64 protein-coding genes, 12 tRNA genes and 1 riboswitch (2 of these 77 cut by a window edge) are annotated in these 57,358 nt (G+C 36.2%); of the genes, 6 read left to right on the top strand and 70 right to left on the bottom strand.

From position 1 onward, the window contains the following. From priA to BHF68_RS02345, 9 genes are all read right to left on the bottom strand, one after another. Positions 1-1,317: the 5' portion of a primosomal protein N' gene (priA, locus tag BHF68_RS02385; protein WP_069642024.1), read on the bottom strand. It extends 1,149 nt beyond the left edge of the window; only the first 1,317 of its 2,466 coding nucleotides appear in the window; it begins with the start codon at positions 1,315-1,317; the stop codon falls past the left edge of the window. 12 nt (positions 1,318-1,329) lie between these two features. Then, positions 1,330-2,520 (bottom strand): bifunctional phosphopantothenoylcysteine decarboxylase/phosphopantothenate--cysteine ligase CoaBC, encoded by a 1,191-nt coding sequence (coaBC, locus tag BHF68_RS02380; protein ID WP_245669617.1) that lies wholly within the window; start codon positions 2,518-2,520, stop codon positions 1,330-1,332. Positions 2,521-2,663: 143 nt separating this feature from the next. Continuing rightward, complete coding sequence (gene rpoZ / locus BHF68_RS02375) at positions 2,664-2,873, bottom strand: DNA-directed RNA polymerase subunit omega (protein ID WP_069642022.1); 210 nt, start codon at positions 2,871-2,873, stop codon at positions 2,664-2,666. Positions 2,874-2,891: 18 nt separating this feature from the next. Continuing rightward, positions 2,892-3,500, bottom strand: a complete 609-nt coding sequence (gene gmk / locus BHF68_RS02370; RefSeq protein WP_069642021.1) for a guanylate kinase — start codon at positions 3,498-3,500, stop codon at positions 2,892-2,894. Positions 3,501-3,514: 14 nt separating this feature from the next. Next, on the bottom strand, positions 3,515-3,799 hold the full coding sequence (gene remA, locus BHF68_RS02365) for an extracellular matrix/biofilm regulator RemA (protein WP_069642020.1): 285 nt from the start codon (positions 3,797-3,799) through the stop codon (positions 3,515-3,517). Positions 3,800-3,855: 56 nt separating this feature from the next. Then, entirely contained in the window at positions 3,856-4,740 is an 885-nt protein-coding gene (locus BHF68_RS02360; protein ID WP_069642019.1) for a YicC/YloC family endoribonuclease, read from the bottom strand. 145 nt (positions 4,741-4,885) lie between these two features. After that, positions 4,886-5,716: a diaminopimelate epimerase gene (dapF, locus tag BHF68_RS02355; RefSeq protein ID WP_069642018.1), complete on the bottom strand. Its 831-nt coding sequence runs from the start codon at positions 5,714-5,716 to the stop codon at positions 4,886-4,888. Positions 5,717-5,795: 79 nt separating this feature from the next. Next, positions 5,796-6,146, bottom strand: coding sequence for a PilZ domain-containing protein (locus tag BHF68_RS02350; RefSeq protein WP_069642017.1), 351 nt, complete (start codon positions 6,144-6,146; stop codon positions 5,796-5,798). A gap of 37 nt (positions 6,147-6,183) precedes the next feature. Further along, on the bottom strand, positions 6,184-6,450 hold the full coding sequence (locus BHF68_RS02345) for a DUF1294 domain-containing protein (protein WP_069642016.1): 267 nt from the start codon (positions 6,448-6,450) through the stop codon (positions 6,184-6,186). A gap of 276 nt (positions 6,451-6,726) precedes the next feature. Here BHF68_RS02345 and BHF68_RS02340 point away from each other — a divergent pair, with 276 nt between their 5' ends. Then, the gene (locus tag BHF68_RS02340; protein ID WP_069642015.1) at positions 6,727-8,478 is read left to right on the top strand and encodes an Rqc2 family fibronectin-binding protein; all 1,752 of its coding nucleotides are present in this window, start codon (positions 6,727-6,729) and stop codon (positions 8,476-8,478) included. A 66-nt stretch (positions 8,479-8,544) separates the two neighbouring features. On the opposite strand, the gene BHF68_RS02335 is transcribed toward BHF68_RS02340, so the two are convergent. Further along, a complete protein-coding gene (locus tag BHF68_RS02335; protein ID WP_069642014.1) occupies positions 8,545-10,218 on the bottom strand; it encodes a glycosyl hydrolase family 18 protein in 1,674 nt (557 codons plus the stop codon). A 113-nt stretch (positions 10,219-10,331) separates the two neighbouring features. Next, positions 10,332-11,228 (bottom strand): TIGR01777 family oxidoreductase, encoded by an 897-nt coding sequence (locus BHF68_RS02330; RefSeq protein WP_069642013.1) that lies wholly within the window; start codon positions 11,226-11,228, stop codon positions 10,332-10,334. A 115-nt stretch (positions 11,229-11,343) separates the two neighbouring features. On the opposite strand from BHF68_RS02330, the gene BHF68_RS02325 reads away from it, so the two are divergent. Continuing rightward, positions 11,344-12,159: a RecX family transcriptional regulator gene (locus BHF68_RS02325; protein WP_069642012.1), complete on the top strand. Its 816-nt coding sequence runs from the start codon at positions 11,344-11,346 to the stop codon at positions 12,157-12,159. 89 nt (positions 12,160-12,248) lie between these two features. Further along, positions 12,249-12,944, top strand: coding sequence for a metallophosphoesterase (locus BHF68_RS02320; protein WP_069642011.1), 696 nt, complete (start codon positions 12,249-12,251; stop codon positions 12,942-12,944). On the opposite strand, the gene BHF68_RS02315 is transcribed toward BHF68_RS02320, so the two are convergent. The 7 genes from BHF68_RS02315 to BHF68_RS02285 form a co-directional block, all read right to left on the bottom strand. Further along, entirely contained in the window at positions 12,941-13,486 is a 546-nt protein-coding gene (locus tag BHF68_RS02315; protein WP_069642010.1) for a LysM peptidoglycan-binding domain-containing protein, read from the bottom strand. The genes BHF68_RS02320 and BHF68_RS02315 overlap by 4 nt on opposite strands. A 116-nt stretch (positions 13,487-13,602) precedes the next feature. Beyond that, positions 13,603-14,337 (bottom strand): 7-carboxy-7-deazaguanine synthase QueE, encoded by a 735-nt coding sequence (locus BHF68_RS02310; RefSeq protein ID WP_069642009.1) that lies wholly within the window; start codon positions 14,335-14,337, stop codon positions 13,603-13,605. A gap of 54 nt (positions 14,338-14,391) precedes the next feature. After that, complete coding sequence (locus BHF68_RS02305) at positions 14,392-14,961, bottom strand: DUF366 family protein (RefSeq protein WP_069642008.1); 570 nt, start codon at positions 14,959-14,961, stop codon at positions 14,392-14,394. Further along, positions 14,958-15,683 (bottom strand): 7-cyano-7-deazaguanine synthase QueC, encoded by a 726-nt coding sequence (gene queC, locus BHF68_RS02300; RefSeq protein ID WP_069642007.1) that lies wholly within the window; start codon positions 15,681-15,683, stop codon positions 14,958-14,960. The genes BHF68_RS02305 and queC overlap by 4 nt, the downstream gene beginning before the upstream one ends. A gap of 26 nt (positions 15,684-15,709) precedes the next feature. Then, complete coding sequence (queD, locus tag BHF68_RS02295) at positions 15,710-16,087, bottom strand: 6-carboxytetrahydropterin synthase QueD (RefSeq protein WP_069642006.1); 378 nt, start codon at positions 16,085-16,087, stop codon at positions 15,710-15,712. Between the two features lie 129 nt (positions 16,088-16,216). Continuing rightward, positions 16,217-17,473: a restriction endonuclease gene (locus BHF68_RS02290; RefSeq protein WP_069642005.1), complete on the bottom strand. Its 1,257-nt coding sequence runs from the start codon at positions 17,471-17,473 to the stop codon at positions 16,217-16,219. 124 nt (positions 17,474-17,597) lie between these two features. Then, entirely contained in the window at positions 17,598-18,173 is a 576-nt protein-coding gene (locus BHF68_RS02285; RefSeq protein WP_069642004.1) for an adaptor protein MecA, read from the bottom strand. Positions 18,174-18,515: 342 nt separating this feature from the next. Here BHF68_RS02285 and BHF68_RS15025 point away from each other — a divergent pair, with 342 nt between their 5' ends. Further along, on the top strand, positions 18,516-18,674 hold the full coding sequence (locus tag BHF68_RS15025) for a DUF1540 domain-containing protein (protein WP_084019142.1): 159 nt from the start codon (positions 18,516-18,518) through the stop codon (positions 18,672-18,674). A 103-nt stretch (positions 18,675-18,777) separates the two neighbouring features. Here the strand turns inward: BHF68_RS15025 and BHF68_RS02280 are convergent, their stop codons facing one another. The 16 genes from BHF68_RS02280 to BHF68_RS02205 form a co-directional block, all read right to left on the bottom strand. Beyond that, complete coding sequence (locus BHF68_RS02280) at positions 18,778-19,170, bottom strand: YtxH domain-containing protein (RefSeq protein ID WP_069642003.1); 393 nt, start codon at positions 19,168-19,170, stop codon at positions 18,778-18,780. 129 nt (positions 19,171-19,299) lie between these two features. Next, positions 19,300-19,375: transfer RNA gene (locus BHF68_RS02275), tRNA-Ala, on the bottom strand. Between the two features lie 3 nt (positions 19,376-19,378). Next, a tRNA-Leu gene (locus BHF68_RS02270) sits at positions 19,379-19,463 on the bottom strand. A 51-nt stretch (positions 19,464-19,514) separates the two neighbouring features. After that, a tRNA-Lys gene (locus tag BHF68_RS02265) sits at positions 19,515-19,590 on the bottom strand. Between the two features lie 3 nt (positions 19,591-19,593). Beyond that, positions 19,594-19,668 (bottom strand) — tRNA-Gln (locus BHF68_RS02260). Between the two features lie 40 nt (positions 19,669-19,708). Next, a tRNA-Trp gene (locus tag BHF68_RS02255) sits at positions 19,709-19,784 on the bottom strand. 11 nt (positions 19,785-19,795) lie between these two features. Beyond that, positions 19,796-19,881 (bottom strand) — tRNA-Tyr (locus BHF68_RS02250). Positions 19,882-19,884: 3 nt separating this feature from the next. Further along, positions 19,885-19,960 (bottom strand) — tRNA-Thr (locus BHF68_RS02245). A 9-nt stretch (positions 19,961-19,969) separates the two neighbouring features. Continuing rightward, positions 19,970-20,045, bottom strand: a tRNA-Val gene (locus BHF68_RS02240). A gap of 4 nt (positions 20,046-20,049) precedes the next feature. Then, a tRNA-Glu gene (locus BHF68_RS02235) sits at positions 20,050-20,124 on the bottom strand. Positions 20,125-20,129: 5 nt separating this feature from the next. After that, a tRNA-Met gene (locus tag BHF68_RS02230) sits at positions 20,130-20,206 on the bottom strand. A gap of 3 nt (positions 20,207-20,209) precedes the next feature. Next, positions 20,210-20,284, bottom strand: a tRNA-Asn gene (locus tag BHF68_RS02225). Positions 20,285-20,505: 221 nt separating this feature from the next. Further along, positions 20,506-21,699: an aminotransferase class I/II-fold pyridoxal phosphate-dependent enzyme gene (locus BHF68_RS02220; RefSeq protein WP_069642002.1), complete on the bottom strand. Its 1,194-nt coding sequence runs from the start codon at positions 21,697-21,699 to the stop codon at positions 20,506-20,508. Beyond that, the gene (locus tag BHF68_RS02215) at positions 21,696-22,187 is read right to left on the bottom strand and encodes an Lrp/AsnC family transcriptional regulator (protein WP_069642001.1); all 492 of its coding nucleotides are present in this window, start codon (positions 22,185-22,187) and stop codon (positions 21,696-21,698) included. The genes BHF68_RS02220 and BHF68_RS02215 overlap by 4 nt, the downstream gene beginning before the upstream one ends. Before the next feature lie 87 nt (positions 22,188-22,274). Continuing rightward, positions 22,275-23,357 (bottom strand): PRK06851 family protein, encoded by a 1,083-nt coding sequence (locus BHF68_RS02210; protein ID WP_069642000.1) that lies wholly within the window; start codon positions 23,355-23,357, stop codon positions 22,275-22,277. 125 nt (positions 23,358-23,482) lie between these two features. After that, positions 23,483-23,812, bottom strand: coding sequence for a hypothetical protein (locus BHF68_RS02205; protein ID WP_069641999.1), 330 nt, complete (start codon positions 23,810-23,812; stop codon positions 23,483-23,485). A 189-nt stretch (positions 23,813-24,001) separates the two neighbouring features. On the opposite strand from BHF68_RS02205, the gene BHF68_RS02200 reads away from it, so the two are divergent. Beyond that, positions 24,002-24,076: transfer RNA gene (locus BHF68_RS02200), tRNA-Gln, on the top strand. Positions 24,077-24,109: 33 nt separating this feature from the next. On the opposite strand, the gene BHF68_RS02195 is transcribed toward BHF68_RS02200, so the two are convergent. Then, the gene (locus BHF68_RS02195) at positions 24,110-25,156 is read right to left on the bottom strand and encodes a hypothetical protein (RefSeq protein ID WP_069641998.1); all 1,047 of its coding nucleotides are present in this window, start codon (positions 25,154-25,156) and stop codon (positions 24,110-24,112) included. Positions 25,157-25,427: 271 nt separating this feature from the next. Here BHF68_RS02195 and serA point away from each other — a divergent pair, with 271 nt between their 5' ends. Further along, entirely contained in the window at positions 25,428-27,017 is a 1,590-nt protein-coding gene (gene serA, locus BHF68_RS02190) for a phosphoglycerate dehydrogenase (RefSeq protein ID WP_069641997.1), read from the top strand. Between the two features lie 97 nt (positions 27,018-27,114). On the opposite strand, the gene BHF68_RS02185 is transcribed toward serA, so the two are convergent. The 35 genes from BHF68_RS02185 to BHF68_RS02015 form a co-directional block, all read right to left on the bottom strand. After that, positions 27,115-27,927, bottom strand: a complete 813-nt coding sequence (locus BHF68_RS02185) for a histidinol-phosphatase (RefSeq protein WP_069641996.1) — start codon at positions 27,925-27,927, stop codon at positions 27,115-27,117. A gap of 75 nt (positions 27,928-28,002) precedes the next feature. Continuing rightward, a complete protein-coding gene (locus tag BHF68_RS02180) occupies positions 28,003-29,766 on the bottom strand; it encodes an ATP-binding protein (RefSeq protein WP_069641995.1) in 1,764 nt (587 codons plus the stop codon). Between the two features lie 16 nt (positions 29,767-29,782). Further along, the gene (locus tag BHF68_RS02175) at positions 29,783-30,505 is read right to left on the bottom strand and encodes a response regulator transcription factor (RefSeq protein ID WP_069641994.1); all 723 of its coding nucleotides are present in this window, start codon (positions 30,503-30,505) and stop codon (positions 29,783-29,785) included. An 18-nt stretch (positions 30,506-30,523) separates the two neighbouring features. After that, entirely contained in the window at positions 30,524-31,240 is a 717-nt protein-coding gene (locus tag BHF68_RS02170; RefSeq protein WP_069642271.1) for a pseudouridine synthase, read from the bottom strand. Between the two features lie 185 nt (positions 31,241-31,425). Beyond that, positions 31,426-31,968 carry a spore maturation protein gene (locus BHF68_RS02165; RefSeq protein ID WP_069641993.1) on the bottom strand — a complete coding sequence of 181 codons (543 nt, stop codon included), beginning with the start codon at positions 31,966-31,968 and terminating at the stop codon, positions 31,426-31,428. 19 nt (positions 31,969-31,987) lie between these two features. Next, positions 31,988-32,575, bottom strand: coding sequence for a nucleoside recognition domain-containing protein (locus BHF68_RS02160; protein WP_069641992.1), 588 nt, complete (start codon positions 32,573-32,575; stop codon positions 31,988-31,990). Continuing rightward, the gene (locus BHF68_RS15305) at positions 32,572-33,708 is read right to left on the bottom strand and encodes a D-alanyl-D-alanine carboxypeptidase family protein (protein ID WP_069641991.1); all 1,137 of its coding nucleotides are present in this window, start codon (positions 33,706-33,708) and stop codon (positions 32,572-32,574) included. Before BHF68_RS15305 ends, BHF68_RS02160 begins: the two co-directional genes overlap by 4 nt. 125 nt (positions 33,709-33,833) lie before the next feature. After that, a complete protein-coding gene (gene ytfJ, locus BHF68_RS02150) occupies positions 33,834-34,238 on the bottom strand; it encodes a GerW family sporulation protein (protein WP_069641990.1) in 405 nt (134 codons plus the stop codon). Continuing rightward, positions 34,231-34,872: a DUF2953 domain-containing protein gene (locus tag BHF68_RS02145; protein ID WP_069641989.1), complete on the bottom strand. Its 642-nt coding sequence runs from the start codon at positions 34,870-34,872 to the stop codon at positions 34,231-34,233. The genes ytfJ and BHF68_RS02145 overlap by 8 nt, the downstream gene beginning before the upstream one ends. Before the next feature lie 121 nt (positions 34,873-34,993). Further along, positions 34,994-35,563: an SMC-Scp complex subunit ScpB gene (gene scpB / locus BHF68_RS02140; RefSeq protein WP_069641988.1), complete on the bottom strand. Its 570-nt coding sequence runs from the start codon at positions 35,561-35,563 to the stop codon at positions 34,994-34,996. Next, entirely contained in the window at positions 35,556-36,320 is a 765-nt protein-coding gene (locus tag BHF68_RS02135; RefSeq protein ID WP_069641987.1) for a segregation and condensation protein A, read from the bottom strand. The genes scpB and BHF68_RS02135 overlap by 8 nt, the downstream gene beginning before the upstream one ends. 2 nt (positions 36,321-36,322) lie before the next feature. Then, entirely contained in the window at positions 36,323-37,315 is a 993-nt protein-coding gene (trpS, locus tag BHF68_RS02130; RefSeq protein ID WP_069641986.1) for a tryptophan--tRNA ligase, read from the bottom strand. Positions 37,316-37,437: 122 nt separating this feature from the next. Then, positions 37,438-37,905 (bottom strand): 6,7-dimethyl-8-ribityllumazine synthase, encoded by a 468-nt coding sequence (gene ribH, locus BHF68_RS02125; protein WP_069641985.1) that lies wholly within the window; start codon positions 37,903-37,905, stop codon positions 37,438-37,440. A 70-nt stretch (positions 37,906-37,975) separates the two neighbouring features. Next, positions 37,976-39,169 carry a bifunctional 3,4-dihydroxy-2-butanone-4-phosphate synthase/GTP cyclohydrolase II gene (locus tag BHF68_RS02120; protein ID WP_069641984.1) on the bottom strand — a complete coding sequence of 398 codons (1,194 nt, stop codon included), beginning with the start codon at positions 39,167-39,169 and terminating at the stop codon, positions 37,976-37,978. A gap of 41 nt (positions 39,170-39,210) precedes the next feature. Next, the gene (ribE, locus tag BHF68_RS02115) at positions 39,211-39,879 is read right to left on the bottom strand and encodes a riboflavin synthase (protein ID WP_069641983.1); all 669 of its coding nucleotides are present in this window, start codon (positions 39,877-39,879) and stop codon (positions 39,211-39,213) included. Between the two features lie 7 nt (positions 39,880-39,886). Continuing rightward, the gene (gene ribD / locus BHF68_RS02110) at positions 39,887-40,993 is read right to left on the bottom strand and encodes a bifunctional diaminohydroxyphosphoribosylaminopyrimidine deaminase/5-amino-6-(5-phosphoribosylamino)uracil reductase RibD (RefSeq protein WP_069641982.1); all 1,107 of its coding nucleotides are present in this window, start codon (positions 40,991-40,993) and stop codon (positions 39,887-39,889) included. 161 nt (positions 40,994-41,154) lie between these two features. After that, positions 41,155-41,304: riboswitch (FMN riboswitch) on the bottom strand. 90 nt (positions 41,305-41,394) lie between these two features. Continuing rightward, positions 41,395-42,708 carry a diaminopimelate decarboxylase gene (lysA, locus tag BHF68_RS02105; protein WP_069641981.1) on the bottom strand — a complete coding sequence of 438 codons (1,314 nt, stop codon included), beginning with the start codon at positions 42,706-42,708 and terminating at the stop codon, positions 41,395-41,397. 119 nt (positions 42,709-42,827) lie between these two features. Then, positions 42,828-43,802, bottom strand: coding sequence for an acyl-CoA dehydratase activase (locus BHF68_RS02100; RefSeq protein ID WP_069641980.1), 975 nt, complete (start codon positions 43,800-43,802; stop codon positions 42,828-42,830). Continuing rightward, complete coding sequence (locus BHF68_RS02095) at positions 43,799-44,884, bottom strand: acyl-CoA dehydratase activase-related protein (protein WP_069641979.1); 1,086 nt, start codon at positions 44,882-44,884, stop codon at positions 43,799-43,801. Before BHF68_RS02095 ends, BHF68_RS02100 begins: the two co-directional genes overlap by 4 nt. Next, complete coding sequence (locus BHF68_RS02090; protein WP_084019137.1) at positions 44,826-45,902, bottom strand: acyl-CoA dehydratase activase-related protein; 1,077 nt, start codon at positions 45,900-45,902, stop codon at positions 44,826-44,828. Before BHF68_RS02090 ends, BHF68_RS02095 begins: the two co-directional genes overlap by 59 nt. 64 nt (positions 45,903-45,966) lie before the next feature. Beyond that, on the bottom strand, positions 45,967-46,320 hold the full coding sequence (gene spoVAE / locus BHF68_RS02085; RefSeq protein WP_069641978.1) for a stage V sporulation protein AE: 354 nt from the start codon (positions 46,318-46,320) through the stop codon (positions 45,967-45,969). Continuing rightward, the gene (spoVAD, locus tag BHF68_RS02080) at positions 46,320-47,336 is read right to left on the bottom strand and encodes a stage V sporulation protein AD (RefSeq protein WP_069641977.1); all 1,017 of its coding nucleotides are present in this window, start codon (positions 47,334-47,336) and stop codon (positions 46,320-46,322) included. Before spoVAD ends, spoVAE begins: the two co-directional genes overlap by 1 nt. A gap of 1 nt (position 47,337) precedes the next feature. Further along, positions 47,338-47,784: a stage V sporulation protein AC gene (spoVAC, locus tag BHF68_RS02075; RefSeq protein ID WP_176719861.1), complete on the bottom strand. Its 447-nt coding sequence runs from the start codon at positions 47,782-47,784 to the stop codon at positions 47,338-47,340. Between the two features lie 18 nt (positions 47,785-47,802). Beyond that, positions 47,803-48,222 carry a stage V sporulation protein AB gene (locus BHF68_RS02070; protein WP_069641976.1) on the bottom strand — a complete coding sequence of 140 codons (420 nt, stop codon included), beginning with the start codon at positions 48,220-48,222 and terminating at the stop codon, positions 47,803-47,805. After that, the gene (locus tag BHF68_RS02065) at positions 48,222-48,827 is read right to left on the bottom strand and encodes a stage V sporulation protein AA (protein ID WP_069641975.1); all 606 of its coding nucleotides are present in this window, start codon (positions 48,825-48,827) and stop codon (positions 48,222-48,224) included. Before BHF68_RS02065 ends, BHF68_RS02070 begins: the two co-directional genes overlap by 1 nt. Before the next feature lie 59 nt (positions 48,828-48,886). Beyond that, the gene (gene sigF / locus BHF68_RS02060; RefSeq protein ID WP_069641974.1) at positions 48,887-49,609 is read right to left on the bottom strand and encodes an RNA polymerase sporulation sigma factor SigF; all 723 of its coding nucleotides are present in this window, start codon (positions 49,607-49,609) and stop codon (positions 48,887-48,889) included. A gap of 9 nt (positions 49,610-49,618) precedes the next feature. Beyond that, positions 49,619-50,041: an anti-sigma F factor gene (gene spoIIAB, locus BHF68_RS02055; RefSeq protein ID WP_069642268.1), complete on the bottom strand. Its 423-nt coding sequence runs from the start codon at positions 50,039-50,041 to the stop codon at positions 49,619-49,621. A gap of 22 nt (positions 50,042-50,063) precedes the next feature. Beyond that, the gene (locus BHF68_RS02050; protein ID WP_069641973.1) at positions 50,064-50,414 is read right to left on the bottom strand and encodes an STAS domain-containing protein; all 351 of its coding nucleotides are present in this window, start codon (positions 50,412-50,414) and stop codon (positions 50,064-50,066) included. A gap of 162 nt (positions 50,415-50,576) precedes the next feature. Beyond that, positions 50,577-51,764, bottom strand: a complete 1,188-nt coding sequence (locus BHF68_RS02045; protein ID WP_069641972.1) for a D-alanyl-D-alanine carboxypeptidase family protein — start codon at positions 51,762-51,764, stop codon at positions 50,577-50,579. A 144-nt stretch (positions 51,765-51,908) separates the two neighbouring features. Next, positions 51,909-52,295 carry a hypothetical protein gene (locus tag BHF68_RS02040; protein WP_069641971.1) on the bottom strand — a complete coding sequence of 129 codons (387 nt, stop codon included), beginning with the start codon at positions 52,293-52,295 and terminating at the stop codon, positions 51,909-51,911. Between the two features lie 39 nt (positions 52,296-52,334). Continuing rightward, the gene (locus tag BHF68_RS02035) at positions 52,335-53,000 is read right to left on the bottom strand and encodes a response regulator (protein ID WP_069641970.1); all 666 of its coding nucleotides are present in this window, start codon (positions 52,998-53,000) and stop codon (positions 52,335-52,337) included. Beyond that, positions 52,991-54,370: a GAF domain-containing sensor histidine kinase gene (locus tag BHF68_RS02030; RefSeq protein ID WP_069641969.1), complete on the bottom strand. Its 1,380-nt coding sequence runs from the start codon at positions 54,368-54,370 to the stop codon at positions 52,991-52,993. The genes BHF68_RS02035 and BHF68_RS02030 overlap by 10 nt, the downstream gene beginning before the upstream one ends. Before the next feature lie 102 nt (positions 54,371-54,472). Further along, complete coding sequence (locus tag BHF68_RS02025) at positions 54,473-55,786, bottom strand: pyrimidine-nucleoside phosphorylase (protein WP_069641968.1); 1,314 nt, start codon at positions 55,784-55,786, stop codon at positions 54,473-54,475. A gap of 22 nt (positions 55,787-55,808) precedes the next feature. Continuing rightward, positions 55,809-56,627: a purine-nucleoside phosphorylase gene (locus BHF68_RS02020; protein WP_069641967.1), complete on the bottom strand. Its 819-nt coding sequence runs from the start codon at positions 56,625-56,627 to the stop codon at positions 55,809-55,811. A gap of 19 nt (positions 56,628-56,646) precedes the next feature. After that, positions 56,647-57,358: the 3' portion of a phosphopentomutase gene (locus BHF68_RS02015; protein ID WP_069641966.1), read on the bottom strand. It continues 461 nt past the right edge of the window; 712 of the gene's 1,173 nt are visible here — the last part of the coding sequence; the start codon falls outside the window, past its right edge — the gene reads right to left on this strand; the stop codon is at positions 56,647-56,649.

Genomic DNA, 57,358 nt, shown 5'->3' with positions numbered 1-57,358 from the left:
TCCTAAGACTATTGGACACTTGTGCCACTTTGAACGATAGAAGGCTATTTCTCGAGCATCATAGCGCGGTGTCTCCTCTTGCTTGTAGGAGCCTTCATGCTCTTCGTCAATAATTATTATACCAAGATTTGAACATGGTGCAAAAATAGCCGATCTAGCTCCGATTACAACAGAAGCATCGGCGCTTTTTATGCGCCGCCATTCGTCATAACGTTCTCCGCGACTTAAACGACTATGCATGACTGCAACCTTATTTCCAAAGAAGCCCTTAAATCTATCAACCATCTGTGGTGTTAGTGATATCTCAGGTACTAACACAATTGCTTGTAGACCCTGCTCGACTACTTGATGTATAGCTTGCATGTATACCTCAGTTTTTCCACTACCCGTTACCCCGTGTAATAGAAACACGTCAGAGGTTTGATTTGCGATACCCTTTGAGATTTCCTGCAAACAATCTTTTTGTTCTTGCGTTAAATCAGGTCTTACGGTATCACCTAAATCATCAAGCCCTCGAGCTGGAGTACGGAAGCATTCCATTTCCACGATGTCGATAATACCCTTATCTTTAAGAGACGTAATAGATTGTCTACTTGGTCCGAGCTGCTTTTCTAAGTCTATAGCTGCTATGCCTACAGCATTATTTTTATGTGCTTCGTATACCAGCTGAGCTATTTGTATTTGCTTTTTTGCATTACCTAGGCTTTGCAAAACACTTTTAATATCATTTCCACAGGACCATTTAATATATTTCAGTGTTTTAGGCTTAGCCTGTATAGCAAACGCACTTACTTCTGTGATATATTGCTTCTGTTTTAATTCTGCTATAGCAGATTCAGCAGCTGGATACTTATCTAAGATTTGTGTTAGCTTGACCTGTTTCTCAAAGGCTACGTACGTGAGTATTTCTTTTTCTATCGCAGTTAATATAAAATCATCAATTTCTTCTAAACCTATGGTGCTTTTAATTAATTTCTGTTCTGTTGTCTTTATCCCAGCTGGAAGCATAGTTTGCCAAGCATTTATTGTTCTTGTGAAATACCTTTCAGCCATCCATTTCCCCAGTTGTAAATGTTCATTGCTAAGTACAGGGTCTGGGTCAATAACTTTACTTATAGGTTTAATCGCATCAAGCTTAATATCTTCATTAATAGCATTATTTTTATCTAACACTATGCCTTCAACCTGTTTTTTGCCGAATGGAACTATCACCCTTACACCTGGTGCAATTATATTCTGAAATACTGCTGGCACAAGATAGGTGAAGCCTTTATCAGATTGTTTAATCGGTACATCGACTACTACGTTAACTAACATGTTTATCACTCTTTATGAATTAGTAATTTCTTTTAGTATTTCTACAGCTAGTTGCTTTTTATGGAGCTTAGGAAGCTCCTTGATGCTCCCATCCTTATTACAAATAATAACCTGATTATAATCAACATCAAAACCACTATTACTTTTAGAAATATCATTAGCTATAATAAAGTCTAATTTTTTTGTTTGGAGCTTCTTTTTTGCGTTTACTAGTAAATTCTCGCTTTCAGCAGCAAAGCCTACAATTATTTGCTTAGCTGATCTATGCTTGCTTACTTCTGTTAAAATATCTGTATTTTTTTGTAGCTCTATTGTCAATGAATCGTCATGTTTTTTTATTTTATGTTCAGCTACCTTCTTTGGACGGTAATCTGCAACTGCTGCAGCTTTTATCAATAGATCAGAATTGGATAACTCCTGTAAAACAGCATCTAACATCTCCTGGGCATTGGTAACCTTAATCAAGTTTACTCCCGATGGTTTATCTAAGGAGGTTGGACCACTAATTAATGTAACACTTGCTCCGTAACGTACTGCCGCTTCCGCTAGTGCGTAACCCATTTTGCCACTGGAGTGGTTAGTTAAATAGCGCACGGGATCGATTGCTTCTCTAGTAGGCCCTGCAGTAATTAAAATATTTTTCCCTGATAGATTTAAGTGATTATTAGCTTCACTATTAATCATAAATTCTACGGTAGATAGAATTGTCTCATCATTCGCTAGACGGCCTTTTCCAGTGTAGCCACAGGCTAAATACCCTTCCTCAGGCTCAATAAAATGATATCCATATTGCCTCAGTGTTGCTATGTTATTCTGTACTATTGGATTATCATACATGTTAACATTCATGGCAGGTGCAAAAACAACAGAAGCCTTTGTCGCCATAACAATAGTTGAAACAAAATCATCTGCAATACCATTACTAACTTTTCCTAGTATGTTTGCGGTAGCAGGTGCAACTAAAACAATATCAGCCCAGTCGGCCCATTCAATGTGACTAACACCAGCCTCTGGCTTCTCAAACATATCAACAATTACTGGGTGATTGGTTAGTGATTGAAATGTTAATGGTGTAATAAACTCTGTAGCTGACTTTGTCATCATAACACGAACCTCATGTCCATTCTGCCTTAGCTTGCTACAAATGTTAGCTATTTTATATGAGGCAATGCCACCAGTAATACCAATTACTATTTTGCTCATAATAATTACCTCCATAAAGTCCAACTCTAATATAAATAACTATAATTACAGTATTAATTAAACCTAATTTACAGTCTAACATAATTTTATTGTAAATTCTTATATGACGAAAAAAGACAACCTATGGTTGTCTGTATAGCTTATTAATTGTTTGCCTTTGTCTCATGGTAGCAATGTAGCTTCTTCTCGTAAATTTCTTCCAAACCAATACCAACATTTTTCTTATTTTTAGTAGATAGTAATAATGGCTCTTCACCTTCATTTAAGCGGCGCGCTCTCTTAGAAGCTGCAATTACTAATGTGTATTTGCTGTCAACCATAGTTAACAATTTATCAATTGATGGATATAACATTTATTTTCCTCCTTAGATTTAAAGCCATTGCTCATACTTGATTTTGTTGCGTTCTACTCGACATGACTCTGCAGTAATAATTGCTTCAATTTGTTGACAAGCATATAACAAATCATCATTTACTACACAGTAATCATAATGCTGTATTAATTTCATTTCCTTTTCCATTACTTTCAGGCGTTGATTCATAGATTCATCAGTTTCAGAAGCTCTTTCTAATATTCTACGCTTTAGTTCTGCTACATTTGGCGGTACTAGAAAGATAAAAACTCCGTCTTTTCCTATTCGCTCACGGACTTGCATGGCTCCTTGAACTTCTATTTCTAAGATTACGTCATGGCCTTCTTTTAACTGCTCTTGTACATAAGAGTAAGGAGTTCCATAGTAGTTCCCTACATAGTTAGCCCATTCTAGAAACTCATTATTTTGAATCATTTTTTCAAATTTATCTTTACTTTTAAAAAAATAATTCACTCCATCGGTTTCGCCAGCCCTTGGCGCTCGTGTTGTGGCCGATACTGAGTATTTTAAATTTAATAGTTGTTTACGAAGCTGTGTACATACAGTACCCTTACCAACTCCTGAGGGCCCTGACAATATGTACAATACTCCTTCTCGTTTATTCATATATATATCCTCTATTATTCTTCGCCATTTTCGTCGGCTGGAACTGCTGGAGCTGTGTCCTTCGACGTTAATCTATGGGCAACTGTTTCAGGCTGTACTGCAGATAGAATCACATGATCACTGTCAGTAACTATTACAGCCCTTGTTCTACGGCCATATGTTGCATCAATTAACATACCTCTATCGCGCGCCTCCTGAATAATTCTTTTGATTGGCGCTGATTCAGGACTTACAATAGATATAATTCTATGTGCAGAAACAATATTTCCAAAACCAATATTTATTAACTTTATGTTCATTTAGTGTTCCCCCCAACTAGTATTGACAAGCCTATTGTTAACATTATTTACATATTTTACTCAATATTTTGAACCTGTTCACGAATCTTTTCTAATTCACTTTTTATTTCAACAACGTAATTACTAATATTAGTGCTGCTAGATTTTGAACCTATAGTATTAACCTCTCTATTCATTTCTTGAACTAAAAAATCTAGCTTCCTACCAACGGTTTCGCCCTCATCTAAATACGTATTAAATTGACGAACGTGGCTTTTCAAACGGGTTAGTTCTTCATCGATATTAGATTTATCAGCATAGATAGCTACTTCTGTAGCAAGTCTGGTCTCATCAATTTGTACATTATCTTTTAAAAGCTCCTGAATTCTTTTCATCAGCTTCTGATGGTATTCATTTAATACTTCATCAGCATGGTTACTAATATTTTCACACAAGCCTTCAATCAATTCAAGTCGATTGCTACAATCCTTAGCTAGCTGTTCTCCTTCAATTCTACGAAAACGCACTAACTCCATTAAAGCTTGCTCAAGGGCTTTCTCCAATGTCGTAATAATAAGATCGATATCTATACTTTGCTTGTTAATTGAGAATACATCTGGGATTGTTAAAAGCTCTTTTACTGTAATATCGCCATTAATCTCTGGAATATCCTGCTGAATTTTCTTTATGGCATTTAAATAACCTAAAAGCGTATTTTCATTGACAGCAATCACTTCTTCTATTTGTTGATCTTTTTCCATTGTTATGTATACATCAACACGTCCGCGATTTATGTATCTATTTACAGTTTTCTTCAGCTGCTCTTCAACTGCCAGCAATTCTTTAGACATGCGAAAAGCTAGCTCTTTATAACGATGATTTACAGCTTTCATTTCCACTGTAAACGTATAGCCTTCATTACTTTGAACGGAGCGACCATATCCAGTCATACTCTTAATCATATGAAACCCCTTCTCTCAATTCCTTATTCTACTTAAAAAACATCAGCGATACAAGTGTTTTTTAGCATAATCGGCGATATTCTCGCAAAAACAAGAAAAACCAACCATTTTGGCTAGTTTTTCTTATTCTTACTCCACTAGCTTCTTATAGAAAGCTTGTACCTGTAAAAACTTCAGTAGCAGGACCTGTCATGAAAACAACGTCCTTATCTTGATCCCACTCGATTATTAAATCTCCACCCTTAAGATGTACTGTAACCTGGGAATCTGTCCTACCAGTAAGAGCAGCAGCTACCCCAGTAGCACAAGCTCCAGTCCCACATGCCAAGGTTTCACCAACCCCACGTTCCCATACATACATTTTAACTTCTTTACTATTTATAACTTCAACAAACTCGACGTTTATTTTTTTGGGGAAATAGCTATGCTTCTCTATGATTGGCCCTAGTTCTTTTACTAATGCGTCCTCAACTTTATCAACGAAGATAACAGCATGGGGATTACCCATAGATACCGCTGTAAAAGCTAGTATTTGTCCATTTACTTCAATTTCTTTTTCTTTAACAAGTGTTTCGTCAAATACCGTAGGTACTTGTAAACCATTTAATATTGGTGGCCCCATGTTAACACGTACCGCTACAGCTTTATTGTCTTCAGCTGTTATTACAACATGCTGAATTCCTGCTTTTGTTTCAATACTAATATCGGTACTTTCTTTCAACTTATAGTCATATATGTATTTAGCAACGCAACGAACAGCATTACCACATTGCTCTGCTTCAGTACCATCTGAATTGAAAATTCTCATCATAAAATCTGCTTTATTAGAAGGTAGGATATATACTAACCCGTCTGCACCGATACCAAAGTTTCGATCACAAACTTTTATTGCTAGAGTAAACACATCCTCTGGTACGCTACTTTCTTTCACGACTACAAAATCATTTCCTAAACCATGCATTTTTGAAAATTTCAAAGCTATTCCTCTCCTTTTACAAATTTGCGTATATTATCAGTTATTATATATACCCCAAATCAATTAAGTCAAACCATTGCTATTCCATTTTGAATTTCTGTCTAATGTACTCCTGTAAGGCAAGCTGTCTACTTAGTGAAGTTCCGGTCAAGATACAGCCATATTTAAATTTCTCATTTGGAACGATAATGTTTACACGGATGATTTTGCCAATCAAAGGAAGTATTCTCTTTTCCGATGGTACTGTTATCTGCACAAACATATCCTCAGCCAACGGGTAGCTAGATATAATACCTAAGCCTCCTTCAGAAATATCAGCCAAGGTTCCTTCAATTTTTTGTCCTTTGAAAGCTCCATCCCCCTCCCATTGATGAACCTCTAGCTCGACAGGGATATCCATATTATAGCGTTCGATTCTTCTTTTCTCCATACAAGCCCCTCCTACTAAAGTTAATTATTATCTTTTATTAATAAATACTATACAATGTGTAAAAAGTGATTATATTTACAAGCATACACAAAGGTATACCATAGGTGAATGAACGATGGCGTGTTTTATGTCTAAATATCCGCATCCCTAAAATAATACCTATTGAGCCACCAATCAAGGCAATTAAAAAGAAATGGTTTTCTTTGATTCTACGTTTATCTCTTATTGCTTGTCTTTTATCAATACCCATACTTGTAAAAGCGTATATATTAACCAAAAGTATGTACATTACAACAATTTCCATAATATTCTATTCCTTGTCTTTATTCTATAGCGCTATCCTTTTTTTGCAACTACTTCTAGCTAACTATGGCATTATTTATTTATATAATCTATTTTCGCAGTTAACTTATTAAAATCCTTTAATTTTTTTAGTATTTTAATAATTTTTTCACAAATATACGTTTATTGCACTCTTATTGCTATATTTAATATGATTTGTTGTCAATCATTTCGAAATATGCAGTTTTACATGCTATAATGTTAGAGCATATGAGTATTACTGAGGAAGGTGACATACATGGCCTTTGATGGCATAGTTATTAGATCTGTTGTTCACGAGTTATCAGAAAAACTAATTGGCGGACGTGTTGACAAAATATATCAGCCACTAGCAAAGGAATTAATTATACGCATTCGTACCCGTGGTGAAAATCATCAGTTGTTTTTGTCTGCTGATCCTACACATCCACGAATTCATCTTACCCAACAGAAGTTTATTAACCCTGATATACCACCAATGTTTTGCATGTTATTACGTAAGCATTTAGAGAATAGTCATATAAAAAAAATTAGCCAATGGAATCTAGAAAGAATTATTACCTTAGAATTTGAAACTACAAATGAGATTGGAGACCCTGTTACTTATTGGTTAATCATAGAAATCATGGGTCGACATAGTAATATTATATTTGTAAACCCTGAAAAGAAAACTATTATTGATTCTATTTATCATGTTAATAGGCAGGTTAATAGCTATCGAGAACTGCTTCCTGGAAAGGACTACTTTACGCCACCTTCTCAGGACAAGCTTAACATGCTAGCTACACCAGTTGAATCTATAGACCAAATACTAGATAGCTGGAAACAACAGGAATCTTTAAATAACACTGTTGAGTGGGATAAATTCTTCTTATTAAACTTCCAAGGAGTAAGTCCCTTAATTGCAAAAGAATTATGGGCTAGGACTAATAAATCACCTACTAACATCATTAGTGTTTACAAACAATTTGTTACTGAATTAAAAGAGCATAATTATAAGCCTTGTATAGTTTCTCAGGACAAAAAATTCAAGCATTTCTCAGCCTTAGATGTTAGTAACTCACAGCCTAACTCGGATATACAATTTTATAGTTCAATCAATGCTTGTATTGAAAATTTTTACACATACAGGTCACACCAGATATTTGTACAAAGAGAGGCACAGGATTTATTACAAAAGGTTGTTTCCTTAAACAAAAGAGCTACAACTAAGCTTAAAAAACTAAAAAAATCGTTACAGGAAGCTGATGAAGCAGAACATTATAAATTGCTCGGAGAGTTGCTTACTGCTAATTTATACAACACAAAAAGAGGACTTACTAATATTAAAGTTGTAAACTATTACGATCCAGAGCAAGCACTTATTGAGATTCCCTTAGATCCAGCGAAATCACCAAACGAAAACGCCCAAAGTTACTTCAAAAAATATAACAAACAAAAAAATAGTGTTCCTAAAATTAACGAGCAAATCGAATTAACAAATAAAGAAATAGCGTATTTCGAATCAATATTACAGCAGTTGGATAACGCAGAGCTTCCAGATGTAACAGAAATTCGCCAGGAGTTAATCGAAGAAGGTTATGTCATTAACAAAGAGCAAGCAGCAAAAAAGAAAAAGAAGGCTCATAAAAACACTTTAGAACCGCTAAAGTTTCGCTCTTCTACTGGGTTAGACATCTGGGTCGGCCGCAACAATAAGCAAAACGACTTATTAACTACTCATATTGCTAGCAAAAATGAAACATGGCTACACACTAAGGACATTCCAGGATCTCATGTTGTTATTCGTCACCAGGACTACGATGAGCAAACCTTGATAGAAGCAGCCTCCATCGCTGCATTCTACAGTAAAGCCCGAGGTTCAAGCCAGGTTCCTGTTGATTATACATTAGTACGAAACGTGAAGAAGCCCAGTGGTTCGAAGCCTGGATATGTTATTTACGAGCAGCAGAAAACACTATATGTAACTCCTGATGAGCAATTTATTAAGTCATTGCATACAAATGTGTAAAATAGAGTATTAGAACAAACATAACCTGCCCTTATTTATTGAAAAGGGCAGGTCAACACATGCGCTCTATTTGAATATATAATTTATAGTCTCGTCTTTAAGCATTCTATTCATAACTGAGGCAAACTCCGCTCTACTAGTATAGTGCTTTGGCCTAAAGCTTCCCTCGTGTCCTAGTAAAATGTTTCTCTGTGCTAGGATAGAAATGCTAGGATATGCCCAATGACCAGTATCTAAATCAGCAAAGATTGGACTTAACACTTCAGATAAAGCTATCGAGCTCTTATCTTCTTGTACCGCAGGTATTACTCGCGTCAATAACTCAGCTAGCTCTTCCCTAGTTATAAATGCACGTGGTGCGAATTCGCTGTCTGACCTACCCTTTACTAGCCCATGCTGGTATGCTAATTCTATCTCCTGTTCTGCCCAATAACCATCAATGTCTTTAAAATTAGATTTAGGCAACAGCAGATAATCAATACCTAAGGCTCGTACTAAAATGGTCGCTACCTGAGCACGTGTTAAATTGGCATTTGGAGAAAAGTGATTCTTAGAAGTACCAATCATCCATTGCCTATCAATCATTTCTAATATATCATCCTTAGCCCAATGATTTAAATCGACATAACCTGTCCCCTGTAACCAAGCATTATAATAATCCCAGATATGAACTGGCGCCTGATTTAAGCTCCAGCTACCTGTACCCTTTAGATTATATTTATGGACTAATTCAATCTTCTTCTCTATCGATGCTAAATTCTCAAACCAGACTACATAATTACCAGGACCTAAATCACGGAAATTAAGTCTAGTTACTGGGTCTCCTGGTCTAATAGTAAAAGTAGCATATGGAGATTGTATTTCTTTTCCATCGATTGACTCCACAAAGAAAACTTCTCCATTGTACCTCTCAACTAGAATATCTACAGTGTTAGATCCTATACCAAATCCGCCCTGCGTATGGTGTAAATCCGTGTTCCAATACCTAGCAAAAAACGGTATACCTAATACTATTTTGTCAGGTGGTACCTGCTGATTTAATAATTGTTGTATGGACCTTTCTACAAAAGAAATACTCGCTACTGGACCTGGCAAACTCCTTTGATAGCTCTCATCGTAGGTCATTACCATCAAGTAATCGCTATATTTAGCCAGTGCTCTATAATCATATGACCCATGCCAACCAGTTTGCCAATTATTAGGGTTCGCTGCTACGGCAACAGACACTTCCTTATCAGCAGGTAGGTATTGACGTAATAACCTTACAAGGTCAGTGAAATTATCTTTATCAAGATGTGTTACATTTTCAATATCAATATTAACACCGTCTAAGTTATAATCTAGTACCACCTGTGTAATCTGTTTTGCTAAATTATGACGATTTGCTAAAGCCTTTCTGCCTAACTCCCTATCCCAATGATTACTTAGAAAAGGAACAACACGCACACCCATTTTATTCATTTCTGTAACAAATGCTGGGTCTATTTTATTATGCAACGAACCATCAGGACGTAAATCAAAATAGCTGGGAGCAACTGTATTAACTGCACCATTAGTATTTTTAACTTGCTGAATATATGAAGCGGTATTTCCAAAGTATACATAGCTCATATTAAATTTCGGGTCAGTTTCTGTCGCAAAACTGCTAGCTTCATAGCCTAGTAAAGAGAATAATAATAGCGTTACTAAAATTAACTTACCTACATAAATAGCAGAGTCCCTGAATTTCCTTTTTGTCATCGATGATTATCCCCTTTTACCTTAATGTTTCCTAAGTGGCTATTTAATTTTATTTTCTTCTAAATCTAGCAACTATTCAACTATCAAATACTGGTTAAGGGGTGGACTGAATGCTATTTTAATAGATTACTAAGTGCCAAATTAATATCAGCGTACTTAAACTTATAATTATGCTTCAATGCTTTCTCTGGTATAACCCGCTGACCCTCTAGGACAAGCACACTCATCTCTCCTAATAACAGCTTTAATATAAAAGCTGGCGTAGGCAGCCAATGGGGTCTATTTAAAACTTTAGCTAAAGCACGCCCAAAGTCTTCCATCGTAACTGGTGTCGGAGCCACAGCATTTACTGGACCTCGAAGCTGATTAGTTAATATGGCAAAATAAATTAATCCTACAACATCATCAATATGAACCCAAGAATACCACTGTTCACCAGATCCTAATGGACCGCCTGCATAAAGCTTATACGGTTGAACAAGCTTAGGCAAAGCCCCTTCACCCTTACCTAAAATTAAACCAAAGCGAGTGCATACAACACGCACACCGTATGCTTCTGCCTTAAGTGCTTCCTGCTCCCAACGTGTCACTACAGATGCTAAAAAATCATCTCCTGCAGAGTCAGTTTCTTCAGTAAACGTTCTATCTGTTGACGTTCCATAATAACCAATAGCTGAAGCATTTATAAGTACCTTTGGCTTCACGGGACTGTTCTCTATTAGATTGATTACTTCCTTAGTTGCTTCTACCCTACTGCTTATAATTTTTTGCTTATAATTTTCAGTCCATCTATTGTTGATGGATGCACCTGCTAAATTAACAATCGCATCTATAACAGGTAAATCTGCATGACCAGTATCAGATAACCACTGAATGTACTCCACACGGGAATCTGATTTTTGTAGCGGTTTTTTACGTGTCAAAATAACAACTTCGTGACCATTGTTAATTAATAATTCAGTTAGCGCCGTTCCAACAAAGCCTGTACCACCTGTTATCGCTATACGCATATTTCTTACCTCCAGACTATTGTTTTCAATTTTTGTATGCTATTCTAACTATATACTATAGCAATATTAGCGTAAATTATTTTAACGCTAATTCGTGGTTTGAGGTGAGAGTATTATGGCTGTGATAGCGACAATCGAGCAGCAAAAAAAACAGCGCGAGCGCTATAACATTTATATAGAAACGAATGATGAAGTAACCTTCCTAGCAGGAGTTGACCAGGATATAATTATTGAATACTCCTTAAAAATAGGTACTGAAATCGACGAAAGTATGCTTATAGAAATCATCAAACAAGACAACATTAAAAAAGGTTTGCAAAAATGCTTGCGTTATTTAGCACATAAAATGCGAACCTGCTTTGAAATCACTAATTATTTAGAATCGAAGGAATTCGATGCTCAAGCAATAGATGCTATTATAAATAAATTACTATCCTACGGTTACATAAATGATCACGAGTATGCAATGACCTATACAAAAGAACAAGCACGCATTGGTAATAAAGGGCCTATATATATTCGAAATGAGCTAGCAGCTAAAGGTATAACAAAAGACATTATTGAACAATCCTTACTTCTATATAACTCAGATCTACAATTAGAGAATGCACTTAAATTTATAGAATCTAAAGCTAAATCACTAAAAAACAAGTCGGCGATTCAAACAAAAAATACCTTAGCACAGACTTTATTAAAAAAAGGTTTTCCCATTGAAATTATTAATGATGCAATCGAAGGCAATCTTTCTATATTAAGCAGCTCAGATAAGCAAGCAATTCAACACCAGGGAATGAAGGCCCATAGACGTTTATCTAAATATACGGGAAAAGAGTACGAATTACGTATGAAGAGACATCTCTATAATAAAGGATTTCAATTAGATGAGATTGAAGAATTTATGCGGACAATAACTTTAGATAATAATAAATGATCTCCTAATAATAAATGTTTTTCTTATAATAAATGATTTTCATTTGAATCCATTTTTTGCTATAATGCTCTAGAAACGAGGTGTAATCATTGGCTATTTACGGGATTAGTGACTTGCATTTATCATTTGGCTCTGATAAACCAATGGATATATTCGGTACACAATGGAAGGATCATCACGCTCAAATCTATACCGCCTGGCTGAGCACAATAACCGAACAAGATACAATTTTAATACCTGGAGATACATCCTGGGCAATGACAATAGAAGAGTTCATGCCAGATTTAAAATATCTGCAAGGGTTACCTGGCTATAAAATCATCCTCAAGGGTAATCATGACTATTGGTGGACTTCAATTGGAAAAGTTAGAAGTCTATTAGGAGAGCGCTTTTACGCAATTCAAAACGACAGTATTTCTTTAAATAATGGCATCACAATTGCCGGCACCCGTGGATGGGTATGTCCAAATGACCGCGATTTCAGTGAGCACGATCGTAAAATTTATATGCGTGAAGTAAATAGGTTAGAGCTTTCTTTAAAGCACGCACAGCAAGCTAGCCCCACAACAGTATGGGCCATGCTTCATTATATGCCTACCAACGACAAGCACGATCGCAATGAAATAATTGAGTTATTAGAGGCTTATAAAGTAGAACGGGTTTTATATGGTCATCTTCATAGTTATGGCCATGACATAAAAATAGAAGGAACCTATTGGGATATAGAGTTCCAACTAATCTCATGTGATTATTTAAATTTCAAACCTAAGCTATTATTACCTTAATTAAAATTTGTAACTGGCGGGATTTTAATTACAGTACCTGAAACAATCAGCCTCGGGTTTGTAAGGTTATTGTACCTTGCCAAGTCATCCACATAGCGGCCAGTACCGTAGTATTGCATACTGATACGCCAAAGCGTTTCCCCTCTCACAACACGATGCTCTTTGTATTGATTTGCAAGGGTTATCTGTTGAATCTGCTCCTCCAGCTGAGCTACCTTTGTCTCTAACTCTGTAAAACGCTCTTGATTCGACCTATTTTGATCCACAAATCTAATCTCCATACTGTGGATTGATTCCCTTTGCTCTGTTAACCTAGCATTAATTACCTGCGTATCTTGCTTTATAATCTCTACTTGATTAGAAGTATACATGTTGTCTGGTGACAGATGCTTAACAAGGGCCTCCCCATATAAAATAGAAATAACAATGGCCATTCCAACTACGAGTAGGCTTAAACCAATTTTAAACAAACCATTATCAGTATCCCTGTACTTTAGAGCCCGTGATTTTGCTTCTTCTTGCATTTTTATTGGAGCTTGCATCTTTTTCACCCACAGTCATATTATAAAGATTAATAAAAAGCTTAATCAGTATTCTTTTCGGCATAAAAAGTTAAAATCCTTCTCTTACAAGTACATAATCTAAAAAAATCATATTCCTATTGTTGATTTAGCATAACATGTGTTTGTGGTATTACACGAACATCTGTCAGGATGCCTATTGCAGCATTCATAAGTACTAATAACATATCAGGCGCAGGTGCTTGCACTTCTTTAGTAGGTGTTACTGGCTGCATAATTAATGGAATTGATTTGCCCTGCTTTAATATAAGCTTTGCCACCTGTTCTACTTCCTCAATCGTTGTTTTATTAGACACTACAATTTTTACAAACACCTGTTTTTGTTTAGCTATTTCTAAGAACGTCTCATGCTCTGTCCACTTAGTAGCCTCCCCAGTAGCACTCTCAAGCTTTATATCCATCCCAATCAAATCTAAATTAGATATTATCGATTTAAGTTGTCTATGTAATAACCCATTAGTTTCAAGATAGCTTTTAATATTATGTTCTATAAGCTGATTTGTTAAGTCTTTGAGATAGCTAGCGTGTAACAATGGTTCTCCTCCAGTAAGACTTACTGAGTGGTGCCTAAGATGTTGGTACATGCTTAAAATATGCTGTACTAGCTTGTCCGCAGATATTGGGTTGTGCCAACGGGACCAATCCCTATGTCCTGGGGTTATTTCAACCATCGCATGGTCTTTTTCTGTGAAATTAGTATCACAGTAGTTACATGCAAGCTGACAATTTGAAAAACGCACAAATATTTGCCTATAACCTACTATTGGACCTTCCCCTTGTATTCCTGAGAAAACCTCTACAATATGAGACATTTAATTTACCCTACACCTTTCTATTATCACAATACTATCAAATCACAATACTTGCTATTTTACGCCTCGCACCTTACATCTCGCTAAGTATATTCCTTCAATTTCAGATGTATATTCATCTAAAACTCGCTTAGCAAATTGTTCTGGTTCAATTTGTAAATCCCTTAGTCCACACGTAGGCACTGGCGTGCCTTCACTTGAAACATTAATACCGAAATGAATTAATGAACTCACTGGACTTAGCGTTGCAATTGACACTGATAGCTTACGATTCATTATAAATAAATCATCACCGCTCCGTATAACACGTTGGACTTCACTTCTTTCAGAAAACTCAAGCTCTAAAGCTTCTTTAACAATAGTTGTTAAAAGTCGTTGATGAAATACTGCCTTTTCAAGGTCAATGACAAATTGTTCTACAATAAAATGCAGCATGTCTTTGCTTTGAATAAAAGCCTTATCTTTAACATCTGCAATATCTACCATCTCATCTATTGTCACGTCACATTTTCCTCTAAAAGCTACAATACTGTCTCCTTGCACATTAAAGCTTTTGTAAGCAAATAAGGAGGATAGTTGTGTACCATCATAATCTATTCTAGTATGATGCCAATACTTTTTCATTCTGTCACCCCATTAGAAAACTTTATAACATTAGTTAAATCCCGATGCGGCTTTAGTGCCCTATACAAACGTTTACAAGATTCGCAGGTGCCGCACATCCTCTGCCCGCCATAGTAGCAGCTCCAAATTAATTCTAATGGTACGTGTAGCTCTATTGCTTGTTCAATGATTTCATTTTTATTTAATTCCTGCGTCAAACTTAGAACCTGAACAGAGTTAGCAGTTGAATATTTAAGTGAATTATTTATAGCTTGTACAAACTCTACCGAATTATCTGGAAAAGTACTAGCTTCTTCAACGTTAAAGCCTGTGATAACCCTGCTACAACCTAAGCTCTCAGCAAACATTGCAGCCAAGTTAATTAGCAGTCCATTGCGGTTAGGAACCCAAACCTTCTCTGCAGTTTTACTCGCTATTTCAAAATTATCCAGCTCTGACTCATCTATGGCTGGAATTGTTCCAGTTAATAGTCCAGAAGTTATATCAGCCATCATGGACTTTATGTCAATAACTTTATGTTTTAGTCCATAATGCCTCGTTAATAACACAGCTTGTTCAATTTCCTTTTTAGCAGCCACTTGCCCATAATCCACTGTTATGGTCAGCTCTACATCATATCCTTGGTCCAATGCCATCGCCATCGAAACTACTGAATCTAGGCCAGATGACAATAACACTACGGCTAATCTAGATTTTTCCGTTGACTGTTGCCCTTGTTTCATACAATATTCCCCTTAAAATAATATTTCTATCTAGCTAAATAAGTGGCACATGCTTTCGGAGACTCCCACACAGCTACTTTACTTACCTCGACATCTAAATGCCCCAGTTTTTTTACGAGTTCATCATATATGTACTTACTTAAATTCTCTGCAGTTGGATTCAATTCTTTAGCCTGGAAATCAGGTAGATTATTTAAATACTGATGGTCTAAGCGTTGAACTATTTCGTTCGTATACTTTTTTACGTCTTTAAAGTCTACGAGCAAGCCTAGTTCATTTAACTTATCACCCACAACATATACTTCTATTGTCCATGTATGTCCATGTAAATTGGCACAATCACCTTGATAGCCCTTTAATGAATGTGCTGCATCGAAGCTTGAAATAATTTTTAATTCATACATTTGTTGTCCTCCAAAAATTTTATATTGTTATTATAACCTACTGTTAGGCTAAACCCAACAATAATTAACATATATTGTACAAAATAAACCGCCTAAACTAACAATGTCAGCTTAGACGGTTTTAAAAAGCTAATTCACATTACTTACGCTTTGTAGAGTGCTTTCCTGTTCTTCTTTACTCCCCACTGGATTACGTTGATAATCTTTAAGTAAATTCCAATACTCCACATCTTGATTCCAATACTTATCTAATAGCTTCTGGAGCGTATTATTATCCCAAACCTCTACTTCTAGCTTACTCGCCATTTCTATTGCTTCCTTCGAGAATTCAGTGTTTGCAGCTACTATGCCTGCGTCACAGCCCCAATAAGCTTTGCCGGCATAAGTTTCCTGGATGGTTTTCACACCTATTGTTCCTTCTGCAGCATAAGCATTCTTAATAGCAATTTTCTTGCCTGCCTTTTTCAAAATAAAATCAATACCTTGCACAGAAGTACTAGGCTCCCTCACTTCATAGCCCATTCGATTAAATAGCTCCTTTAAATCGTCCTCCATAGCTTTGGATCCCTGTTCTAGCCAGCTTTTTATATCTTTATGGGCAGATGGCATGATTTTACCATGAAGAATACACCGCATTGTATTAACTCTACGTTCCCGTTCAATGTTATTAGAAAATCTTTGTAAAGCTGATTGAATACTTGATTTTGCTTTATCATACGCCGTTAAATCAATTCCTAATTGCAGTTCAATGTCCTCTGTTGAATATTTACTAACTAAATAGTGTAACAAATAGTCAATTGTAAAAATCTTATTTATATATTGCATTTCTGCTGCCGTTTTACCAATTTGTTTTGCATATATTTTAATTGCCTGATGAGGATTGTTCTGATTTACTAACATCTCATCAAAATATTCTTCGAATTCACGGAAGCGCATTTGATCAATTTTGTAGTTTATATATAATTGTACAACGTAGTCAGGTATATCAATGCCCTCGTCCTGTAATAACTCCTTAAAATGATAAAATGGTTCCTTTAATTTATCCTCTGTAAGTTCGTTTATATTTTCACGTACAACATTCCCTTTAAAATCTATCATCCATTGTAATGGGAACTTAGTATTAAACGTTGAAGCAAAACGATCTATATAATATTCAGATTTTTTCAATTGTTGTTGATATTCTTTTAACTCTTTCTCTAATTTGTCTTTCGCAAAGTTAGATTGCACTTTATAAATAATAACATTAGCCCTATCTGGATAGACAAACCCCCAACCACTCAATGCAATCCCAAGTAGAGCTATTAAAGACAAAGCAATATCATAGGTAAGTAGGCCTACAAGTAATAGTATCGCAGAGATAGCAAGGCCTATATTTTGAACTTTCATTGAAAATACCCCCTTTATAACATTTTTAACGTTTATAAATGTTTTATACAGTACAACAAGGGGGATAAATAAAAAACTATGTACACATATAATTATGTGCACATAGTTTTATTTAGTCTATTTCTTAAAAATACTCAGTTATTACCTTAATTGCATCCTGCTCAATGATTGGTTTAGCATATTCTAATATATATTCATTAGTAAATGATGAAGCAGTTCCATATTCCGACAAAATTGCAGTTATGCTATCATAACTGTCTGCCGCGAACTCACCCTCTTTTAAAAGCAGTATATAGCTTCCATTATAAAAGTACACGCTACCTTTTTCCTGAACATATTTCTTCAGGTTATTAGCAGCATCAATCACATAATCAAAGTCGGCAAAGGAAAAAGCTATATTATTATTCTGTCCAAGTCTAACATCCACTTGATATACTGCGTGCTGCTCTCTGCTGACATCCTCACCACGTGTTATAATTACTATTACACCCTGTGTAGGTAATGCATAGACTTCAATTGCAACAGAACCAAAAACCTCAAAACCTAACTCATCATACACTTCATCCATCATTTCGTTTAACAACTCATGAATCTCTGGTGCATCGCTCCATATATCATCTCTAGCAACACCACGTTCTGTTAAATCTTCATAGCTCATAAAGATTTTAACCTTATCTTTATTTAATCGCTCAACACGCATTTGCTTCCCCTCCTTAACGTAGCGAAAGTCCTCTCACTGTTTATTCTAGAATATGCCTCATATTTTGAAAAAGTGAGCACTAATAAAAAATATAAGTTGTAAAATACTCATTTGCCTTTACTTCCATCATATTCAATATACTTGTCCTTATATTCATTGTACACAATTTGTATGCAAAAAAGAAATAGAAATGTTTGTAAAGAATAATAAATTATATTGTATCTGATTATTTTAAGCAAATCAACTAAAGATATTTACGTTATTATAATACCGTACGTATTTAGGAACACTATAAGTAAACTAAATACTCATATCTCATTTAGCTACGAAAGAGGTGGTAACATGCTTTTTGGTAACAAAATAATCTGTACTGTTGTAAATTGTAAGCATCATACTACTAAAGATACCTGCGGAAAAAGAAAGGTACATGTAACAACACACGAATCAATCGCCAAGGATTTTAGAAGCACAGATTGCATGAGCTTCGAGCATATGGATTGACAATAAGGGCTATCGCTAAACGTATTTAAACATTCGTTTAGCAATAGCCCTTTAAACATTCATAAATATACGCTTATAGTTTGTTTTGCTCGTTATTATTTCTTTACTTTTTCTTCTGCTTGAATCCATCTGATGCTAAAAACGCTTGTACAAGTGCATCTGTTTTAGCCTTATCTGACTTAGTCTGAAATTTGTGAGATGTCTGCGGCTTAGATTGTATTTCACCTATTTCCATATCTCTAACAGCCTGTGAAGCATCTTCTATTGTATTATTCACGGTACTATACATACGTTCTTGAATATTATCCCATGTTTCTGTTGCATTATCACTTGTTTGTTCAGCAAAGTTCTTTATATTTTTCTTAGTATCCTCATATGTTCTTTCAAACTCTTCTCTCATTTTATGGCCTGACTTTGATGATATAAACATCCCTGCAAACATACCAATAATGCTTCCTATCATAAAACCAGTGCGCATACCACTCATTCTCATCATTCTAAGTAACCCCACCTTCATGATTTTTGTTTGCCTTTTATGTAGCAACAACCTTTGATATGGTTACTTATATTTTGTCACTGGATATTACTTTTATGCAAAATAAAAAACTGTACATAAGTACAGTTTTGGTGGAGCCAAGCGGGATCGAACCGCTGACCTCCTGCGTGCAAGGCAGGCGCTCTCCCAGCTGAGCTATGGCCCCATGTGGTGCGGGTGGAGGGACTTGAACCCCCACGTCGTAAAACGCTAGATCCTAAGTCTAGTGCGTCTGCCAATTCCGCCACACCCGCATATGAAATTACTCTTACTACTTTTAATTAACTTTACAGTTATGATAAAAGTGGTGAGCCATACTGGATTCGAACCAGTGACACCCTGATTAAAAGTCAGGTGCTCTACCAACTGAGCTAATGGCTCATATGGCTGGGAAGGTAGGGATCGAACCTACGCATACCAGAGTCAAAGTCTGGTGCCTTACCACTTGGCGACTTCCCAACAATGGGGTGAGTGCCACACCCACCAGAATATGATTAAATGGCAGGGGAGACAGGACTTGAACCCGCAACCAACGGTTTTGGAGACCGCTACTCTACCAATTGAGCTACTCCCCTAAAAACAAAAATGGTGGATGGAGTAGGATTCGAACCTACGAAGGCGATGCCGGCAGATTTACAGTCTGCTCCCTTTGGCCAGCTCGGGCATCCATCCAATTGGTGCCGCCGAGAGGACTTGAACCCCCAACCTACTGATTACAAGTCAGTTGCTCTACCAATTGAGCTACAGCGGCATGATACTATGGTGGACGATGACGGGATCGAACCGCCGACCCCCTGCTTGTAAGGCAGGTGCTCTCCCAGCTGAGCTAATCGTCCATTTTGGTGACCCGTAGGGGAATCGAACCCCTGTTACCGCCGTGAAAGGGCGGTGTCTTAACCGCTTGACCAACGGGCCTAATGTGGTAGCGGCGGAGGGAGTCGAACCCACGACCTCACGGGTATGAACCGTACGCTCTAGCCAGCTGAGCTACACCGCCACATGGCTCCTCAGGTAGGACTCGAACCTACAACCTACCGGTTAACAGCCGGTTGCTCCACCATTGAGCTACTGAGGAATATTTTTAACACTGTAATGCATATTATATTATAATTATCTACATCTTGTCAAGACTTTATGTTTTAACAGCGACATTTGTTATAATAACACATGCAGTTCATTTGTACAACAGAATAATGCAGCAATAATCTTGATTATTATTGCTGCATCATCTTATTTTTCATTCAATCTCTTTATTTCTTTATTTTTTGTTAACTTATATTTTCTATAAAGATTATTTTATATAGCCTGCTCATTTTTGTTTTTGTCGATAAGCGGCAATACAAATTCTCCAATTCTCTCTAATGCTTCTGTTATTTGAGAGTATGAGGTTGCATAGGAGCAACGGATAAAACCTTTTCCTCCTTGACCAAATACAGACCCAGGCACTACTGCTACCTTCGTCTCTTTCAATAGCTCCTCTGCAAATTGGTGATCTTCATATCCTGTAGCTTCTATGTTAGGAAAAGCATAAAATGCACCCTTAGGGATATGGCATGATAGACCAATCTCCTGGAAACCTTTAACAATCAACTTCCTTCTTTGGTCATATTGTTCAATCATTTTATCCATTTCGCATTTGCCATTTCGCAGTGCTTCTAACGCTGCGATTTGACCCATAATCGGAGCACAAAGGATTGTATATTGATGAATCTTAAGCATAGCTGCAATAATCTCTGGATGGGCCATTGCAAACCCTATCCTCCAGCCAGTCATGGCAAAAGATTTTGATAGTCCACTAATCAATATTGTGCGATCTTTCATACCCTCAATATTCGCAATACTAGCATGTTTTTTACCATAGGTTAATTCAGCATACACCTCATCTGAAATAACAAGCAAATCATGTTTTTTTATAATGTCGGCAATTTTTTTCAAATCTTCTTCTTCCATAACCCCACCAGTAGGATTATTCGGGAAACACATAATAATCGCCTTAGATTTAGGTGTGATTTTAGACTCCAACACCTCAGGCATAAGTTTGAAATCATCTTTTTGATAGGTAGGTACAGATACCGGTGTAGCACCAGCTAAAGTAGCACACGGACCATATGAAACATAACAAGGCTCAACAATAAGCACCTCATCACCCTGTGACGCAATAGTTCTTAAAGCTATGTCAATGGCTTCACTAGCACCAACAGTTACCATTATTTCGTTGTTTGGAGAATACTTCAATGCAAACGTTTCATCCATATAACGACAAATCTCTTCACGCAGTTCTAATAAGCCTGAATTTGATGTGTAGGATGTCATACCCTGCTCTAAAGAATGGATAGAACTCTCCCTCACGTGCCACGGGGTAACAAAATCTGGTTCTCCAACCCCTAAAGATATAACTCCCTTTGTTGCTACGACTAAATCAAAAAACTTACGGATTCCAGATGGTGGAATTTGTTTGACTTGGGGCGATAGCTTTTCTTGAATGTTCATGGAGAAACCACCAAACGCTGATCTTTTTCTTTGTCATTAAGAATAACGCCATTTTCTTTATATTTCTTTAGAATAAAATGAGTAGTCGTAGATACCACGTCTTCTAATGGTGAGAGTCGTGCACTCACAAATTCAGCAAGTTGTTTTAAGTTATTACCTTCAACTACAACAGATAGATCATAACTACCTGACATTAAGTAAACAGATTGCACCTCTGGGAATCTATAAATTCTTTCTGCTAAGGCATCAAATCCCTGCCCTCGTTTCGGAGCTACTTTAACATCAATCATTGCAATAACCTGCTCAGAAGCTACTTTTTCCCAGTTGACAATAGCAGTATATTTTACTATCGTACCATCAGCTTCCATATCTTGAATTAGCTGCTCAATGGCTTCAACTTCCTGATCTAACATACTTGCTATTTCTTTGGCTGTAATTTTGCTGTTTTCCTTAAGTAATTGTAGTACTTTCAATTGTAGTTCTGTCATAATCTCACTCCCCTAAATTCGTTAATAAAATCAGCTATTTTATGGGGTAGCGTATTATAGTTCCCATCTAATGTCAAGGCCTTTTTATTAACGTTTTTCTTCAAGTAAAATTTCTTTTAAAATAGCTAATTTTTTGTCGTTTACTTTCTCAAAATCCATTGCTTCAATGTAGAATCTTTCCTTTTCTTGATGTAACTGTTTAGCTTGCGCTATTCGATTCGTTCCTGCTGTCATTAATTCATCATATTTTAATTGTAGCTGCTTTGTTTTTGCGCTAACTTTATTAATAAATTCACCATTTAACCCTTTAGTCAAATCTATAATAGTATCACTTTTGCGAATATCAATATCATATGAGTTATTACCTGCGTCAATTACCGCTATACCCAAGGGCGGTATGATAACAATATCTATATCATCTGGATTAAGGGCACAGCGATATACCTCTACGTCAAATCTAATTTCTTCTGCTTTTTGTGCGATTTTTGCCAGCATTGTAGATTTCCCAGCGCCCGGAACACCTTTAAGAATATAGCGTTTCTCAATGTTTTTAGTTATATTATCTATATATTCAACAAATCCTTCTGGCGAATTAGCACCAAAAAACAATTGACGCACATATGGAGGTTGATAGTTTTTAAACAAATCAGCGATGAGTTGTTGTGTCACTCGGTCAACATCTTTATAATCCATATCATCTATAAATTGCTTCTTTATTTCATCCTTAACTACTTTAGCTTCAGCGAAAATATCATACGCTTTAGCAAACTGTTCTTTAATTAACGATGTAATTTTTTCAATCTCCCCTTTGTATGGCAGAAGTTTATTCCTATCCCAGCAATCACCTAGGTTAATAATTTCTTCTACAATTCCTGGGTTTACAGGTTCAATTACATGCGGAGCTGTACCATCTACAATGCCAATACTAAGCTCCCTAACAATTACACCATCTAACGAATTGGGATCAGATGAGCAATGTAAATGCTCTACATCATAACCCCTGTCCGTTAACTCTAAGCTAATATTTCGCATAATTGTTGACTTGCCTGTTCCAGGACCGCCTTTAATAATAAAAATGCGCCCTAAATTAGCTAGTGCCGATTCATATAATGAATAAAATCCTTTGAAGGTATTCCCGCCTGCAAAGTATCTTTTTATATTTGCTACCATTTATATCACCTCATACAATACATATTATAAACCCACTTAATATGTACTATAGTCCAGCGAGGCCTGTTTTGTGCATGACCAGTAGCTCCAGGCTCTGTGTAAAAAAAAGAGCTAATAATTAGCTCTTAAACTACAGTTTCTAAATTGTCATACAAATCGTATTTTTTAACCTTTGATAGTAGTTGATAAATTGGCTCTATAATCTTCGAGTCTAATCCACACTTACTACAGGTATGATGTTGACCTAGTAAAACAGCACCTTCTGTTCCATACCCATATGGGTTTAGAATCACTTGAGGCGAGAGGTGAGTTTCACCACAACCAGTACATTCAACCTTAACAAACTCAGTAACAACTTCATCATGTGTGAATAACAGTTCGTTGAATTGTGTTATTTCATCAATATTTTTAAGCATTTTACGAGCATAATTTTGGTCATAAGCTGGCATTTTCATGTTGTTCCCCCTCCATTCAGCTTAATATATAAAAAAGTAATTATATATGTAGCTTTACCTGTTATTTATATAATATAACAGTTTTGCGATAATATCAAGGTTGTTTTATAACAATTTAATGATGAAATAATTGGATGTATATGATAATTCAGATTCAGCATAATAAATGTTGTAATAAACAATCTATGCTGGGAAGTCGCCAAGTGGTAAGGCACCAGACTTTGACTCTGGTATTCGTAGGTTCGATCCCTGCCTTCCCAGCCAATACAAATAATAATTCGCACAATCCTTAATTATTTATCTGCCTCTCAAATTCAGAAATATTGATATTAAATCGTATATATCTACGACTTGACTGCGGTTAAAATCATGTTTTTCTGTAGTATCTCCCCTAATATAGTCACTAATAAAAATGCCTATATCCTGCAAATTAACCTTGCCATCACCATTTAAATCATATCTATAGCTTATCTTATCTAGCAACATATTCTGGTCAAGAAATATCAGTTCAATATTAGGAGCAATCTGAATTAATTCTTGATATTCTTTATTTACAAGCTGAACAAAATATTGCTTATTATTAACATAGCCATCGCCTGACTGTTCACTTATAGCTACGTTCACCTTTTTATCAATCCTATTAGCATACATAGTTTCATTCAGAACCTGTGATTTAAGGCTTGTATGCGTTTTTGGTATAATCGCCAATACGTCAGCTAAATCCATAATGTGGTACGTAGCCCTTTTCGAATAATTATTGTAAGTAACTCTATAATTATCACTCTCAGAGATAGCAGGGATAATCCAACCAACATCAATATTTATATTTGTGTCTTTACGTTTATTATCTATATAATTAGTAGCTTCTACTATTAAGTTTAAGTAAGATTGCTGATAACTAAGGAATTCTTCTGCTGATGTTCGAATTATAAAATATAAATCTATGTTAGACTTCTGAAATTCATTATAAATTTCTTCTATTTGCTCTAACGTATCAAGTAGTCCTAAGCTGCCAGGAGATTGAACATTATACCAGTAACCAACCTGAATACCATATGTCTTAAATAACCCCTCTGCTTGTTTAATGCGTTGCTGTTTTGTGGCTGGCGATAATTCTAGGTAAACTTTTCTAATAGCATTTTCACGACAGAGTTTTATTGTTTGATTAAGATTTCTTTTACTACTATACTCGTTTTCCTGTAAGAACAACGATTTATTCATCATAGCGAAATTCGGATTTATATAATAAAAGCCTTCTTGATCTTCTACAGCTTTATATAGACCTGTCCAAAGGGATAAGAGAACCAAAAGCAGCGCAATTGCAATAGCAGTCATCCTTTTCATGATATAACCCTCCCAAATTGCAATATTGTAATCATTATATTCAGAAAAAATATTTATTATGTTTCGGCTATTTAGACTTGACGAATCAACCGCCCCGTGTTAAATTTTTGTATAATATAAAATTAAGAATTTAATAAGCAATAATAAATAAGGGTGGCACCACGGAGGCTAAGTCCTGCGTCCCTTTATGTATTTAACATAAATGTGGATGTATGGCTTTTTTATTTTATGTAAAAATATAATAGTAAGATAATTAGGGAGGAGAAAATCAATGTTTAAAGTTCTAGTAAGTGATCCGATATCAAACGTTGGACTGAAAACCTTAATAGAGGATTCAGAAATTGAATTAGATGTTAAGACTGGTTTAGAAAAAGAGGAGCTTTTAAAAATTATTGGTAATTACGATGCATTGCTGGTTCGTAGCCAAACAAAGGTAACTGCTGAAGTTATTAATGCAGGCACTAACCTGAAGGTTATCGGAAGAGCAGGAGTCGGTGTTGATAACATAGATTTAGATGCTGCCACTGATCATGGTTTATTAGTAATCAATGCCCCTGACGGTAATACAATATCAACTGCTGAGCATGCTTTTGCTATGTTAATCTCTATGGCACGTAACATACCGCAAGCCCACGGTAAACTTAAGCACGGAGTATGGGATCGTAAATCCTTTACTGGTGTAGAGTTGAACAAAAAGGTACTAGGTGTTGTTGGTGTTGGACGTATTGGTGCCGAGGTTGTAAAGAGAGCAAAATCCTTTAACATGGAGATACTTGGATATGATCCATTCATGTCACAAGAAAGGGCTGAAAAATTAGGCATTACCCTAGCTACAGTTGAAGAAATTTTTGCTAATGCTGATTTCATCACTTTCCATACTCCATTAACTAAAGAAACTAAATATATGCTAGATAAACCGCAGTTCGCTACAATGAAAAAAGGTGTTAGGATTGTTAACTGTGCCCGAGGTGGAATTGTTAATGAGGTTGCATTATATGATGCTATTAAAGAGGGCATCGTTGCAGGGGCAGCTTTAGATGTGTTTGAAGAAGAGCCAGCCGTAGGTAACCCACTGCTGGATTTACCGCAGGTAGTAACTACACCTCACCTAGGTGCTTCAACCGAAGAAGCGCAATTGAATGTAGCTATTGATGTTGCTGAAGAAGTAGCAAACGTACTTAAGGGTAAAGGCTTTAAAAACGCGGTTAATTTACCAATATTACCTGAAGAAGATTTTGCTGAACTTAAACCATACTTAAAATTAGGACAAAAGCTAGGTCAGCTTGCTGCACAGCTTTGCTCTGGTATTATAGAAAAATTAGAAATTACTTATGCTGGTAACATTGCTGATTTAAAATGCGAGCCATTAACAAGATACATTGTTAGAGGTTTACTATCTTATCACTTAGCAGATGACGTTAATTATATCAACGCATTAAAGATGGCAAAATCAAAGCATGTTGATATTATTGAAAGCAAAACATCAACAGCAAAAGGCTTTGCAAACTTAGTATCTATAACTGTAACAACCTCAAATGACAAAGTTAAAGTTTCTGGATCATTATTAAATGGCTATGGGACTAGAATAGTTAATATCAATGGCTATACAGTAGACGCTAACCCAGTTGGTCATATGCTTATAGCCCAACATACAGATATGCCTGGTATTATCGGTAATGTTGGTACAATCTTAGGAGAAGCCAAGATAAATATTGCTACAATGCAGGTAGGACGAAAAGAAATTGGTGGTAACGCTATTATGGTTCTAGGAGTTGACAAGAGCATCTCTGAGGATGTTATAGAGTCTCTTGAGAAGATTGATGGCATCAAGAAAATCTTCAATGTGGACTTACAGAACTAAGCATAAACCTATCAGAAAACAAAAAGCTGAAAATTAGTCTTTACTAACATTAAAAACCCCAGGATGTCCTGGGGTTTTATGCTATATGAGTTTAGTGCTATCTGAAGTTCAACAACTGATACTTCCTCTTATTAAATATTGCAAGTTTGTCATAGCCTACCTCTGCTATCAGCGGGATTACATCTTCATATCCAGAGCCAACATCTTCTGGTGTATGGGCATCAGAAGACAGGCAAATAGGTATATCTTTCTCATAAAATTTACTTAACCACTCGGGCTTAGGATACAATTCACGCACTGGCTTCCTGTAACCTGCAGTACTAACTTCAACAACCAAATTATTAGTCGCTATACTGTCAATAACCTGATCGATTAATTGGAACAAGTCATCTCTCATCTCTGGCACGTGACCAAAGATCTTTATAACGTCAAAGTGCCCTACAATATCAAACAATTTACTTTCGGTAAGTTTTAGAAGTGTTTCGAAATATACTTTATAGACATCAGTAACATTTCGCTTACTCCACTCGTCCTTCATCTCACTTAAGTCAAATCCCCATTGATCAATCCAGTGAATGGAGCCTATTACATAATCCCATGGATATTTTTCAAGAAAGTTCTGGATTGCTTCTTCTTTTCCTGGAATGTAGTCCATTTCTATTCCTACTTTAATATTAATACCATTTTCCCTAGCAGTAAACAACATATCTAGGTATTCATCGATAGACTCTGTTTGACGTTTAGCAATCCACGGGTTGTATAATATTTCTTTTGTTTCCTTAAATCTATAGGCGTGTTCACTTATACCTAACTCAGTGATACCTTCTTCTTTTGCTTTGTCTATAAATTTCTGCAGCCATTCTAATTGATATTTTCCCCGTTCTACATGAACGTGATAGTCCGTAAGCACCGTTTAACACCTCATTTTTTATAGGCTATTTATACTATTCTATACGAAATCGTAAAATCCTTTTTTTTGCTAAATTTAAGAAGCTAATTTCGGTAGCTCAATTGTAAACGTTGTGCCTTTACCAACTTGGCTTCGTACTGAAATTTCTCCGCTATGAGCTTCTATAATATTTTTACTAATAGCTAAACCGAGACCTGTCCCGGATTTAGATCTAGTTCTGGCCTTATCAGCTTTATAGAATCGCTCAAATACAAATGGAACATCTTCCTCTGGTATCCCTACACCATTATCAGTGACTTCAATAATTATCATATCATTAAGAGCTGCTTTGATTTCTATCTGACCTTTTTCATCTGTATGGCGAATAGCATTATCAATCAAATTAATAAGCACTTGTTCTATTCTTGCTACATCTATATAGGTATATATTGGTTTATTTCCTTGAATAGTCAAAGTAAAGTTTTTATTTTCGTGTAGTTTTTTATACTTTTTTATAAGGTTGTCAAGTATTTCGCCTACTTCTACTGTTTCTTTCTCTAATTCTATTTGTCTAGCTTCGAGCTTAGCTAAATCTAATAAATCGTTTACAAGTCGCTTCATTCGAATTGACTCGTCATAGATTATACCAGCCAGCTCATTTCTCATTTTAGGATCATCGGCTATATCATCTAACAATGCTTCACTGTAGCCCTGCAGCATTGATAGAGGTGTCCTAAGCTCGTGGGATACATTAGCAACAAAATCTTTACGTAATTTATCCATTCTCTTTTCTTCGGTTACATCACGAAGCACTACAACAACACCGTTAATTTTGTTCATATGATACAGCGGGTCTATAGTAACTGCATAAGAACGACCATCCATAGTAGTATCATAATATGTTTCTTCCTCTTTTGTAAAAGCATCTTTGAAAATCTCTACTAATTCCTGTGGCAATCTATCTATTGGATATTTATATCCTGTTCGATAGTTTAATATCCATCTTTTTAACAACTTCGTTGCTGGTGGATTTGCAATTACTATTTGTTGATTCTTATTAATAGTTATTACAGCATCTGACATACTGCTTAGAATACTATTTAATTGTTCTTTTTCTTTATTTAATGATTGTATTGAGCTATTAAGCTCTAAAGCGAGAACATTCATTGTCCTACCTAGCGTACCTATCTCGTCTTCCGTCTTAACTTCTATATTACCTGTGAATTTACCCTCAGCCATGCTTTGTGCAACTTCATTCATTTGTAGTAACGGATCGGATATCCGCTTAGTTAAATAAAACGCTAATACTATGCTTAATAAAAATGCAATTGTAAAGGTATACACAATTAGCATTTTAGCTTCATTAATAATTTCCGTTATTTGCTGCGCAGGCTTATAAACCATTACAACACCAAATATTTCTCTTCTTTGATTTACTAGTGGAACTGCTACAGATAAAATTTCTGTTTGGGTATCTACTATTGTTCCACGCTGCGTCACAGAAAAACCGCTATACACCAACTCGATATCTTCAGCGGAAAATCTCGCTTCTTCAGGTATTTCATCAATTCTTGGTCCAGTTGCAATTGTACCTATTGATTCCCATCGTGTGTCTATCACCACTGATGCGTTAATCTCCCGGGCTAATTCCCATATAATTTCAGTAGCAAGCTTCTTATCTTCTCTAAAGACTACTACCTCTGCTATATGATTAGCTTTAGATAATAGACTCCTGATTTCAAACGAGTAGTATAAATCATCGAAGTATTTACCTAAGAACACCCCTAAAAATGCTATCGCTACTAACATTAGTATTAAAATCGAGAGCCATAATTTTAATATAATACTTTTTCGTATCATGCTAGAACCCCATCGTTTAACTTTCTATTTTTCCAGGCTTGAATTTATAACCGACACCCCAGACGGTTGCAATTCTCTGCTCAGCATCTGGAGATATTTTCCCTAGTTTCTCTCGTAATCTTTTAACATGGGTATCTACTGTCCTTAAATCACCAAAAAAATCATAGTTCCAGACTTCTTTAAGTAATTCTTCCCTACTAAAAACTTTATCAGGCTTTCGTGCTATATAATAAAGTAAATCATATTCCTTTGGAGTTAAGCTTACTTCTTGGCCATTAACCTGTACGGCATGTGCATCGTGGTCAATTATTATATCAGGAAAAATCAACACATTAGCAGACTGATTTCCAGTTTCTAAATATGCTGTAGCTGATGACCTTTTTAATAGAGCTTTAACACGCATCACTACTTCACGTGGACTAAAGGGCTTGACAACATAATCGTCAGCGCCTAGTTCAAAACCATGAATTCTATTTTCTTCTTCTCCCTTTGCTGTTAATAATACAATTGGTAATGTCATCGTTTCCCTGACTTTTTGACATATTTCCCAACCATCCATACCTGGCAACATGATATCTAATAGTACAAGATCATAATTGCCGTTAAGTATTTTATTATAGGCAGTTAAACCTTCGTCAGCTTCTTCAATAATAAAACCTTCTCTTTCTAGGTATAATTTCAATAATTGTCTAATACGATCTTCATCATCTACGATAAGTATCTTCTTAGTTTCTTCCAATTTTGCACACCTCATTTTTTAAATATCTAGCATTCTTTTTAGTTCAATAAGCTCTTCCGACTGTAATTGTCTGTACCGTCCAGGCTTTAGTCCCTCTACTGACAAAAACCCAATTCTTTCACGACTCAGTCTTAATACTGGATGACCTATTGCATCTAACATCCTACGTACCTGTCTATTTCTTCCTTCATGAATTGTAATTTCAACTACAGCGTTATTATTTTCAATTTTTATTATCCTAGCATTAGCAGGTGCTGTGATTCCGTCCTCTAGCTGAATTCCTGACTGTAATTTTTCAAGAGCTGCTGCATCAGGTATACCTTTAATCTTAGCTAGGTAGACTTTATCAATTTCATAGCTAGGATGGGCAAGTCTTTGAGCTAAATCCCCATCATTAGTTAATATCAAAAGACCACTTGTATCAATGTCTAATCTGCCAACAGGATACACACGATGCTGTACGTCCTTTAATAAGTCTAGAATAATCCTCCTGTTTTGTGGATCTGAAGCGGTGGTTACGTATCCTCTGGGTTTATTTAAAAGTATGTATATTTTCTCTTCTGTGTTTATCCTCTGCCCATACACCTTCACATCATCCGCATGGGGATTTACTTGATATCCCATTTCTTTAATAACTCGTCCATTGACAGTAACTGCTCCTGATTCTATCAGTTGTTCGCTCTTTCGTCTAGAAGCAACTCCACAGGCAGCCATGTACTTTTGTAATCGTTCCATATCGTCACCATTTTCTACAAACATTTTAGTTGTCATATCATTCATTATACCAAACCTCTACTACCTTAATCAAAATAAGCAAATAAAGATGTTTAACATGACAAAAGACTGACATAAATAACATATCAGTCTTGTTAGTGGTTTATCAAGAAAAAAATTTGTTTCAACTTAACTAATGCTAGTTTTTATTGACCGCCAAATACAAGTACACAGATGTAAACAGCAGCTAAAAAACCACCTAAATCGGCTAATAGACCGACCTTCAAAGCATATCTTATTTTCTTTACGCCAACGCTCCCGAAATAAACAGTTAACACATAAAGAGTTGTGTCAGTGCTACCTTGAACAGTACTGGCAATTCTACCAATTAATGAATCTGGTCCATATGTGTTCAAGATATCAGTCGTAAATCCAAGGGCTGCGCTACCTGAAATAGGCCTGAGTATACCTAAAGGAAAGACTTCTTTAGGTATCATTAAAGGGGCAAGTATTGGTTCTACAAGACGCAGGAAAAAATCAAGGGCTCCAGACTCTCTAAAAATCGTAATAGCTACCATCATCCCAACCAAATGGGGCATTATTGTAATAGCTGTCGTAAATCCACTCTTTGCCCCCTCAATAAATGTTTCATAAACGGGTATTTTTTTTATAAAATAGGCATAAAGTGGAATTCCTACCACAATGCTAGGTATAGCCCATGTTGAAATTATAGCTATTGAGTCAAACACATACTTTCCCCCTAGTTGTTCAATATATATGCCTCTCTTTTCTCCGATAATATTTATCTACAGAAATGGCCACAAATGTCGATATCAAGGTAGCAAAAATTGTTGTAAAAACAATTTCTGTTGGGTCAGCAGACTCAAACTTTAATCTCAACCCAATAATTGTTGTTGGAATTAAAGTAATACTTGATGTATTTAGTGCCAGTAAAGTACACATTGCTTTACTGGCGACTTCCTTATTTTTGTTTAGCTTTTGTAGCTCCTCCATGGCTTTTAGTCCCAAAGGTGTAGCCGCATTACCAATACCTAGCATGTTAGCGCTCATATTGGATAATATATAACCCATTGCAGGATGATTTTTGGGTATTTCCGGAAACAAAAACTTTGCTATCGGCGATAATAATATAGATAGTTTATCAATTAAACCTGCCTTTTCGGCTATCTTAACAATTCCTAACCAAAAAACAAGAATGCTAATTAGACCTAAGCTTACTCCTACCCCTAACTCTGCCCCTTTAAGTATCGAACTTGTCACTTGGTCAATATTACCAGCTAATGCTGAATATCCAATTCCAAAGGCTACAAAAAATAACCAAATGCCGTTAATCATCGAAAAAAATTACGCAAGCGTTCAAAAAATCCTAAACGCTTAACTTCTGTATCACTATATAGTGGAATCCGTGCTATTTTCTCGCCCTGGAAGTCTATAATCACATCACCAATATGCTCATCCTTAGCTACTGGAGCTTTAATAGTGGTCGGTAGTTCCCATGCGTATGTAAAATCATTCTCCTCACCTTCAATGATTGGATAATATATTCGCTTTTTTGCGACAACATTAATAGCATCTGCTTGACCATTGATAACAATAATTTCCTGCAATGGTGTTTCTATTTCAACCACATGATGTCGATGGTATGTTTCAAAACCATAGTCTAACAAGCGTGCCGAGTCACGCCACCAGTCTGGTGCATTTAGCACTATAGTGGCAAGCTGCCAATCGTCTTTTGAAGCTGATGAAGCCAGACAGCGTCCAGCGCGCTTTGTATACCCTGTCTTTACGCCATCTCCACCAGGATATAAGCTCAACATCTTATTTTTATTATAAAATACCCGGTCATAGCTTTCGCCTTCCCACGGTACTTTCTTAACTTTTGTACTAACGATTTCTTTAAAAACAGGGTTACGTAAAGAGTATGCTAGTAATTTTCCCATATCATTTGCTGTAGAATAGTTCCCTTCACCCCAATCAAGACCATGTGAGTTAGAAAACATCGTACCATTCATACCTAGCTCAAGCGCTTTCTTATTCATAAGCTCAGCAAATTCATCCATGCTACCACTAACATGTTCTGCTATAGCCGTTGCAGCGTCATTCCCTGACCTTAACATAAGTCCATACAACATATCATGAAGCTTCATTTTTTCGTTAAGCTTCAAATATATAGATGAGCCTTCTACCCCAAAAGCATTCTTACTGGTTTTTACCTTATCGTCTAAATCAGCATTTTCTATTGCTAAAATAGCAGTCATAATTTTAGTTAATGAAGCTATTTTCATCTGCTTGTCGGCATTTTTACTATAAAGCACTCTACCAGTTTCTACGTCAACAAGCACTGCAGTTTCTGCACTAATTGAAACAGCCGCTACCACCATCGGTTTAAAGCTAATTGTAAGTAGGCATGTGATAATAATTATAGAAATAACTTTTTTACATGGTGTGTATAATTTATAACCATTCATTTATCAATCCCTCCCAATTGTAATATATGTCCCAAACAAATTAGCTAGAACGAAAAAAACAAGCCCAATAATTAGGCTTGCTTTAAAATACAATTGAATTAATAGCTGACGTTCTTTATATATAACTAAACATGGTCTTGATTTGTTGAGTTACTATCTTTATTTATGGCTTTTTGTATTTTTTCAACTACTTCAGGTGTAAGGTCAATAATACGATTTAATAAGTGCGTATTATTATCTAAAGATAATAAGCGTATGTCACCATTCCTAATTACTAAAAATGCCACAGGAGAAATCGAAACCCCTCCTCCGCTTCCACCACCGAAAGGATACGAACCAATTTTATCAGTTTCACCGATATCAAACTCAGTACCCCCTGCAGCAAAACCAAAACCAACCTTTGATATGGGAATGATTAAGCTTCCATCTGGAGCTTTTACTGCATCCCCTACAATCGCGTTTACATCTATCATACCTTTAATATTTTCCATTGCAGTTGACATTAAGCTTTTGATTGGATGTTCAGACATGGCGAACTCCCTTCCTATACATGTTTAAAAATTTTATACCAACATACATAGCATATCCTACCTTAAATTGGAATATACAGTGCAACTGGGTTTTCATGTGGTTTTGTTGAAATTCTGGAGTAACATTGATACTCGGTTTTGATAATAATGGAAAAAAATAAAATACTTGCTGCAACAATGTACCTTTGAGCGCCCACATACCACCTACCGTAGGCCCTAATACTGCTGCATCATCTATACCTATATGTGTTGTCCATTGAAACTTAATGATTTTGAAACCATTTAAAAGCTGACGCATCTGTTTTAAGAAATGATGTAGATTTCTAGTTAACTTGCAAATTATTCTGATTAATCTTCTAATTAACCTTAAGTTGAGGTTATTATTTTTAATTTCACCTGAAAATAATTTTTTTGATTTCAAACGAACCCTTAACTTATTATCTTTCTTTACGATATCGATAATAGGAAATTCTTTTTTTATCGTAATGAATCTTAATAAAACTAACTTAATAGATAGATAGTCATTTTCATCTCCATGTCTTTGAAATAATATTTCTACTTTGGTATTAGTTATTAGAATTAATAAAACAAAAAAACTTAAAAAAATTAATAAAATTAAATACCAAGGCAACATAAAGAATCCCCCATTAGACTTTCGCTTAGACAGTGGCTTCACGAAATCCATGTTATCTTCACTAGTATTGCCAAAAATGGAATAAATAAAAGCTATAAACTAGACAAAACAAAAAACATAACTATTCGCTATGTTTTTCATCAAACAGACTTCTAATTTGCTCTTCTTCGTCAAATGAAAGATCGGGAAGTGGAGGTAAATCCTTTATCTCTTTTAATCCAAAACAATCAAGGAAATCATGGGTAGTTCTATATAATCTAGCTCTACCAACACCTTGTTTTCTACCTGCCTCTTCGATTAGATTTCTTTGTAGGAGTGTGTTAATTGCTTTCTCTGACTTAACACCCCTTATCTCTTCAACTTCAGACCTAGTTAAAGGCTGCTGGTATGCTATAATCGCAAGAGTTTCAAGTGCTGCTTGAGATAATGATGATTGTTGATTTTCTTTAACAAGCTTCTCATAATATGCTGCATGTTCAGCACAGGTTGTTAATTGAAAAACATCTGCAATTTGGACAATCTGAATTCCTCTATTAAATCTTTTAAAATCAGACTGCAAATCATATAGTAGGTCAAGTGCATCATCTACATCCGTCTCTAGGATTGTACTTACCTGTGTAGATGATATGCCTTCTTCCCCTGCCAAGTAAAGGATTCCTTCTATAATACGCTTTTTTTCTAAATCATCCATTTACATCCCCCATGTCTTCTCTGGCCTCATTAACTACAGGAATGATTATAAAGTCCTCAAATAAGCTGTCCTGAATACATGTAACTTCTCTAGACTTCATCAATTCTAGTACTGCTAACAAAGTAGAAACTACCTCAGCTGTATTGTTTGTAATAATTAAATTCGAGAAGGATACAATATCCTTCTCTTTTAATTGTATACGTATATGCTCAATTTTTTCTTGAACGGAAATCTGGTCTTTTTGAATTGTAGCAACAGGTTCAATTTTATTACGCTTTTGCATTAAGAATATGTATGCGCGAACTAGTTCATAAATTGAAATCCCGTCTAATTGCATACTATAACCAGATGTTTCTGACTGCATTAGCGCAGAAGGAGGCTTAGAGAGGAATAATCCTCGATTTAATTCTCGCTCTTTTAGAAATTCTGTGACATTTTTATATTTTTTATATTCTATGAGTCTACGTATTAACTCTGCTTGAGGATCAAGCTCTTCATATTCTAAGTCAGGCTCTAAAAGTTCAATTGGCTTTGGTAATAACTTCCTGCTTTTAATCGAAAGTAATGTGGCCGCCATTAATATGAACTCACTAGCAATATCAAGCTCTAATTTTTGCAAGGCATTTAGATATTCTAGGTACTGCTGTGTAATCTCAGCGATAGATATATCATAAATATCTACCTCAGCTTTATCAATTAAATGTAGTAATAAATCAAGCGGACCCTCAAATGACTCTAACCTTACTTTATACGCCATTGTTATATCCCCATAATTTTCCTGACTTTTTCCATAGTTTCGTTCGCTACTATTCTAGTTTTTTCAGCACCATCAGCTAATACGTCATAAACGTAATCTGGGTTATTCTTGAGTTCTTGCTTCTTTTCATAGATTGGCTGAATCAACTCTGTTAGCTGTATTGCCAGTGCCTTTTTACAGTCCATGCAGCCAATACTTCCTTGCTTACATGACTGCTCTGTTTCTACAGCATTAGATGCGTTAAAAATTTTATGGTAGGCATATGCGCTACAAACATCTGGATTACCAGGGTCATTTTTACGAACTCTATTTGGATCAGTAACCATACTCCTAACCTTTTGAATAACTTCATCAGGGCTAGCTGTAAGCCTTATATAGTTGTTATAGCTTTTACTCATTTTTCGGTTATCAAGACCTGGTAGAACTTTGTTCTCAGTTAATTTCGCTATTGGGTCATTAAAAACCTCAGTATTATATAGATGGTTGAAGCGTCTACCAACTTCCCTTGTCAGTTCAATATGTGGTACTTGATCTTCTCCAACTGGTATAACCTCTGCTTGACAGATTAGTATGTCTGCAGCTTGCAACAATGGATAGCCTAAAAATCCATAGGTGTTGATTTCCTTTTCTTTAAGCTGCTGTAGTTGATCCTTATATGTAGGTACCCTTTCAAGCCAAGATAATGGGATTACCATTGAAAACAACAAATGTAATTCAGCTATTTCCTTAATATGCGACTGTCTAAAAATCGCACACTTATCTGGGTCTAGACCTGCAGCTAGCCAGTCGCAAGCCATATCAAATATTCGTTCTTCTAGCTTATCCGTTTCCTTGTATGCAGTTGTCAGTGCATGCCAGTCTACTATAGAAAAATAACAATAATATTCATTTTGTAATTGCACCCAATTTTCTAGCGCCCCTAGGTAATTACCCAGATGTAATTCACCTGTTGGACGCATCCCACTCATCAATGTCGTCTTTGTTTGCCCTTGCATTATTTACCTCCTAAGAAACCTTTTTATCAAATTCCACGAATACTGGTCAAGCTTCTTAGAAATTATAACCTATTTACAGATTAAATCACAAGTTAAGCGTAGGATGATTTCTAAAAATATACTTATTTCTTAAACTGCATACTTAAATTTGCCATTTCAATTGCTGAAACAGCTGCTTCCCAGCCTTTATTACCAGCTTTTGTTCCTGCACGCTCAATCGCCTGTTCAATAGAATCAACCGTTAATACTCCAAAAATAACTGGCAAATCAGTTTTCATCGTAGTAGCTGCTACTCCCTTTGCAACCTCGCTGCATACATAATCAAAATGTGGTGTCGATCCTCGAATAACTGCACCTAAGGTAATCACGGCATCATACTTTTCAGTGTTAGCCATTTTTTGTGCGATTAAAGGGATTTCAAATGCCCCAGGAACCCATGCAGTGTCAACGTTATCTTCTTCAATACCATGACGCTTTAACGCATCCAGTGCTCCTGATAATAATTTCGATGAGATAAATTCATTAAACCTTCCAACTACAATTCCTATTTTTAACCCTTTTCCAATTAAATTACCTTCAAATGTTCTCATGTCCTATCTCCTTTGTTTATTATAGTAGATTTAATATATTTTGTTTTCAGATATGATTTACTGCTTCATACTAGAGGTCTAACATATGTCCTAGCTTTTCTTTTTTTGTTTTTAGGTAACCACTATTACAAGTACAGCATCCTACCTCTAGAGGCACCCTATCTACAATTCTAAGTCCATATCCTTCTAAGCCTTTTAGCTTTTTAGGATTGTTGGTCATTAGACGAATATCTTTCACGTTTAAATCCTTTAATATTTGAGCACCTATACCGTAGTCTCTTAGGTCAGCTGCAAACCCTAACTGCAGGTTAGCTTCTACAGTGTCTAGTCCTTGGTCTTGCAAATTATATGCCTTAATCTTATTGGTTAACCCGATGCCGCGACCCTCTTGGCGCATGTATAATAGTACCCCAGATCCTGTCTCATCGATTTTTCTTAAGGCTTCATGCAGCTGTGATCCACAATCGCAGCGTAACGACCCTAAGACATCACCAGTTAAGCATTCGGAATGGACACGCACAAGTACAGGCTCTTCTTCTTTAATTTCGCCCTTTACGATTGCTAAATGCTCTTTTGTGTCAAAGCTATTTTTGTAGACTAATACTTTAAATTCACCATATTCAGATGGCAATTTAGCTTCTGCAGCGACCTCCACATGCTTTTCATTGGATGCTCGATAACTAATTAAATCTTTAATTGTTATCATTTTTAAATCATATTTCTCAGCAATAACTTGTAATTCTGGTACCCTTGCCATTGTACCGTCATCGTTAATTATTTCGCAGATTACACTGGCAGGATAACTGCCAGCAAGCCTCGACAGGTCTACTGAAGCTTCTGTATGACCAGCGCGCACAAGAACTCCGCCATCCTTCGCAACTAACGGAAAGATATGACCAGGCTTTTTGAAGCTCTCAGGCTTAGCATCAGGGTTCAACATTTCCATTATTGTCTCTGATCGTTCAAAAGCAGATATTCCCGTAGTTGAGTTGGGTCCATCGATAGAAACTGTGAAGGCTGTACAATGTGGATCCGTATTGTTATCAACCATTGGCTGTAGCTTTAGCTCCTTAGCCCTTTGACAAGTTATTGGAACACATACTAACCCACGACCCTTCGTTATCATAAAGTTAATATTTTCAGGGGTAGCCTTGTCTGCTAGGCAAACAAAATCCCCTTCATTTTCACGATCTTCATCATCAACAACTATAATAATTTTGCCTGCTTTTAAATCATCTAAAGCTTCTTCGATGCTATTGAACATATCTTCTCCTCCATATCTAACAATTGATTTCCATTTTCAATTTAGAGCATTCCTTTTGATGCTAAATATTCCATATCAATTTTAGCTTTGCTTGTTGCTTTAGTTTTAGCTTGATCATCCCTTGAGTAAAGTAGTTTTTCTACATACTTAGCAAGCATATCACATTCTACATTTACATAATCACCACTCTGCTTACTACCGAGGATTGTTACGTCTTTAGTGTGCGGAATTAGTGAAATAGAAAAGCTTGATGCATCAACATCTACTAATGTTAAACTGATTCCATCTATAGTCACAGAGCCTTTTGGAACCATATATTTTAATAGTGTTTGAGCAGGCTTAAATGTATATATAATTGCATTTGCTACTTCTTTCTTATCAATTATTGTTGCAATACCATCTATATGACCACTTACAATATGTCCTCCAAAACGCCCTCCCACTTGCATAGCACGTTCTAGGTTCACTGGGCTACCAGACTTTAGCTCCTTAAGATTTGTTTTCTCAATAGTTTCTGGCATCACATCAACGGAAAACATATTTTTGCTGAACTCTGTCACTGTTAAACAAATCCCATTTACTGCGATACTATCTCCAATGTTCACATCTTCTAGTACTACCTGAGCTTTAATTGATAAGCGTTTGCCTAATCCTTTTACTTGTTGAATTGACTGAATGTTACCTATTTCTTCAACAATACCTGTAAACATTGGTTTTTCACCTATCTTTCCTTTGTTTCTTAGGGTATCCCGTTATTAAAATATCATTATCTAATTGCTCAATTTCTATATTATCTAGTTGAATCGCCTGGCTCATAAGTTCAAGTCCCCTACCTCCAAAGGCAGTAATTGCTGACTCTCCGCCAATAATTTTCGGAGCTATGAATACCATAAATTTATCGTGCTTTTGAGCTTCTAAAAAACTGCCATGAACTTGACTTCCACCTTCTACGAGCACACTAGTTATACCAGCTTCTCCAAGCCTCTTAAGGCAATCTGCTATATCAATTCTGTTTTCCATTTCCTTACATACAATAACCTTTACACCCAGTTTTTCTAGCCTTATGGCCTTATTCTTATCTCTTTTTTCCGTGCAAGCTATAATTGTAGGTGCAACGTTCATATCTAGCACCTGGGCTGACTCTGGTATCGATAGCTTGCTATCCAATATAATGCGGGTTGGATTTATGCCACCCTCTGGCAAACGCGTGGTAAGAATTGGGTTATCTGCTATGATAGTATGTACGCCAACCATTATACCATCTACTTGATTACGAATTTGATGGACTTTGTTTCTTGATGCTTCATTTGTTATCCATTTACTATCATTAGTTCTAGTTGCTATCTTACCATCTAGGGTCATAGCTGTTTTTAAAATAATAAACGGCTCTTTTTTTGTTATAAACTTATGAAATACTTCATTTAATTGTTTTTCTTTGTGCTCAAGCAGTCCAATTTCAACCTCTATGCCTGCTGCTTCGAGCCTTTTAATCCCCTCACCAGCTACTAAAGGATTTGGATCTAACGAAGCTACATACACCTTAGAAATCCCTTCCTTGATAATTCTTTCTGTACATGGAGGTGTTTTACCATAGTGATTGCATGGCTCTAACGTAACATACATGGTAGCTCCCTTTGCCTCTATGCCAGCCATATTCAATGCATTTACTTCCGCATGCTCTTTACCTGCACACAGGTGTGCACCCATACCTATGATACGTTGATTCTTAACTACCACTGCACCAACCAATGGATTAGGGCTTGTTCTACCTATTGCTGAAGCTGCTAATTTTATTGCTAATTCCATATACTCTACCGCCGTCATCACGTCACCCCCAAAGACTGAAATGTACCAAAGCTATTTACGCTCATGACTAGGTCATAAAAAACGCCCCTTCTATATAAAAGGGGCGATACGCAACAATAGTTGTGTCATGAATATATTAAATAAACATGGCAAAACAAGTATGGCAAAAAAGCTTTAGATAAACTGATATCCCATCCAGACTTTAACTGTCGGCTTTGGTTTTACACCAAATCTGCCATTTACACTAAATCATTTAGCGAAACAGCTCGCGGGCTTCGTTATGCACGTTACCGCCGGTCGGGAATTACACCCTGCCCCTTGTCAGTTCATCTTATTCAATTGAAATTTATAAATCTGATAGTATAAAACACATGTTACCTAATGTTTATAGTTTTGTAAAGCACTTATTCAAATTGATCTTACAGAAATCTTTCTGGTATACGGTCGTTTTTGATGATGTCATTTAAGCTTTCACGCTCTACCACTAAATCTGCTTGACCGTTTTGCACGAATACAACAGCTGCTCTCGGAATACGGTTATAGTTATTAGCCATAGAATATCCATATGCACCAGTGCTTGAAACTGCTAATATATCTCCAGGATTTACAGCTGGTAAGTCAACATCCCAGATTAGCATGTCGCCACTTTCGCAGCATTTTCCAGCAACAGATACTGTTTCAAGCTTTGTTTCATTCGCTTTATTAGCAACCATCGCCTCATATTTTGCCTTATACATTGCTGGACGCAGGTTATCTGTCATCCCACCATCAACTGCTATATACCTGCGGATTCCTGGAATATCCTTATAGGTTCCTATAGTATAAAGGGTTGTGCCCGCTTCTCCAACAATACTTCTTCCTGGCTCTACCCAAATCTCTGGAGCGTCAAGGCCTAATTTCTTAGATTCTGCCTGAATTGTTTCTGATAATGCTGCGATATAGTCACCAACAGGTAATGGAGTATCTTCCTTATGATAGCGAATACCAAATCCTCCACCTAAATTCAGCACCTGTAAAGGCATACCAAAGTCTTTTTTAACTTGAGCAAACCAATTAACCATTTTATCAGCTGCCATTTGGAAACCTTTAACATCAAAGATTTGCGAACCAATGTGAGCATGGAAGCCTAATAACTCAATGTTATTTAGTTCTTGCACCTTTTCGACTCCAGTCCTTGCTTGACCATTATTCAAATCAAAGCCAAACTTAGAATCTGCCTGCCCTGTCTGAATATACTCATGGGTATGTGCTTCCACTCCAGGGGTAATCCTCATCAGAATTTTTGCTGTTTTACCCTTGTCTGCAGCCAGCTTATTTAAAAGCTCAAGCTCACAATAGTTGTCTACTACAAAGCACCCTATATTTTCATCTAATCCATAATTAATTTCTGATACGGTTTTATTATTTCCATGGAAATGGATTCTTTCCCTTGGAAAATCAGCCTTAACTGCAGTATGTAGTTCTCCCTCAGAAACAACTTCTAAGGACATTTTTTCTTGATTAGCTAGCTTGTACATAGCCACAGTAGAAAAAGCTTTACTAGCATAGGCAACCTGATATTTTAGACCACTTTTTTGAAAAGCCTCATGATATTTTTGAATCTGCTGACGTATTAACGCTTCATCAAAAACATATAAAGGCGTGCCAAATTCCCTAGCCAATTCTACCGTATCACATCCACCTATTTCCAAATGACCCTTATCATTAATTTTACTCGTACCATGTAAATACATTATTACCGCTCCCTTACTCCCAATTTAGAATAATCGAAAATCCATGTTAGTTATTTTAACATTAACATCATACAATTTCAATCTTTACGATCTATCCAGAACTGCTATGCAAATATTGCTTAATTATTCACTTTGCTTTTTGCTTTATTCTGATACTTGCCGCATTTATCTCCCCAGCAAGCAATTACCTCATCATTCATTACCGTCTCTATCACTTCACAGCTATTTGGACAATCATTGCAGTCATAACCTCGTGTTAAAAACTTCTGGTCAGACATTTCAAACCCTCTAAAGTTTGTTTTCTTAGTCTCCATTACTTCTTCTTTAGCTAAAATTGCACAGCCAATTGCACCCATAACATTGTAGTATTCTGGTATATGAATTTCCAGTTCTAGTACTTCTTCAAAGGCCTTTTTCAGACCTGCATTAGCAGCAACCCCACCTTGGAATATTACAGGTCCGACAATGTTTTTACCTTTAGCTAGGTTGTTAATAAAGTTACGGGCTAGTGCTTTACACAAGCCATATATAATATCCTCGATATTACAACCAATCTGCTGTTTATGAATCATATCTGATTCTGCGAAAACCCCACATCTTCCTGCAATTCGTACATCTACACTCGATTGTAATGCATAGGTTCCGAACTCTTCTATCGGTATGCCTAGCCTTGATGCTTGCTGATCTAAAAAGGAACCTGTACCAGCAGCACATACAGTATTCATTGCAAAGTCTGTAATTATCCCATTTTCTAATAATATCAGCTTAGAATCTTGGCCGCCGATTTCAATTACAGTTCGAACATCTGGAATAAGATACTGTGCAGCAACAGCGTGAGCCGTAATTTCATTCTTAACGACATCTCCGCCAGCAATTATACTAGTTAAGTTTCTAGCACTACCAGTCGTACCTACACCAGCAATTTTTACGTTTTCAGGTAATTCTTTAGCCAGTAGCTTCATACCATTTTGCACTGTTTGAATTGGTCGGCCATGGGTTCTTAAATATAGGGAGGTTATTACCTTGCCCTGTTCATCTATAGTAACTATATTAGTACTTACCGAACCAACATCTATGCCTAGGTATACATTCATACTAAAACCTCTTTCTTCTGTTTTTTCTTTCGACGCACTAAATCAACAAAGGCTTCTAATCTAGTATCAACACCAGCTTCCCCTGAATGCTCATCAAAAATCAGTGATAAAGCTGGTATGTTTTCTTTTTCAGTAACATGGTCTAGAACTGCCATGCTAACGATTTCTGGAACACATGTAAACGGCATAATCTGAACTACTCCATCAAATCCTTTACGTCCATATTTAATTGTATTTGCTATGGTATGGAGACCATGGCCACCAAACTCATTTCTCATATACGGCTTTGCAAGTTTAAATAATTGTTTATTACTTTGCGTTTTAAAAACCTTTTCTCTAATATAGTCGCTAACGTATTCTGTACGAATCAGACTAACGCCTAAATTGCCTAGCTTCTCATCTACGTTTAAATTGGCAGTAGGCTCAAGCATTAAATAGATTTCACCTATTACTGCCATTTGTAACACGTCTCTATTATAGTCTTTGGGAATAGCATCTAACTCAACAACTAATTGATTGTATACTGTCTCGATTTCTGCATTTGTAGTCGCTGCATCTACTTTAACGATTGCTTTCTTCCATAATGCACTATGGCTACCACTAATGATTTCATATGCCCTATTTTTTAAAATGCGACCCTCAATAGAGTCGAGTGCATTTACTTTCTTCCAGCCGAAATGTATAGCTTTCAGTAGCTGTAACCAACTCTTGTCTGGAAAATAAGATTTAATACTTTTAAAAAAGTCTTTTCTACCTGTTTTTGGCTGTTCAATAACTAAAACATTTACATTATAACCAAGGTCAGTTAAAATTTCTCGATGGACCTGTGCAAAATATCCAAATCTACACGGCCCATGACCGCCTGCCATCACGACAGTGTCTGCACCTTTTTCAATAGCTTCAATAAAATTTCCTAGGTTTATCTTTAATGGTAAACACGCAGACTCAGGCCCATTAATACTTCCCAGCGTCATCGTTCGCTTTGTAATTGGTGGGGGAACAACAACCTCAACATCCAATGCTTCAAACAACGCTTTTATCCCTACATAGAAGCTCCCCATGTGTGGAAAGGTTACTTTCATCTTTATAGCCTCCTTTATCTTTACGCTTAATCATGTCAATAAACGCTTCTAATCTAGTAACAAAACCAGCTTCACCTGTATGTTCGTCAATAGTTAAAGAAAGCATTGGAATTTCTGATTCACGTTTACAAAGCCTCTCTATTAGCTCCTTAGTGATCGCATCTGGACCACAGGCAAAGGCATTTAAAATAATCATTCCGTCTATATCTTTTTTAGCTAAATGATAGAAAGAAGCGCCCATGATTTCCCTGTTCAATGACCAAAACATATCCTTTTGTAAATTCTCTAAGGATTTATCTATGACATCACCTTCTAGCATCTCTGGCGTTTTAATCTCACAACCCATTTCATCTAGCTTATTTAAAAGATTCATAGACATATGAGGGTCGTGTAAAATATACGAATGACTGATAACTGCAATTTTGAATGGCTTATTTGTAGCTTGTTGCTGGCTATTTTCTAAAAAGTTTGTATCTGCAAATGTAGCAGATTGTTTCTGATAAATTTTTAAAGCTTCTGTATAGCTGTAGCCTGCTAATACTAATTGTTTGTAGTTTTCATTAGCCTTAAAGGCCTTACTTACAGCATTGTATATTCGCACAGGATTTTTATTCAGTCTACTGGCAAGCTTTAAAACCTCTAGATAGAATTCTTTCTTAGTAATCCTCATATTAATTGTTGGGTCTAATATTTCTGGTAGGTTAAATGTTTGCGTGGTGTTTCTAATTAAATCTGGTAGACCTAAAAATTTTGGACACAAATATCGATGCTTTTCTACACTAATAAAACGCGGGATAAAGATAAAATCAACTTTTTCCTTTGTAAGTTTAATCACATGCCCTAAATACACCTTAAGAGGTAAACACGCTTCGTCAATGGTGTTCATTACCCCTTGCTGCATAATTTCATTGTTTGTGTCTGGCGATACAACAACTTTAACTCCTAATTCACGAAAAAACATATCCCACATAGGGAAGTATTTATGATATAAAAATGCCCTTGGTATTCCTATTTTCAAGTTTAATACCCTCCTCTAAATTAATAACTATTCGATATGAAATTTAATTTATAGCATTTAGTCTTCAGCCTTTAGGTTTAAAGGTCACTGCAATTAGAAAAGCGAATATTATTGCCGCTGAAATTCCAGCACTAGTAACCTCAAATATACCTGTTAAGATTCCAACTAAACCATTTCTTTCAGCCTCCGTTAATGCTCCGTGAACTAAGGCATTCCCAAAGCTCGTAATGGGTACAGTAGCTCCTGCGCCTGCATAATCAATCAAGGGCTCGTATAAACCAAGTCCATCTAATACTGCACCGACGACTACTAAAGTCGCCATAACATGTGCAGGTGTCATCTTTAAAACATCTATCATAAGCTGACCAATGATACATATAATTCCTCCAACATAAAAAGCAGTAAAGTATGTTCCCATTAATTGTTCCCCTTTCTTTCAATAGCAACTGCATGGGCAATGCAAGGAATAGATTCACCCTGCATATAACTAACTGGACTTAATAGTGCACCAGTGGCAACGATTAATACTTTATTAAGTTTTCGCTTTAATAATTGATTCATTACGTATCCGTAGGTTACTGTGGCACAGCTAGCGCAACCACTACCTCCGGAAAATACTTCCTGTCTGCTTCGATCGTAAATAAGTAATCCACTATCATTATATTCATTTCCTAAGATGATGCCTTCCTTCTTAAGTAGTTCCTTTGCAATTGGGTGTCCGACACTAGCTAAATCACCCGTCATTATTAAATCATAGTCATCGGGCTTACGATTAATATCTCTAAGGTGGGTTGCTATTGTATCAGCTGCTGCAGGTGCCATTGCAGTACCCATGTCAAAGGGATTTTTCACACCTAAATCCTGCACCTTACCAATAGTTGCATAAGTAACCTGGATATCTGTAGGAACTGTACTAACAACGATTGCACCAGCTCCTGTCACCGTATATTGAGCTATTAAAGGCTTTTGTCCCCCATACTCAGTGGGGTATCGATATTGGCGCTCTGCAGTAGCATTATGGCTAGAGGTTGCCGCTAATGCATATTTGCCATATCCGCCATCAATCAATGTAGAGGCAATTGCTAGTCCTTCCATTGACGTGGAACAAGCTCCATAAATACCTAGAAAGGGCTGCCCTAAATTTCTTGCTGAAAATGCTGCGCTTATATTTTGATTCAATAGATCTCCAGCAATGTAATAATCGATATCTGTTTTTGCGATGTTAGCTTTTTTAATTGCTAAATCAACACTTCGCTCCATTAAGAATAGCTCAGCCTGCTCCCAGGTATCCTTGCCCATATACTGATCCTGATAAAGTTCATCAAATTCACTTGCCAGCGGACCTTGATATTCCATCTGTCCACCCACGCTCGAACTACTAGTAATGTATGCGTTATCGAATTTTAAAGTTTGTTTTCCGAGCTTCTTTGACAACTTACATCATCCCCCAAAGTGTTTTAATTAATGCGATGAAAAACGCTGCTACAACTCCAAATACAATAACAGAACCAGCCAGTTTAAACATATTTCCGCCAACACCTAATACTAATCCTTCAGAACGATGTTCAAGGGCTGCAGAAGTCATTGCATTAGCAAAGCCAGTCACTGGCACCGCAGAACCTGCTCCAGCAAATTGACCAATTCTATCATACACACCAAGTCCAGTTAATAGTGATGCAATAAATATTAGCACTGCAACCGTAGGTGCCCCCACAGTTTCTGGCGTAAAATTAAAATGTGTAAGGAGTATATTTTGCACAAACTGTCCAAAAACACAAATAAGACCACCTACTACAAAAGCAACTACTACATTACGTATAATTGGTGGTTTGGGACTCATTTGTTTTGTCATTTTTTTATATTGCTGTTTTTGTATTTGCATCCATTCCACTTCCTTTTACTATTTAATACTCACATGAAATAACCAATAAAATAACGAGCCCGATACTTTCCCCAAAATCAAAGCCATCACAAAGTAAGAGATATAGGCAGTCATCTTTAGTCGTTTACCCATTATTGGTAAAACATTAAATACCTCTGTCAATCCAGCAGCTAATAAACCAATGAACACCCCACCTAGTAACCCAAATATTACCTGTCCAATAAGCCAAGTATTTAAATTGAATGATAATACATCAATCAAAGTCCAGGAAAATGCACCTAGTATTAATGCTGACTGAAATTTAGTAATACTATTACTAGCTCGACAAACTTGGGCAAGTCTTGGCAGTATGTCTAAGACAGTTAGAATAGCCGCAAACGCTCCACCGATAGCTAATCCCCCAGCAAATCCCAAAACCAATTCCATAAAATAATGCATTATGCATCATCCTTTTTATTAAGCTTTGGTTTTTTTACTAGGTATTTATTTATATTGTCATCATATAAGAACATTTCTACTTCTAAAGGACTAGGTTCTTCATTAATTTTCTTTTTAAAAACATTGTTGAAAAACACCATCATTCCAATTCCTATTCCTAAAGAATATGGAATTTGAATCCAGTATGGGGTGTCAGATTCTTCGCCAGTCAATAGATAATGTAGCCTTTGGTGAACTTCCTTCATGCTTGTATCTTCGTGAAAATACATAATTGTAAGCCCTGCACCAAAATAAAGTAATATCCAAGCAATAGCAACAAGTATGACGGAGACGTTCTTTTGCTGTCGTATTTTCTCTACTACTATGTTGTCAGCGCCGACAATATTGACTGTGTGGTCTGGCAGTGCATTTTGAATTTTTTTAACTATATCAATTGCAGAAATTACAATTATATCCTTGTCATCATTAGTTAAAGTATAGACCTTAATTTTACTAACTATACATGGATTTGGGGCTGCAATTCTTGCAACATCCTGAACGTAAATAGACTGCTTATCCTTTTCTATCAAGACTTTATTTTTTAATTGAATGTAAATGTCAGGCATAAAAAAACCCCCAGTTTTTTAAACTGCAGGTTTAGTATTTGTTCATGATTTTTTAATATTCAACTTATTTGTTCTTTAATATAACAGAGAATTTTCTTTTCTAAGCGTGATACTTGAACTTGCGAGATTCCAAGACGCTCAGCAACTTCTGTCTGAGTCTTATCCTTAAAATAGCGCAGATAAATTATAAGCCTTTCACGTTCTGGGAGCTCTTTAATCGCCTCTGCTAAAGCAATTTTATCAAACCACTTATCTTCGTCAGTATTCGTAATTTGATCCATTAAATATATTGGGTCTCCATCGTTCTCGAAAACTGTTTCGTATATTGACTTAGGCTGTCTATTAGCCTCTAAGGCAAATACTACTTCTTCTGTAGCTACTGATAAAGCTTCTGCTATTTCACTAATTTTAGGGGTCCTAGATAGGGTTTTTGATAAATGATCCTTTGTCTTTTTTATTTTTTGTGACAATTCTTTAATTGATCTACTGACTTTGACAGATCCATCATCCCTGATAAATCGTTGTATTTCTCCTATAATCATTGGTACTGCATATGTAGAAAATTTAACATCGTAGGATAAATCAAACTTATCTATTGCCTTTATTAAACCGATACTACCAATCTGAAATAAGTCATCTGGCTCGTAGCCACGATTAATAAATCGTTGCACCACAGACCATACTAGCCTTAAGTTAGAATTAACAATCCTATCCTTAGCCTCATGGTCTCCCTGCTGACTTCGAATTATTAGCTCCTTCAATTCTTCATCTTTTAAATACATACCCTTCACCTAATTCACTGGAACAGAATTTTGAATTTTTTTTCGCATAGTTATTTGTGTTCCTTTTTCCACAATTGACATTATTTCAATTTCATCGACTAAATGCTCCATAATAGTAAAGCCCATACCAGAACGTTCAAGATCTGGTCGTGATGTATAAGTCGCCTCCCTAGCTAGCTCCAAATCAGCAATTCCGCAGCCCTCATCTTTTACAATAATTTCTATAACATTATTAACAATTGTTGCCTCCAAATATACCATTGCTTCTTGATTATTATAACCATGAATAATTGCATTGGTAACTGCCTCAGAAACAGCAGTCTTAATATCTTCTAGCTCTTCAATCGTTGGATCTAGCTTTGCTGCGAAAGCTGCAACGGTAGCCCTAGCAAAACCCTCATTTCCAGAAACACTTGAGAACGATAATATCATTTTATTATTTTGTACCACCGTTTTACTCCTCCCCTAATGCCTTTAATGCATCTATTTCATCTTGATAAAAGTTTATTATTTTTCTTAAGCCAGACAACTCAATAATCTTATCTACTTGCCTATTCACACAACAGATTGCAAGCTGACCACCATCATTGGTTACTTGCTTATATCTACCTAGTATTACCCCTAAACCACTAGAGTCCATAAAAGTTAGCTTATCCATGTTCAATATCATATTAGCTGCTAACTTTTTGCCCCACTCACCCTCAATCGCAGTGCGTACTAGACTTGATGTGTATTGATCAAATTCTCCTTCTAAATAAAAAATCACCGTGTTTTTTACAACCTTACTTTTTATTTGTAAATTCATTATTCACTCCTCCTTTAAACCTCCATTTCTACATTGAAAATCTAAATTCCTGCTACATGACAAAACTTGTCAAAACATTACCATATTCGCCAAAAGAACGCAAATTGCGAAGCATCAGGTCGACGCTTCGCAACAATATTTTCACTCGATTTTTAATCAATTTTAATCAATATTTGCTCCAAACCAATACTCTGTAGTTCTAGCTAATAGTTGTATAAAGCCTGCCCGTTGTACATCCTGCTCTAAAACTAATGATACCCTAGCTATTTCCTGGTTTCCTTTATTTATGGTCATATAACCTATTGGTTCATTTTGATTTATTGGTGCTATAATTTTGTCAGGTAAGTAAGTTTCTTTAATATAATCATCACTATTCTCGCTTTTCTTAAGCAAGAGATGCATATCGTTCTCAGCTACAACATTTGCAGTATTTGTCTCGCCTTTATCAATAAATACATTCTCTACTACCTGTCCCCGCCTAACTATCGGCTCGCTTTTATATTTACTAAATGCGTAATTAAACATTTCAGATATCTCTTTATTCCTGATTGTTGATGTAGGCTCTCCCATTACTACTGCCAAAACACGTAAATCATCTCGTTTAGCTGTAGCTGATAAACAATATTTTGCCTCGCTTGTGTAACCCGTTTTTAATCCGTCTGCACCTTCGTAAAACTTAACTAACCTATTGGTATTTACTAGCCACAGTGGTCTGTCCGAATCTTGTCTTAAATAATCACTATAAATCTTCGTATATTCTGTTATCTCTGGATACCTAGTTAGAAGTTCACGGGACATTATAGCAATATCGTAAGCAGTTGTATAATGAGAGCTATCAGGTAGTCCATGACTATTAGTAAAGTTTGTATTTTTTAATCCAAGTTCTTTTGCTTTTTGATTCATCATCTTTACAAATTCCGCTTCAGTACCTGCGAGATGTTCTGCCATGGCAACTGTAGCATCATTACCAGAGACTACAGCAATACCAGTAAGTAGTTCCTTTACAGTCATCTGTTCATTGGTCGCTAAAAATATTTGTGAGCCACCCATTTTAGATGCATTTTCACTTGCAGTAACCGAGTCTGTTAGCGATATAACACCTTGCTCTAATGCTTCCATGATTAATATAAGAGACATAACCTTAGTTATGGATGCTGGTGGCAGTTTTACATGACTATTTTTTTCAAATAGAACAGTACCAGTATTTACATCCATTAATATTGCAGATTTCGCATTACTTGCCAATTCAGCCTGATTAGACTGTGTTTCAGCACCAACTATTAAAGCTCCTGAAAATAATAGTGAAAGACATAATAATTTAATTGTTAATATTTTTATATAACGTTTCATATTGTTTGCCTCCTTTGTCAATCATTAGTTTGTGCTGACAATAGATTTTTATTACCTGGAAAATTTTTATACATAACACGCAAAAAAGACACCCAAGAGGGTGCCTTTGCTATTAGTTCTTTCACTTATTTTCTGTTTCCGCTATTATTCCGCTCTCCTATCCTTTGATTCAGTTAAACATAAATCACATTTTACACGTAATTTAGCTTTGTCTGCTATCTGCAGTATACAGTCTACAATTTCATCAAGGTCATCATAAGCTTGTAAGTCGCCTTTAGAAATGGAAATCATATTGTTCCATACACTAATCCCCAAAGTTTTTGGTGCTAGGCATATATGTTCTTTTTCTAAACGTTCTAGCACTTCTGTTTCACACAAAATAACATCTATGTTTTCAACATCATCGCATGTAATCGAATTTAATTTACTTTCTGAGAGCAAAAATGTTTCGTTATTTCCGATTACATCCTTGATAGCCCGTGTTAATAAAGGATTGGAAAAAGTCAAGGTTACTCTTATTGGCTTCTTCATATTACATTAATCCACTCCATTAATGCTTATTTGGTGAAGCTATACATCGCGGATTAAACCTTCTTTTAATGCATAGGTTGCCGCCTGAATACGATTTTGCATATGTAGCTTCTCCATAATGTTGCGCAAATGATTCTTTACTGTATTCTCTGAGATATGTAAATCATTGGCGATATCTCGATTTGTAGCACCTTTAATTACTAATTGTAGTACTTCTATTTCCCGTTTGGTTAATGGTTTTTTCTCTCTTTCCACTTTACTAGGCTCACTACTTACTTGACCACCTGTAAAGTGTTCAAATATCTTAGTCGCCATTAAACCTGAGATAGGCGTTTCGCCCTTCATTACGCCTGTCACGTAAACAACTAAATCCTCTGGTTCTAAGTTTTTCAATAAATATCCCTGTGCTCCAGCCTTAATAGATTCGAACAGCTTTTCATCGTCATCACTAACGGTCAGCATTACAATTTTAACATACGGCATTTCAGACTTGATTGCCCTTGTCGCTTCTAATCCGTTACACTTAGGCATGTTAATATCCATCAATATAACGTCTGGCATCAACTCTCGAGCTTTCTCAATCGCCTCTTCGCCATTATTTGCTTCACCAGCAACATCGATGGAGCTTTCTTCATTCAAAATATTTACAAGTCCTTTTCTAAATAAAATGTGATCATCTACTAATAAAACTCTTATTAAATCCAAGAAAAATCTCTCCTTTCGTTTTCCTCATGTGGTATTTTTACAATAACTTTAGTACCTTCACCTGGTTCAGAATCAATTTCTATTGTACCACCAATGGACGATGAACGTTCTTCCATGATAGATAAACCGTAATGTCCCTCTGGTGAACCTTTGCATTCAAAACCGACACCATCATCTGAAATCTCTACTATCAACTGATTTTCATCTCTTCCTACACTAATCTTAACATTAGCTGCCTGTGCGTGCTTTCGAATATTGGTTAAGGCCTCTTGAATAATTCTACCTAGCTGAATTTTGGCAATTTCTGATAGTTCACTCGTAGTTTGATCTAGAAACTCAACCTCAACTGATATACCAAACTGACTTTCAAACCCATTTGCATGTGCTTTGAGCCAGTGTTCGAAGCCTTTAGAAAACAGCTCCTTATCCTTCAAATCATGAATCGATTCCCTTACTTCATTGTAAGACTGATCAACTGCCTCTGATATCTCTTGAACAATCTTGTTAGCAGCTGGGCACTCCTGATCCTTCATGACCTTTTGAAGCTTTTTTATTTGTAGTTGCACATAGCTGATCGTTTGTGCAACACCATCATGGATTTCCCGTGCTAGACGTTCTCGTTCAGCAACTGTCGCTAAGCTTTCTATCTCTTGATACAATCGTGCATGTTCTAATAATACACCAAGCTGATTAGCTACCCCATATAGAATAAATATCTCATCATCTGAAAACTCGTATTTACGTCGATGGGCTACAAAAATCGCCCCATAAATCTGCTGCTCATATGTCAGAGGTACAGCTACTCCTGAAACAAGCCTTTCTATTTTCATAATAGGTATTGAATCTGGAGTCTCCAAAGGTATCTTATTTGGAAACTCTTCTACAAATACAGCTGTCTTCTTTTCAATACATAGACCCGCTATACCTTCACCTTTACGAAGTCGAATTCTTTTATGCTTGTCCGTTTCGTTTCCGATGACGAAACGCCAACTGAGGTCATTCTTCTTAGGATTATACAGCGCTAATGAAGCAAAATCTACATTTAATAATTCATAAATATGCTTTACCGTTAACTCTAAATTACTTGAAACGTCCTTAAATGATCCTAGCTCTATTCCTAGCTTATATAATGATTGTGCATTTTTTAATTTCGTTTGCTGTGCTATGTATTTCTTTAATAACGTATTTAAAATTAAATAGTTACCACCAGCTAATATAATACCAGTAATAATTGCTATATAATAAGGCTGAATTATTGTATCATCATATTGAATATTAGTCGTTATCTGATATCGCAACAGCTCTATTGTTCCGACAAACACTGCAACAACTATCAATATACGTTTAACGGAAATTGAATTATAGTTCATACCCTCTATCTACCCACTTCTTTTACTATTTTTGTCTCTAGTGCTTAAATACTAAAATCATTTTATACTATTTTATCACAAATAATAAAATGTAACAGTCTATTATTTTTTTGTGATTATCTTATGTATTAATTTTTGACTTTGAACTACGTTTTTAGTTATTTTAATTGCATTATTAATGACGCTAACGACACTCTGTAGTTGAATTTCTTCTGAGTAACGAACTTCACAGATTGTATCGCCCGTCTTAACGTAATCACCAGCCTTTTTATGAAATATAACCCCCACAAAAGGATTTATGTTAGCATCCTTTACTGCCCTACCTGCACCTAGTAGCATTGTCGCTCGGCCAATTTGTTCTGCAGCCAGTTCACTAATATATCCCGTTGCCAAGGCACATATTTTAAATCTTTCGGTGTTATTAGAAATTACTTGCTCTAAGTTATCAATATCATTTATATTTGCCCCTTGCATTTCAAGGAATTTGTAAAATGTATCCAAGGCTTCTCCAGTGTTTATTGCATTATCTATCAATTTGTAGGCATCGACCGTAGAGCTTGTTTTCTCCCCGACTATTAGCATTTGTGCTGCTAACACTTTGCTTAATTCAAGCAAATCTTCAGGGCCATTTCCCTGTAGCACCCGTATCGCTTCTAGTACTTCATTGGCATTACCAATAGCGCTTCCTAAGGGTTGTTCCATATCACTAATAACTGCTATTGTCCTTCTATTCAAGGCTTCGCCTATTGATACCATACAATTAGCAAGCTCTTCTGCCTCAGCTAAGGATTTCATAAAGGCTCCATTACCAACCTTCACATCGAGAACTATTGCGTCCGCCCCTGCAGCTATTTTTTTACTCATTATTGAGCTAGCAATCAAAGGTATAGAGTCAACTGTACTTGTAACATCCCTTAAAGCATATAACTTCTTATCTGCTGGTGCAAGATTGCCTGTTTGTCCAACTATGGCTAACTTATAATCGTTTACTTGTTTAACAAACTGCTCTGTAGTTAATTCAGAATTATAGCCCTTTATCGCCTCTAACTTGTCAATAGTACCTCCTGTGTGACCCAAGCCTCTACCAGACATTTTTGCAACTGGAAGGCCGCAAGCTGCAACAATTGGCGCAACGACTAATGTTGTCTTATCGCCTACTCCACCTGTGCTATGTTTATCTACTTTGATGCCTTTAATAGCAGTTAAATCAATTTGTTCTCCACTTGCAGCCATAGCTGCAGTTAAATCTGCCGTCTCTCTATAGCTCATACCTTTAAAAAATATGGCCATTAACAGTGCGGACATTTGATAATCTGGTATATCACCTTTAACATATTCTTTTATAAAAAAATCAATCTCATCCTTAGATAGCTCTTCCCCTAATTTCTTTCTTGTAATTACATCATACATGTCCATCCTCTATACACCCACCTATGGATTATATATCTTTAATTACACCTAGTACAATACCTGCAAACTTTTGTTTAACTTTTTCCGTTGTTTCAATTACCTCATCATGGGTCAATGGCTGTTCTAAGATACCAGCGGCCATGTTAGATATGCATGATATACCTAGCACTTCAATACCAGTATGGACTGCTGTAATTACCTCTGGCGCAGTGGACATACCTACTGCGTCGACTCCTAAAGTTCTTAGCATACGTACCTCTGCTGGAGTCTCATAGCTTGGACCAGACATTGCCGCATAGACACCTTCTTTCATGGTATACCCTTGATTATTAGCTATCTCTAGTGCTTTTTTACGCAGACCTTTAGAGTATGCAGATGACATATCTGGAAAACGCGGTCCAAACTCCTCGAGATTCGGTCCTATTAAAGGATTCTCCCCTGAAAGATTGATGTGATCAGTAATCAGCATTAAGTCACCTGGTTGAAGACCTGTATTTACTCCTCCTGCAGCATTTGTAACAATTAACTTCGTTATTCCTAGCAGCTTTAAGACGCGGATTGGGAATACAACATTTTGTATGCAATAGCCTTCATAAAAATGGAACCTTCCCTGCATTGCCACCACTTGCTTTCCCTCTAATTCCCCAATAACAAGCTGACCCTTATGCCCTTCTACAGTAGATTCTGGAAAGCTAGGGATTTCACTATAAGAAATTCTAACTCCATCGATACGTTCTGCTAGCTCACCTAAACCAGAACCTAAGACTAAACCTATGTCTGGTTTTTTTGCAATACGTTCTTCTATATACCTAGCTGCTTCCTGTAGTTTAATGGTAAAGCTATTCATAGTTATCCTCCTGTTATTATTACATGTAATGTAAGAAACTTGTTCCATTCTTTGTTGGATTCACATTTAATGCTTCAGCAATCGTTGCCGCTACATCGACAAATGTTGCCCTTACACCTAATGAACTACCTTGCTTAATCGAGTTATGGTAAGCAAGTAACGGTACATACTCTCTAGAATGATCTGTACTAACCATAGTTGGATCACATCCATGGTCAGCAGTAATAATTAATAAATCTGTATCCTGTAGACTATTTAATATTTTTGGCAGATACGCATCTACTTCTTTAAGTGCATTAGCGTATCCTACTGGGTCGTTGCGATGCCCGTACAGCATGTCAAAATCCACCAGATTAGCAAACACTAAATCTGCAGTAAATTCAGCCAACTGCTTTTCTAATATTTGAAGCCCTTCTAGATTACTTTTTGTTTTTATACTACTAGTAATCCCTTGACAGTTAAAGATATCTGAAATTTTACCTATACCTAATACCTTTCTATCGGCAGCTATAAGATTATCTAACACAGTTTTATCTGGTGGGGAGACAGAGTAGTCCTTTCGATTAGTTGTTCTCTCAAAAGAACCAGGACTACCAATAAACGGCCTAGCTATAACTCGAGCAACTGCATGCTCTCCATGTAGCATTTCCCTAGCTATCTGACAAATTGTATATAATTCGTCTAATGGGATAACCTGCTCATGTGCTGCAATTTGAAACACACTATCTGCT

The sequence above is a fragment of the Desulfuribacillus alkaliarsenatis genome (assembly GCF_001730225.1).
Classification (GTDB): domain Bacteria; phylum Bacillota; class Bacilli; order Desulfuribacillales; family Desulfuribacillaceae; genus Desulfuribacillus; species Desulfuribacillus alkaliarsenatis.
Note: the sequence above shows the minus strand (reverse complement) of the source record. Positions and strands in the feature narration are given on the sequence as shown.

Excerpts from the sequence above, each read along its gene's own strand:
- BHF68_RS02025 (WP_069641968.1), bottom strand. The coding sequence starts at position 55,786 with ATGGACATGTATGATGTAATTACAAGAAAGAAATTAGGGGAAGAGCTA.
- BHF68_RS02145 (WP_069641989.1), bottom strand. The coding sequence starts at position 34,872 with ATGTTGCCTTGGTATTTAATTTTATTAATTTTTTTAAGTTTTTTTGTT.
- BHF68_RS02170 (WP_069642271.1), bottom strand. The coding sequence starts at position 31,240 with ATGGAACGATTACAAAAGTACATGGCTGCCTGTGGAGTTGCTTCTAGA.
- BHF68_RS02070 (WP_069641976.1), bottom strand. The coding sequence starts at position 48,222 with ATGCATTATTTTATGGAATTGGTTTTGGGATTTGCTGGGGGATTAGCT.
- BHF68_RS02285 (WP_069642004.1), bottom strand. The coding sequence starts at position 18,173 with ATGCGTGTTGAGCGATTAAATAAAGATAAGGTTAAAATCTTTATGAGC.
- BHF68_RS02325 (WP_069642012.1), top strand. The coding sequence starts at position 11,344 with ATGGCTGTGATAGCGACAATCGAGCAGCAAAAAAAACAGCGCGAGCGC.
- BHF68_RS02210 (WP_069642000.1), bottom strand. The coding sequence starts at position 23,357 with ATGGTAGCAAATATAAAAAGATACTTTGCAGGCGGGAATACCTTCAAA.
- BHF68_RS02065 (WP_069641975.1), bottom strand. The coding sequence starts at position 48,827 with ATGCCTGACATTTACATTCAATTAAAAAATAAAGTCTTGATAGAAAAG.
- BHF68_RS02315 (WP_069642010.1), bottom strand. The coding sequence starts at position 13,486 with ATGCAAGCTCCAATAAAAATGCAAGAAGAAGCAAAATCACGGGCTCTA.
- serA (WP_069641997.1), top strand. The coding sequence starts at position 25,428 with ATGTTTAAAGTTCTAGTAAGTGATCCGATATCAAACGTTGGACTGAAA.
- BHF68_RS02345 (WP_069642016.1), bottom strand. The coding sequence starts at position 6,450 with ATGGAAATTGTTGTAATGTACATACTTTTGGTTAATATATACGCTTTT.
- BHF68_RS02095 (WP_069641979.1), bottom strand. The coding sequence starts at position 44,884 with ATGAAAGTAACCTTTCCACACATGGGGAGCTTCTATGTAGGGATAAAA.
- BHF68_RS02135 (WP_069641987.1), bottom strand. The coding sequence starts at position 36,320 with ATGGCGTATAAAGTAAGGTTAGAGTCATTTGAGGGTCCGCTTGATTTA.
- queC (WP_069642007.1), bottom strand. The coding sequence starts at position 15,683 with ATGAAACAAGGGCAACAGTCAACGGAAAAATCTAGATTAGCCGTAGTG.
- BHF68_RS02205 (WP_069641999.1), bottom strand. The coding sequence starts at position 23,812 with ATGAAAATGCCAGCTTATGACCAAAATTATGCTCGTAAAATGCTTAAA.
- BHF68_RS15305 (WP_069641991.1), bottom strand. The coding sequence starts at position 33,708 with ATGAATGGTTATAAATTATACACACCATGTAAAAAAGTTATTTCTATA.
- BHF68_RS02040 (WP_069641971.1), bottom strand. The coding sequence starts at position 52,295 with ATGAAGAAGCCAATAAGAGTAACCTTGACTTTTTCCAATCCTTTATTA.
- BHF68_RS02020 (WP_069641967.1), bottom strand. The coding sequence starts at position 56,627 with ATGAATAGCTTTACCATTAAACTACAGGAAGCAGCTAGGTATATAGAA.
- ribE (WP_069641983.1), bottom strand. The coding sequence starts at position 39,879 with ATGTTTACAGGTATTGTTGAAGAAATAGGTAACATTCAGTCAATTCAA.
- gmk (WP_069642021.1), bottom strand. The coding sequence starts at position 3,500 with ATGAATAAACGAGAAGGAGTATTGTACATATTGTCAGGGCCCTCAGGA.
- BHF68_RS15025 (WP_084019142.1), top strand. The coding sequence starts at position 18,516 with ATGCTTTTTGGTAACAAAATAATCTGTACTGTTGTAAATTGTAAGCAT.
- BHF68_RS02305 (WP_069642008.1), bottom strand. The coding sequence starts at position 14,961 with ATGAAAAAGTATTGGCATCATACTAGAATAGATTATGATGGTACACAA.
- BHF68_RS02280 (WP_069642003.1), bottom strand. The coding sequence starts at position 19,170 with ATGATGAGAATGAGTGGTATGCGCACTGGTTTTATGATAGGAAGCATT.
- spoVAC (WP_176719861.1), bottom strand. The coding sequence starts at position 47,784 with ATGCAAATACAAAAACAGCAATATAAAAAAATGACAAAACAAATGAGT.
- ytfJ (WP_069641990.1), bottom strand. The coding sequence starts at position 34,238 with ATGTCTGAACATCCAATCAAAAGCTTAATGTCAACTGCAATGGAAAAT.
- queD (WP_069642006.1), bottom strand. The coding sequence starts at position 16,087 with ATGTATGAATTAAAAATTATTTCAAGCTTCGATGCAGCACATTCATTA.
- BHF68_RS02350 (WP_069642017.1), bottom strand. The coding sequence starts at position 6,146 with ATGGAGAAAAGAAGAATCGAACGCTATAATATGGATATCCCTGTCGAG.
- remA (WP_069642020.1), bottom strand. The coding sequence starts at position 3,799 with ATGAACATAAAGTTAATAAATATTGGTTTTGGAAATATTGTTTCTGCA.
- BHF68_RS02290 (WP_069642005.1), bottom strand. The coding sequence starts at position 17,473 with ATGAAAGTTCAAAATATAGGCCTTGCTATCTCTGCGATACTATTACTT.
- BHF68_RS02050 (WP_069641973.1), bottom strand. The coding sequence starts at position 50,414 with ATGAATTTACAAATAAAAAGTAAGGTTGTAAAAAACACGGTGATTTTT.
- ribH (WP_069641985.1), bottom strand. The coding sequence starts at position 37,905 with ATGAGAACATTTGAAGGTAATTTAATTGGAAAAGGGTTAAAAATAGGA.
- spoVAE (WP_069641978.1), bottom strand. The coding sequence starts at position 46,320 with ATGGGAACATACTTTACTGCTTTTTATGTTGGAGGAATTATATGTATC.
- scpB (WP_069641988.1), bottom strand. The coding sequence starts at position 35,563 with ATGGATGATTTAGAAAAAAAGCGTATTATAGAAGGAATCCTTTACTTG.
- BHF68_RS02160 (WP_069641992.1), bottom strand. The coding sequence starts at position 32,575 with ATGATTAACGGCATTTGGTTATTTTTTGTAGCCTTTGGAATTGGATAT.
- BHF68_RS02180 (WP_069641995.1), bottom strand. The coding sequence starts at position 29,766 with ATGATACGAAAAAGTATTATATTAAAATTATGGCTCTCGATTTTAATA.
- BHF68_RS02030 (WP_069641969.1), bottom strand. The coding sequence starts at position 54,370 with ATGAACTATAATTCAATTTCCGTTAAACGTATATTGATAGTTGTTGCA.
- BHF68_RS02310 (WP_069642009.1), bottom strand. The coding sequence starts at position 14,337 with ATGTCTCATATTGTAGAGGTTTTCTCAGGAATACAAGGGGAAGGTCCA.
- BHF68_RS02120 (WP_069641984.1), bottom strand. The coding sequence starts at position 39,169 with ATGTTCAATAGCATCGAAGAAGCTTTAGATGATTTAAAAGCAGGCAAA.
- BHF68_RS02195 (WP_069641998.1), bottom strand. The coding sequence starts at position 25,156 with ATGAAAAGGATGACTGCTATTGCAATTGCGCTGCTTTTGGTTCTCTTA.
- BHF68_RS02220 (WP_069642002.1), bottom strand. The coding sequence starts at position 21,699 with ATGAACATTCAAGAAAAGCTATCGCCCCAAGTCAAACAAATTCCACCA.
- coaBC (WP_245669617.1), bottom strand. The coding sequence starts at position 2,520 with ATGAGCAAAATAGTAATTGGTATTACTGGTGGCATTGCCTCATATAAA.
- BHF68_RS02215 (WP_069642001.1), bottom strand. The coding sequence starts at position 22,187 with ATGACAGAACTACAATTGAAAGTACTACAATTACTTAAGGAAAACAGC.
- ribD (WP_069641982.1), bottom strand. The coding sequence starts at position 40,993 with ATGACGGCGGTAGAGTATATGGAATTAGCAATAAAATTAGCAGCTTCA.
- BHF68_RS02335 (WP_069642014.1), bottom strand. The coding sequence starts at position 10,218 with ATGACAAAAAGGAAATTCAGGGACTCTGCTATTTATGTAGGTAAGTTA.
- rpoZ (WP_069642022.1), bottom strand. The coding sequence starts at position 2,873 with ATGTTATATCCATCAATTGATAAATTGTTAACTATGGTTGACAGCAAA.
- spoIIAB (WP_069642268.1), bottom strand. The coding sequence starts at position 50,041 with ATGATATTATCGTTCTCAAGTGTTTCTGGAAATGAGGGTTTTGCTAGG.
- lysA (WP_069641981.1), bottom strand. The coding sequence starts at position 42,708 with ATGTATTTACATGGTACGAGTAAAATTAATGATAAGGGTCATTTGGAA.
- sigF (WP_069641974.1), bottom strand. The coding sequence starts at position 49,609 with ATGTATTTAAAAGATGAAGAATTGAAGGAGCTAATAATTCGAAGTCAG.
- BHF68_RS02330 (WP_069642013.1), bottom strand. The coding sequence starts at position 11,228 with ATGCGTATAGCGATAACAGGTGGTACAGGCTTTGTTGGAACGGCGCTA.
- BHF68_RS02340 (WP_069642015.1), top strand. The coding sequence starts at position 6,727 with ATGGCCTTTGATGGCATAGTTATTAGATCTGTTGTTCACGAGTTATCA.
- trpS (WP_069641986.1), bottom strand. The coding sequence starts at position 37,315 with ATGCAAGGGCAAACAAAGACGACATTGATGAGTGGGATGCGTCCAACA.
- BHF68_RS02100 (WP_069641980.1), bottom strand. The coding sequence starts at position 43,802 with ATGAATGTATACCTAGGCATAGATGTTGGTTCGGTAAGTACTAATATA.
- BHF68_RS02045 (WP_069641972.1), bottom strand. The coding sequence starts at position 51,764 with ATGAAACGTTATATAAAAATATTAACAATTAAATTATTATGTCTTTCA.
- BHF68_RS02360 (WP_069642019.1), bottom strand. The coding sequence starts at position 4,740 with ATGATTAAGAGTATGACTGGATATGGTCGCTCCGTTCAAAGTAATGAA.